Genomic DNA, 57,551 nt, shown 5'->3' on the forward strand with positions numbered 1-57,551 from the left:
AACGACGACCGCACCGTCAACGAGCCGTGGATGTACCTGGAGGCGGCCCCCGCGATCCGGCGGCTGCTGGCGCTTCGCCAGACGTTGGTGCCGTTCCTCTATGACCTGCTGCATCGCTATCACGCCGCGTTCGAGCCGATGGTGCGGCCGGTGTGGCTCGATTTCCCGCGCGATCCGGCGGCGTGGGCGGAGAGTGACGACCACCTGCTCGGGCCGAACCTGCTCGTGCCGCTGGTGGTCGAGGAAGGCACGGCGGAGCGGACGGTGCGGGTGCCGGCGGGTGCCGACTGGGTCGATGTGTGGAGCGGTCGGCACGTCGCGGGTGGCGACGTCGTCACGCTGCCGGCGCCGATCGATGGGCCGCCGGTGATGCTGGCGCGGACGGGATCGGGGATGCTCGTCGATCTGGCGTTGGGTGGTTGGCGGCCCGAGCCGATGCAGCGTGGCGCGTGGCTTTTCCCGCCGGCCCGCGGCACCTTTGCCTGGGATGCCATCGACGACGAGGGTGATGGCGCGGCGGCGCCGTGGCGATGGACGGTAACGGGCGAGGCGGACGAGCGTGAGGTGCGGGTTGCGGTATCCTGCGACGGCACGCCCGCAGACCGCGCGATCACGCTGCTGCTGCCGCCGGGAGACGGGCGTTTGTTGGTCGTCGATGGCGGAGTGTCAGTCGAGGTCGACGGGCGGCGCGGGGCACGGGTGGAGATTTGACCGCCTGCGTCACCCAACCCGTCTGCCACGCGAAGGGGCGCGGTCAGGTATCGGTCGCAATCTTGTACAAATCGATCAGACAAGTCTTGCGCGTGGTCTGACCAATCGATAGCAATAGGCCTATCATGCGGCCGGAGAGCCGCTCGTCAGGCAGAATTTAGGGGAGGACCGGATGGCTCTTGGGAATACCGTTTGTCGCTGGGCGCTGGCCGCTGCGATGCTCGCAGCGACGCAACCGCTCGCCGCACAGACCGCCGATCAGACGGCGGCGCAGACGACCCCCGGTTCGCTGACCACGCCTGACCAGGGTGCGCCAGCCGGCCCCACCAGCGAGGTTGCGCCCGATCCGGCCGCCGGCGGCGACATCATCGTCACCGCCAACAAGCGCGCCGAGAATATCCAGAAGGTGCCTCTCGCGGTGTCGGTCGTCTCGCCGGCGCAGCTCGCCAGCGCAGGCGTCCGCAATTTCACCGACATCGGCAAGATCGCGCCGTCGCTCGTCGTCCGCCCGGCGGAGCAGCCGCAGAATTCGAACATCTCGCTGCGCGGCGTCGGCACCTTCGCCTTCGGCATCGGCGTGGAATCGAGCGTCGCAGTGCTGGTCGACGAAGTGCCGCTGGCGTTCCAGGCGCGCGCCTTCACCGACCTGCCCGACGTCGAGCGGATCGAGGTGCTGCGTGGCCCGCAGAGCACGCTGTACGGCAAGTCGGCGTCGGCCGGCCTCGTCAACATCATCACCCGCGATCCCACCGACGAGCTGCGCGTGCGCGCCAATGCGCTGATCACCACCGACGAGGAGCGCGGGCTGAACCTGAGTGTGTCTGGCCCGGCCAGCGACACCGTCGGCTATGTCCTGTCGGCGGCGTACAACTACTGGGACGGCAACGTCAAAAATCTGTTCAACGGCAAGGACGTCAACGGCCGCGAGTCGTTGAACCTGCGCGGCAAGGTGCGGTGGGAGCCGACCGACAACGCATCGCTGACGATCGCTGGCAATTACATCAACGGCAACAGCGACGTCGGCCGTCCGTTCATCCGCTTCGGCGCGAACGCCCGGCTGCGCGGCATCGCATCGCAGACGCCCGCGGTGGTGTTGCCCGGCGTCTCCGTCGGTCCCGAGAACCAGGACGTCAGCAACAATTACGACTCGCGCACCAAATATCAGGGCGGCGGCGGCTATATTCGCGGCGAGATCGGGCTGGGTTCGATGAACCTCGTCACGATCACCTCCTACGACAAATTCCACCTGTACGATTACCTCGACCATGACGACACCGCCGCGACGGTGCCGCAGGGCAGCAACGTCCAGATCGGTCAGTTCAAGTCGGAGCAGATTACGAACGAGGTCCGGCTGCAGTCGCCGAGCGACGGTCCGTTCCGCTACACGATCGGCGGCTATGTCGCTGGCGTGAAGTTCGAGCGCCCCTTCTATCGCGGCCCGTCCTTCTCGCTGGCAAGCTGGGATGCGACGGCCAAGTCGCGTCAGGTGGCCGGGTTCGTCCAGGCCGACTGGACGATCATCCCCAGCCTGACGCTGACCGGCGGCGGGCGCTTGCAGAACGAGCACGTATCCTACACCTATCGCGACAACCTGGCGGGCACGCGGTTCAGCGGCAGCGCGAGCGACACGGCTTTCACCTATCGCGGCAGCCTGCGCTACGACTTCACGCCGACGGTCAACGCCTTCTTCACCTATGCGACCGGCTACAAGGGCCAGACCTACGATCTGACCACCGGCTTCAACCGCAACCGCGCGCTTGCCGGCCCGATCCGGCCGGAGAAATCGCGCGACAAGGAGCTGGGCATCCGCAGCCAGTTCTTCGACCGGCGCCTGACGATGAACGTCACGCTGTTCGACACCAACTATCGCGACCTGCAGGCGCAGACGATCGAGACGCTGGCCGATGGCACGTCCAACTTCCGCCTGACCAATGTCGGTCGGCTGAATACCAAGGGCGTCGAGGTGGAATCGTCGCTGCGGCTGGGCAGCGACCTGAACCTCAACGGCGCGGTGACCTATCTCGATGCGAAGTATACCGACTTCGCGGCGGCGCAGTGCTATCCGTTGCAGACGGCGGCGCTGGGCTGCACCGGCTCGCCGACGCGCCAGAACCTGACGGGAACGCGCGTCGTCCAGGCGCCCGAATGGAAGTTCAACGTCGGTGCGGATTACTCGCCGTCGCTGGGTGGCAACCTGCGCGGCGTGGCGCAGCTCAATTGGCAGTATCAGAGCAGCCTGTTCTTCCAGGCGCGCGATCCCGAGACGTTCCAGCCGGCATACCACATCGTCAACATCGGTCTGGGCGTGCGCGACGAGGAGCGCCGCTGGGAGCTGGTGGCCTTCGTCAACAACCTGTTCGACAAGCAATATTACGGCTCGCTCGTGAACAGCGCCGGCAATTTCGGCAACAACATCGCGACGCAGGCGGTGCTGCCGCGCGACTTCCGCCGCTATGGCGGGTTGCGGCTCGGCGTAAACTTCTGAGTCGAGGTGACGGGCTCACTCCCAAACCGTTCGCGCTGAGCGACGTCGAAGCATGGTGGACCTTCGCCGGTGGCCTGTCCTTCGACTTCGCTCAGGACGAACCGAGGACGGGACGAAAGTGATATGGCGATGCTGAAGATCATGGCTGCTGCGGCAACGGTGCTGGCTATCGGTGCCGCGGCGATGCCAGCGACGCCGGCGCGGCCGCCGGTCGATGCCCCCGAATTGGCGAAGCTGGGGCACTATGGCGTCGGCGTCGCGGATACGGTGTTCGTCCAGCCGCGTCAGCTCGACCCGCTATCGGGTGGCCCGGCACCCGCGGTGGCCGATCGCACGCTCGCAGTGACGATCTGGTATCCCGCGGGGGTGATGGGTGCGGGCACGACCTACCGCACCGCACTGCCCGGTGAGGATGGCAAGCCGGTCGCGTTCGATGTGCCGGGGCTGGCGACACCGGGTGTGAAGGCGGCGGCGGGCAAATTCCCGCTGGTGGTGCTGGCGCATGGCTATAGCAACACCCCGGCGGTGCTGTCGTGGCTGGGCGAGAATCTGGCGAGCAAGGGCTATGTCGTGGTGGCGCCGGCGTTCGCCGATCCGTCGATCACGATTCGTACCGCGGCGGCGCAGGCCGGGCCGTTGTCACGCCGGCCGCTCGACATCGTCTTCGTCGCCGCCGAGGCGCAGCGTCGGGCAAGGGCGAGCGAGGGCGTGCTGGCCGGGGCGGATGCCGGGACGACGGCGCTCATCGGCTATTCGATGGGCGGCTATGGCGTGCTGGCGGCGGCGGGGGCCACGTTGAACTCCGGGCTGGGCACGGCGACGCGCGGCATCCTGGCGCCCTATACCGAGGGTGGTGCGCGGGCGGGTGAGATGGCGGTGGCCGGGTTGAAGGCGGTAGTGGCGATCTCGCCGCCGCGCCAGCTGCGCGCCCTGCCGCTGTTCGCCGAGGGCGGCGCGTCGCGGATCACGGCGCCGACGCTGTTCGTCGTCGGCCGCAAGGATCGTGTCGTCGGCTATGACCCCGGCGTGCGGACGTTGTTCGACGACGAGTCCAGTGCCTCGCGCTATCTGCTGACGTTCCGCGAGGCGGGGCACAGCATCGCGCTGATCGGCGCGCCGCCGTCGATGCAGGCAAGCTTCTGGGACAAGGACTGGTTCGAGGACGGAGTGTGGCGCAAGGACCGGCTGCTCGCCGTCCAGGCGCATTTCATCACCGCGTTCCTCGACCGCTACGTCAAGGGCGATCGCGGCAAATCGAGCTATCTCGATGGACTGACGACCGACTCCGATGCGGGAAGCTGGCCGGGCGCGCCGGCGGGCCGATTTGCCGGCTATAGCCCCGGCGCCCCCGCCTCGACGATCTGGAAGGGTTTTCAGCCGAGCAAGCGGTCGGGAATGACGTTCGAACACAAGCCGGCACCATGACGGGAGCAACGACGAACATGCTGATGACGCAGACGATGCGGTGGTTCGGTCCGAACGATCCCGTATCGTTGCAGGGCATACGCCAGGCGGGGGCGAGCGAGGTGGTGACCGCGCTGCACGAGGTGCCCAACGGCGAGGTGTGGACGCTCGACGCAATCCGTGCGCGTCGCGCGGTGATCGAGACGGCGGGGCTTGGCTGGACGGTGGTCGAGAGCCTGCCGGTGCATGAGGACATCAAGCGGCGTGGACCCGACTGGGACCGGCTGATCGACCATTATCGCACCAGCCTTCGCAACCTGGCGGCGGGCGGGGTGACGACGGTTACCTACAACTTCATGCCGCTGCTTGACTGGACGCGGACCGATCTTGCCTGGGCGATGCCCGATGGCGCGCTGGCGCTGCGGTTCGAGCTGGAAATGGTGGCGGCGTATGACGTCCATATACTGGGCCGGCCGGGGGCGGAGGCGGATTATTCCGCTGCGACGCTCGAAGCGGCGGCGCGGCGCTTCCACGCGATGGACGAGGATGCGCGACGGCTGTTGTCGCGGACGATCATCGCCGGACTGCCGGGCAGCGAGGAAAGCTTCACCGACGCCAATTTCCTGAGCGCGATCGGCACGTACGACGAGATCGATGCCGCACAGCTGCGGGCCAATCACATTGCCTTCCTGGAAGCGGTGTGCCCGGTCGCGGAGGAAGCAGGCGTCCAGCTGGTCGTCCATCCCGACGATCCGCCCTTCGCGATCTTCGGCCTGCCGCGCGTCGTCAGTACTGAGGCCGACGTCGCGGACCTGTTCGCCAAGGTGCCGAGCGCGGCCAACGGGCTGTGCTTCTGCACCGGTTCGTTCGGCGTGCGCGCGGACAACGACTTGCCGGGCATGGTCGAAAGACTGGCGGACCGGATCGGCTTCCTTCACCTGCGTTCGGTACAGCGCGAGACGAACGGCGCGTTTCACGAGGCGCCGCATCTCGAGGGCGATGCGAACATGACCGCGGTGGTGGCGCAGGTGGTGCAGCTGCAGCAGCGGCTGGGCCGATCGCTGCCGATGCGACCCGACCATGGCCACCAGATGCTCGACGACCTGGGGCGGCGGAATAATCCGGGATACTCGCTGCTCGGGCGAATGCGCGGGCTGGCGGAACTCAGAGGCTTGGAACGAGGGATCGCCGCGACGTTGAACGGCTGACCCGAAACGGGAGAGAGACGCGATGAAACGACGGACGCTGCTGATGGGCTTTACCGCGCTGGCGCTGGCGCCGATGGCGATGCTGGCGGCGCAGGAGCGGCTGCCGGTGCCCCCGCCGCCGCCGCTCGCGACCGCCGAAGCCGGTCCGCTGCTGGTCAGCGCGGACATGCGCGACGGGACCGACCTGTCGGGACCGTGGCACTATTCGATCGATCCGTTCCGCGCGGGGCTCTACGGCTTTCACGGCGAGCAGCCCGACAAGGGTCAGCTGCGCTATCGCGAAATCGATGCGCGTGGCGAGATGGCGGCGGACAGCCGCATCCTCTACGAATTCGACATGGCCAATTCGCCGACGACCACGCTGCCCTCGTCCTGGCTGACTGAAGCGCCCGAGCTGCGTCACTATCAGGGGCTGATGTGGTATCAGCGTACCTTCCCGGGGCCGGCGAAGCGGACGGGGCGGTATTTCCTGCGGTTCGGTGCAGCGAACTACACGACCTATGTCTATCTGAACGGCCAGCCGATCGGGCGGCACGAGGGCGGATTCACGCCGTTCGCGTTCGAGGTGACCAAGCTGCTGCGCGACGGCGTCAACCAGATCACCGTCGGCGTCGACAGCCAGGCGACCGAAGCAACGGTGCCGCCGCCCGTGACCGACTGGGAGAATTACGGCGGCATCACCCGGCCGATCCGGTTGGTGCATACGCCGGCGACCTATGTCGACGATGCCTGGGTGCGGATGACGCGCGATGGACGGATCGCGGTCGACGCGCATCTCGACGGCGCCGGTGCGGCGAACCGGGCATTGACGCTCCAGGTGCCGGAGTTGCGGCTGTCGCTGGCGGGCAAGACCGATGCGAGCGGCCATTGGCGCGGCTCCGTCAACGCGCCGACCGGCATGACGCGCTGGTCGCCCGAACGGCCCAAGCTGTACGACGTCACGATCACTGCGGGCGACGATACGTGGCGCGACCGCATCGGCTTCCGCACCATCGAGACGCGTGGCAGCGAGATCCTGCTCAACGGCAAGCCCGTATTTCTGCGTGGCATTTCGCTGCACGAGGAAGAGATCGGCACCGATCCGACGCGCGCGATCACGCCGGCGTCGGCGCGGGCACTGCTCGGCGAGATCAAGGACGGGCTACACGGCAATTTCGTGCGGCTGGCGCATTACCCGCACAACGAGGTGATGACGCGCACCGCCGACGAGATGGGACTGTTGGTCTGGAGCGAGGTGCCGGTGTACTGGCGCGTCGCCTGGTCGAACCCGGCGACGCTGGCGACGGCGCGTAACATGCTGGCGGAGAACATCCTGCGCGATCGCAACCGCGCGTCGATCGCGATCTGGTCGGTGGCCAACGAGACGCCGGTGACCGATGCGCGCAATACCTTCCTGACGACGCTGGTCGGCGACGTGCGCAAGCTGGACGACAGCCGGTTGGTCAGCGCGGCGCTGCTCGTCGAGCGAGACCGCACGGCGACGAGGCCGGTGATGACATTGGCCGATCCGCTCGCAAGCCAGCTCGATGTGCTCGCGATCAACACGTACAATGGCTGGTATTCGCCCGATAAGCTGTCCGACCTCGCCAAGAGCGAATGGCGGGTGCCGGCGGACAAGCCGCTGGTGTTCTCGGAATTCGGCGCCGATGCCAAGGCCGGATTCCATGATCCGGCAAAGGGGCAGAAGTTCAGCGAGGAATTCCAGGCGGACTATTATCGCGCGACGCTGGGCATGGCGGACAAGCTGCCGACGCTGCGCGGCATGTCGCCGTGGATTCTGAAGGACTTCCGCTCGCCGCGGCGACAGAACCCCGATTTCCAGCAGGGTTGGAACCGCAAGGGGCTGATTTCGGAAACGGGCCAGCGCAAGGAGGCGTTCGGCGTGCTGAGCGACTATTATGCGCGGAAGGGCGCTGCGCGATAGGTGAAGTTGCGGAACCGGGCCTCGCCGTCGCCGGCGGCGTAGAGCCCGGGCCGCAGCATCAGGAAGCCGCCGCGGACATTATGGTGGTAGCCCGACACCTCCATGCCGCGGTCAAAGCGTCGCCACGTCCGCCCGCCGTCGCCCGACGTATCGAAGGTGACGATGTGGCGGTCGTTCGTCACACGCAGCCGCATCGACCGGCCATGCGGATTGGCGGGGCGGCCACGCTCCTGGCCATATTGGTGGGTGACGAAGCGCTCACCGTCGAAGCCGAGGCCGCAGTAGAGGCGGTCGTCGTAGAATAGCAGCATCCCGGCGGTGGTGCCGGGATCGATCTCGATATCGCATTCGATGCGATAGGCCTGATCCGTCGCGACCTGGAGCAGCGGCGAACTGTCGACCGGCGCCATGCCGGTCGCTTTCAGGTGGAGCGTATTGGCGGCAACGCGGACCCGGCGCGCCTCGTCGGTGCGCGGCTTGAAGAAGCTCCAGCGGGTGCCGAGCGCCAGGGTCGCGAAACCGTCCGACAGGGGCAGGCCGTTGGGCACGCGTTCGCCGCCGCGCGGGGCGGCGAGGGGGGCCGACAGATCGCCGCCGGTCATTTGCGGCCAGCCGTCGCGGGTCCAGACGACGCGATCGAGCAGCGTCTGGCGGCCGAGCGTCCAGTAGCCCGCCTCGTAGCCATGGTAGAGCGCCCACCAGTCGCCCGCCGGCCCCTCGACCAGCGAGGCGTGGCCGCGCGACCACCAGCGCTCGTCGGTCGAGATCGTGCGAACCAGTGGATTTTGGGGGCATTGCTCCCACGGGCCATGGATCGAGCGGGCGCGGGCGGCGATGACCATGTGGCCGGTCGGCGGGCCGGCGGTGCCGCCGACCGCGGTGAGCATATAGAACCAGTCGCCGCGGCGGTGGATCTTGGGGCCTTCGGGCGAGAAGCTTTCGACCACCCAATCGGCGGGATAGCGCCAGGGGTCGTAGACATGCTCGACCGCGCCGACCGTCGACAGCCCGTCCTCGCTCAGGCGGACGCGGTCGCCGCCCGAGAGAAACAGCCAGCGGCTGCCGTCCTCGCCGACCGCGTGGCAGGGATCGATGTGGTTGGGCAGGTGGAGGTCGACGGGCTCGCTCCACGGCCCCTCGATACGGTCGGCGTAAATGACGAAGATCGAATTGCGCGGGCTCGCCTTGACCGGGATGTAGAGGAAGTAGCGGCCTGCGTGCTTCTCCAGGCTGACCGCCCAGACCGAGCCGATGTTCTGATTAAGCGCGGGGCCGATCGGGCGCCAGTTCACCAGATCGCGGCTGTGCCAGATGACGCAGCCGGGATAGGAATCGAAGCTGGAGAAGGTGAGGTAATAGTCCTTGCCGTCCTTCAGCACCGCGGGATCGGGGCGGTCGCCGGGCATGACGGGATTGAGGAAGGTACCGTTGCCGAGGTCGGCGATGCGCTGGCCGTCGTGGCCGCGGCGCCATTGGCTGGCGGCGTCGGCGGCGGCGGGGAGGGCGAGCGCGCCGGCGACGGCGTCGCGGCGGGTGATGGTCATGGTAGCTGCTCCAAGCGCTTGCGGCCGTTGGCGAGGACGGCGGCGTGCCAGCGGCGACGCCGGGCCGGGTCGCGCGGCGCGCGGTCGGCGAGGGCGAGCCACGCCAGCGCCTCGGCCGCGCGGCTCGCGGGTTCGCGCAGGGTGCGGGTCAGCTCGGTATCGAAGGAGGCGAAGTAGACGGGGGCTCCCTGCCATTCGATCTGGCGAGCGCGTGCCTCGTCCTGCGACCAGTGCTGGTGGTGGAGGCCGAGGTCGATGCGCGCGCGGGCAGCGCGGAAGATGAGCCAGTGGAGATGGCCGAGCGCCACGCGCGGATCGGTGAAGCGCGACGCGACGAGCGTTTCGGCATAGGTCGCCCAGCCTTCGACGAAGGCGGCCGCGTAGGTGATGCGCAAGGGGTGCGGCGGCGCCGCGCTCTCGATGCCGAGCTGGACCATGTGGCCGGGCAGTAGCTCGTGCGCGACGACGCTGGGAAGCGACCAGGCGGGGCGGCGGGTCAGGTCCTTCAGGTCGACGATATAGGCGCCGGGATGGCCGGGGGCGGGCGGCTCGCGGTAGCCCTGTTTGCCTGCGGCGATCTCCTCAGCCGAGAGCTGGCGGACGGAGACGTCGAGGCAATAGGGCGGGACGGCGGGGAGCAGGGCCTGCGTGTCGATGCGCAAGTCCGCCAGGGTGCGCAGCATCGCGGCAATGGCCTGGTCGGCGGTGGCGAAGTACTGGTCGGTTTCGGCGAAGAGTGCGGCGTAGCGGTCACCGATCGTGCCGACGGTGTGGCCGATCTTCTTGAAGAGAGGGAGGGCCCTGGCGCTGAGGGTGGCCAGCGCGCGATCAAGGCGCTCGATCGCTCGGTCAGGCGTGGCGGCGTCGCCTAGGCGGCGTTGCAGGAGGAGCGCATAGTCGGTCGGTCGCTGCCCCAGCCGGACGTCGATGGCGAGGCCGGCGCGGGCGGCCTCGACGTCGAGGCGCTCGGTCGGCGGGAGGCGGGCGGCGTCGATCGGGGCGAGGAGCTTGAGTGCTTCTGTGGGCGGAAGTTTAGCGGCGGCGTCGAGGATGGCGGTGACGCTCGTCTGCGCAGCGGCGGGGCAGGCGGTAAAAGCGGCGAAGCCGGCGAGAAGGTGGCGGCGGTTTAATCCCGTCGTCATCCCGGCCTTGAGCCGGGATCCCGCTTCTTCGTCGAATGGAAGAAGACAGCGGGACCACGGCTCAAGGCCGGAGTGACGCGGAGCAGGTCGGGTCATCGCAGAGGAACGCGGTTGTTGCGCTGGGTGACCTCGCGGTCGGCGTTGGTGAGCGCGATCGTGGCCTCGGCCTGACCTGTGTCCGCCGGCAGCGTCAGCGTCACCCTGGTCGTGACCGGTTGCAGGTCGAGCGGGGCCGGCATGGGCGGGATTGGGGCCGTGGCGACGACGCGGCCGTTCGCCATCAGCGACGCCGTGCCACCGGTGGTCGGTTTCGAGCCGAGGCTGTGGACGGTCAGGGTGACGCGGCGGCCCTTCACGACGACGTCGTCGGGGCCGATGCCGAGGTCCGGGCGCTGGTCGGTCGGTGTCGTGGCGCGGATCAGGTCGAGCGAGAGGACGGTCTCGCCAGGCGCGAAGGTAACCGCGGTCATGGCGCCACGTTCCAGCATCGCGGTCGTGGCGCCTGTGGGCGTGGTGATACGCCATTCGCCGGCGTCGATGTTCCATGTCGACAGCGCTGCGCGCTGCGCGCTGGAGCTGGTATTGTAGGCGGTTATTCGCAACTTCTTCGTCGTTCCCTTCACCAGCAGCGCGACCTGCTCGGCCGCGGCGGCATCGGCGAAGCGCCAACTGACGGCATTGGCGGGCCAGCTTTGGTTTCGACGTAGCGCGATGCCGCCCAGGCGCTCGCGCTGGAGCCATTCGCTCGGCGCCTCGACTCGATCGGTCCACCAATGGCCCTCGGTCTGCATATAGGCGCGCGCGGCCTTGTCCTCGGCCGCGGCTTCGTGGAGCGCGGCGAGGGGGGCGGTGTCGCCGGTGGCGCTCCAGCGGGCGTAGAGCGTCAGCGGGTCGTCGTTCCTCGCCTTGGCCAGCGTGTCGCGCCAGCCGGCACCGGCAGGCAGCAGGTCGAAGACGTTGTCGTTGATCTCGGCAAGCGCGCCCGGCCCCGACCTGGCGATACGGCCCTCGAGCGGGCGAAGATATGTGGCGTCGCCGGTCCAGTGCCACGAGGCCCAGGCGGCCTGGAGTGGCACGCTGGCGCCGCCGCCGTCGCCGGCACGTTCCTGGTCCGACGCCCAGTCGATCTCGTTGGGAAAGCTCCAGCTGCCGTCCTTGGCCTGTTTGCCGTGGGCGAGCCAGCCGTCGATCGTGCCCGTTACCAGCGCGCGGGCGGCGGGGTTGCCGTTGTAGATGCCGAGTACGGTGGGGCCGTGGAGGACGGTGAAGGCGTAGGGCTTCTGCCAGGCCCAGGCGTCGTCGCGATAGATGCGACGCGCGCCATACCAGGACGAGGCGAAGTGCATATGCCCGGCGGGATTGCGCAGGATGACGCGCTGGAGCGCGCGCGTGTTGGCCATGATCCGCTCGACCGCCTTGGGTTCGCCCCAATTGAGGTAGAGGCGTGCGGCGTTGCTGTTGAGCCCTTCCTCATAGGCGTGGAGCTCGTCGGTGGTGATCGTGCCGAGGCCGTCGGTAATCATGCCGTTCTTGTAGACCGCATCCGACAAGGCGTTGAGCGAAGCGGTGATTTTGTCGGGGATCAACCCCATCAGCGCGATACCGGGCCATTGCTGGACGAGATCGCTGTCGTCGGAAATGCCGCCGCCGAAGTCGCCATAGGGCACCTGCCGGTTGTCGATCCACCATTCGGCGAAGCGGCGGACTTCGATGAGATCCTGCAGCTGGCGGTGCGCCCAGGCAGGGACACCGGCGGGGACGGGCGCGAGCGGCACCTTGGGCAGGTTTTCCGGGCGATAGTCGATGTCGGCCCAATAGGCGCGGCCCTGAACGTGATCGGGATCGACGCGAAGCAGGTCGGACACGTCGGCGAAGACGCGGCCGTAAAGGCCCATGCGCTTCGAGGCGGTGTGCTCCTCGACCAGATTGCCCCAATTGTCCTTCACCTCGTTGAAGCGGTCGGTGACGTGCTCCTTGGCGGCTTCGCCACGCGGCTTGAAGACGAGGCGGATGCGGGTGCCGTCGAGGCTGTCGGCGGTGAAGTTGGGCGCGGCGGAGGCCATCGCGAGGTAGAGGCTGTCGTTAGGCAGGATGCGATCGCGCAGGTCGAGAAAGACGGTGCGGGGCTGGCCCGGCTTCACCGAGAAGGACACGTCGATCATGTCGCGGCCCGGCCAGATCGGGTCCTTTACCTTGACGTTGAGCGCGATCAGGCCGCGGGCGTCGGGCGTCGCGGTTAGCGCGGGCAGGTCGATGGCGATGCCGTCGAGGCCGTCGTGAAGATTCTGCCACCCATAATCCCAGGCGCGGGCGACCGGCTGGTCGGCATCGGCGTCGCCGAAGCTGGCGGGGATGAGGACGTGGACGATGGGCAGCGCCCTGGCCGCGCGCTGGGCGGTGGCGGCTCCTCCCGCGGCGGCGGCGCCGACGGCGGCCTTGACGCCCGAGGTCGGCATGGCGACGACGGTGCTGCGTTCGTCGGGGGCGTAGCGGCCCGCGATGAAGGCGTTGAGCGGCTTCAGCGCAGCGAGGGTCGGGGCGACGTTGCTGCGGATGGTGTAGTCGAGCGACATGCTGCCGGCGGGCGGGGAGCCGGGTTCGATGTCATAGGCCCAGATCTCCTGGATCGGCTGTTCCTGCATCACGTTGGTGAAGCTGAGCGTGCCGCCGGTGCGCGGCGCAATGCGGTCGATGCTGCGCACAATGCCCGCAGCACGACGCGCGACGGTGGTGCCGTTCCAGGCAAGCGTGCCATAGGCGGCGCCGCGGATCTCGACCTGGTTGACGCGCTCGGTCGGCGGGATCGTCAGGTCGTAGCGCTTGCCGCCCTCGACGTAGACGTTCCAGTCGGGCAGCTCGAAATAGTCGTGGCGGCCGGGCAGGCGCGAGCGGTTGTAGACGCCGGGCCAGGTCGTCTCGGCGATGCCGTCGACGCCCTTGAAGGTCCAGGCCTTGAGGTCCTTGGCATCGGCGAATTCGACCTTGCGGATGCGCGTCTGGGCGTCGGTGAGCGCCGGGGGAGCGCCCCTGTCCCAGCCATAGCGGTGGAGCCAGGCGGTGCGGCGGCCGGTGTCGTCCGCGGCGCTGTTCGCGGGATCCCGCTTCGCGGCGAGCGCTGTGACCGCGGCGGCGTCGAGGGGGCGGTCATAGACGCGAATCTCGTCGAGGTCGGAGCCGCGCATGAAGTTGTAGCGGCTCTGCACCTGATGCGGCGAGAGCACGCGACCGGCCATGCCGAACTGGTCGAGCCCAGCGTCGAGATCCGCCTTCTGATCCTTGCGGGCGACTTGCTTGCCGTCGACGTAGAGGACGACGCCCGTCGTCTCGTCCCAGGCGAAGGCGATATGGTGCCATTCGGTCGCGGCAGGAAGCTGCGGCATCGCCCATGACACGCGGACGCGCGACAGGTTGGCGTCGGTGACGAAGGCGTCGAAGCCGTGGCCGTTCCAGTCGATGCGCAGGAACGCCATGTCCCAGCTCGAGTGATCGGCGAAGCCGACGCGGAAGATGTTGAAGGGCGCTTCGCCGACGGGAGTGCGGGCGCGCCAGAAGAAGGCGAGCGTGCCGCGCGCGGCGCGGATGTTGCCGGGGGCCTTCCACGCGACATAGCCGTCGTCGGCCCAGCGCGCGGCGCCGTTTTGGGCGCCGTCGGAGACGATGGAGACGTTGCTGCGGAAGTTGGGGGCGGGATCACCCTGCGCGACGTCGGCGGTGAGGCTGGTGTCGGCCGATGCGCGGAAGAGCAGGGATTGGGCGAGAGTGGGGGTGGGGAGGAGGGTGGTGCTGAGGAGGAGGGAACGCCACAACCTGCCCTCACCCTTCCGGCGCTTCGCGCCTCCCTCCCTCTCCCGCCGGGAGAGGGAGGGGGCCCGCTCGGCGCAGCCGAGTGGGAAGGGTGAGGGCGGGCTATTTCGCATCGACACGCGCCAATTTCGGCGAGAGCAGATGCACGCAGAGCAACGCGACGAAATACGCGCTGCCGGCGATCGCGAAGAGCACCGAGTAGTTGTTGTTGGTCGCATCGAGGATGTAGCCGGTGAACAGCGCCATGCCCATGCCACCGACCGCGCCGACGGTGCCGCCGATGCCGACCACGGAACCCACTGCGCCGCGCGGGAACATGTCCGACGGAATCGCATAGAGGTTCGCCGAGAACGCCTGGTGCGCGGCGGTGGCGAGGCCGATGACCGCGACCGCGCCCCAGACGGAGCCGATGCTTTGTGCGAAGAAGATCGGCAGGACGCAGAAGGCGCAGATCAGCATCGTCACCTTGCGCGCGAAATTGGGGGTGCGGCCGCTGGCGATCAGCTTCGACGACAGCCAGCCGCCGGCGATGCTGCCGACGTCGGAAATCAGATAGATGGCAGCGAGCGGCAGGCCGAATGTCTTCAGGTCCATGTCGTAGCGGTCGAACAGATAGCCCGGCAGCCAGAACAGGAAGAACCACCAGATCGGGTCGATGCAGAACTTGCCGAGCGCATAGGCCCAGGTTTCGCGATAGGTGGCGACGCGGCCCCAGGAAAGCGGCTCGACCGGATCGGCGGGGTCCTGGCTGATATAGGCGCGCTCGGCGGCGGTGACGCGCTTGTGATGCTCGGGCGAGCGATAGATCATCAGCCAAGCGGCGAGCCACAGCACGCCGAAGATGCCGGTGACGTAGAAGGCGACCCGCCAGTTGAAGGTCAGGACGAGGAAGGGGACGAGCAGCGGCGTGACGATCGCGCCGATGTTGGCGCCGGCGTTGAACAGGCCGATCGCATAGGCGCGCTCGCGCTGTGGGAACCACTCGGTCACCGCCTTGATGCCGGCGGGGAAGTTGCCCGCTTCGCCGATGCCCAGGCCGACCCGCGCCATCGCGAAGGTGGTGATGCTGGTGGCGAGGCCGTGCGCCATGTGGCTGACCGTCCAGATGACGATCGCGATGGTATAGCCCATCCGCGCGCCGACCAGGTCGACGATGCGGCCGAAGCCGATATAACCGACCGCATAGGCGAGCTGGAACCAGAAAATGATGGTCGCGAAGTCGCTTTCGGTCCAGCCGAACTCGCCCTTCAGCGTCGGCTTGAGCACGCCGATCATCTGGCGATCGACATAGTTGATCGCGGTGGCGGCGAAGAGCAGCGCGCAGACGACCCAGCGATAGCGGCCGACGCGCGCCGCCGCGCCGGCGACCGCGGGTTCGGTGCCGGTGTTGGTTGCGTCCATCATATCCTCCCCTTGGCCTCTCAGCGGGCCTTGATCGTGCAAGCGACGGTCAGGCGACCGTCGAACGTGCAGGTGACGACGTCACCCGGCTTCACCTGATGGACCCCGGTGACCGCGCCTGTCGATATCCATTGGCCTGCTTTCAGCGCGATGCCGCGTGCCGCCATGTGACTGAGCAGGTAGCGTGCGGCGCCGAACGGGCCGTCGAGCATCGTCGCGGTAGTGGCGGCGCCGATCTCTTCGCCGTTGATCGCGAGCGTGACGGGCCAGCCGTTCAGGTCGGCATCCTGCCAGCCTTGCGCCTCGGCCCCGACGACCAGGCCGTTATTGTTGCCGAAATCGGAGACGGTGGCGGTGGGCCCGTGGCTGTTGATGCCGGGAAAGGGGCTGCTGGCGATCTCGATCCCGACGTGGACGGCATCGATCAGCGCGCGTGCCTCGTCGATGGTAAAGTCGCTCTTGGCGGGATCGGGCGCGGTGCCGATGCGCAGTAGGAATTCCGCCTCCGCCGCGCCGAAGCCGTCGCCGAAGATCGGCATCGCCAGCGTCTCGTCGGTCGCCTCGACGATCTGGTCGACGAAGATCGGGCCGGAGAGGCGATCGACGCCATCGACCGGGGGATTGATCCGGCCGACCTTCCAGCCGCCGACCTGTCCGCCGGTGAGCGCCAGCGCGGCGTCCTGGACCGCATAGGCCGCCTCGAGCGAGGACGGGATGGCGCCGGGGAAGTCGGGCAGGGCATGGCCGGCGCGGCGCGCGGCGACGAACGCCTGGGCAATTTGATGGGGCAGCGTCTGGGCGTCGGCCAAGGTCGTGGTTCCTTGCGGGTAAGAAGGGCTCGGCATCAGCGCCGATCGAGGATGGACCAGTCGCCGGCGAGCGCGCGGGAGGCGGCGTCGGCGATGGCGTCGAGGGCGGCGGTGTCGCCAGCGATAGCGGTGGGCAGGCCGATGCCGCGCTCGGCTACCTCGGCGGCGATGCGCCGCGGATCGCCGCTCGTCGCGATGCGGGCGAGCGTGTCGGCGGCCGGATCTGCGATCGGCGTGCCGGATTTCGTGCGCGTGACGAGGAAGGCGATCCAGCAGCCGAGCGCGGCGACGACGCGGGTCGGCATCCGATCCGCGGCACGGTTCGCGATCAGCGTGTCGCCGAGGCGGTAGGGAAGCTTCTGCGAGCCATCCATCGCAATCTGTTCGAGGCGATGGACGATGACGGGGTTGCGGAAGCGGGTGAGGACGGCCTGGGCATAGGCCCGAAGGTCGAGACCGGCGACCGGAGCGAGCATCGGCGCGATGTCGTCCGCTATCATTGCCTCGACGAAGGTGGCGAGCGCAGGGTCGCCCATCGCGTCGGACACGCTGGCATGGCCGCGCAACAGCCCGGCATAGGCGAGCGTCGAGTGCGCGCCGTTGAGGATTCGTAGCTTGGCGCGCTCGTAACCGGCGACGTCGGCAGTGACGGTCGCGCCGACGCTGGCGAGGTCGGGTCCGAGCGGGCGGCCGATGTCCTCGATCACCCATTGCGCGAATGCCTCGCGCTGGACGGGCGCCTCGTCGACGAGCCCGTCGAGCGCGGCGGCGACGTCGGTGGCGAGCGCTTCGTCGGCGGCGGGCGTGATCGAGTCGACCATCGTCGCCGGCACTGCGACGTCGCGTTCGATCCAATCGGCGAGATCATGGTCGGTAGCGCGGGCGAAGGCGACCAGCGCCGCCTTTAGCTTGGCGCCGTTGTTCGCCAGATTGTCGCACGGCATCACGACATAGGGCGCGATGCCGGCGGCGCGGCGGGCGGCGAGGCCGGTGACGATCCAGCCGACGACGCTGGCGGGAACGTCGGCGCCGGCAAGGTCGGCGACGATGTCGGGATGGTTGATGTCGAGCGTGCCGTCGGGGGCCAGGCAATAGCCCTTTTCGGTCACCGTCGTGGTGACGAGGCCGACGCCGGGATCGGCGAGGAGGGCGCGGGTTTCGGCCGCTTCCGCCGGGCCAAGGAAGCGCTGATGCGCGCCGATGATGCGGTGCGAGGTTTCCGCGTCGCGGATCGCGAGCGTGTAGAGGCCGTCCTGCGCGGCGAGCGCGTCGACGGTGCCGCGGCTGCGCATCGATACGGCGGCGATGCCCCAGCGCGAGTCGCGATCGAGCAGCGCATCGATGTAAGCCGCCTGATGCGCGCGGTGGAACGCGCCCGGGCCGAAATGGACGATGCCGACCCCGAGCGGACCGCGGGTGCGCGGTGCGGCGATGTCGTCCGGCACCTGGGGCAATGTCGCCTTCGCCAATCTCACAGTGTCACCCCTCGTTTCCAGATCGCGATCTCACGCTCGCCGTTGCGTTCGGCGGCGGTCTCCTGTCCCGAGGCGATGGCGAGGACGCGGTCGATCAGCGCCGCCTCCGCCGCGTCGAAACCATCGTCGAGGACGGCGCCGGCGTCGAAATCGATCCAGTTCGGCTTGCGCTGCGCCAGGTCGTGGTTCGACGCGATCTTCACCGTCGGCACCGGGAAGCCGAGCGGCGTGCCGCGGCCGGTGGTGAAGAGGATGGCGGTGGCGCCCGCGGCGGCGAGCGCGGTCGAGGACACGGCGTCGTTGCCGGGCGCCTCGAGCAGTGTCAGCCCATCGGTGCGCAAGCGTTCGCCATAGGCGATGACGTCGGCGACGGGCGCGCGGCCGGCCTTTTGCACCGCGCCGAGCGACTTTTCCTCGAGCGTGGTGATACCGCCCGCAACGTTGCCGGGGGAGGGGTTCTCCGACACCGGTTCGCCATGGTCGATGAAATATTGCTTGAAGCCGTTGACGACGCCGACGATCGATTCGAACACCTGGGGTGTCGCGGCGCGGTCCATCAGCAGCTGCTCGGCGCCGAAGATCTCGGGAATTTCGGTGACGATGACGCGGCCGCCCGCCTCGGCGACGCGGTCGCTGATGCGGCCGACCAGTGGATTGGCGGTGAGGCCGGACAGGCCGTCGGAACCACCGCATTTCACGCCGAGCACCAGCTCGCCGAGCGAGGCCGGGGTGCGGGGGACGTCCGCCAGCGCGGCCAGCTCCATGATCTTGGCGATGCCGTCCTCGACCTCGTCGGCGCTCGCCTGCGCTGCAAGGATGCGGATCGCCGGGCGGCGCCATTCGGGAATGGTGTCGAGAAGCGCGGCAACCTGGTTCTCTTCGCAGCCCAGGCCGACGATCAGGACGCCGGCGGCGTTGGGATGGCAGGCGAGGCTGGCGAGGATCGCGCGCGTGCCGCCGAGGTCGTGGCCGAGCTGCGAACAGCCATGCGGATGGGTAAAGGCGTGGACGCCGTCGACGCGGTCGCCGAGCATCGCCGCGGCGCGCGTCGCGATCCGCTCCGCAGTGCGCGCGACGCAGCCGACGGTGGGCAGGACCCAGATCTCGTTGCGAGTGCCGACGCGGCCATCGCCGCGGCGATAGCCCATGAAGGTGGCGGCGAGCGGCGCCCGGGCCGGCTCGGGCGTGACGGGGGTGTAGCGATAGCTGCCGGTGCCGCCGAGCGCGGTCGCGCAATTGTGGCTGTGGACATGCTCGCCCGGCTGGATCGCGCGGGTCGCGCGGCCGATCGGGTAGCCGAATTTCAGGATCGGATCACCCGCCGCGAGCGCCCGGCGTGCGAGCTTGTGGCCGCGCGCCACCGGTTCGGCGAGGGTGAGGTCGGCGACAGTCGCGCCGGCTGGGGCATCGTCGAGCATCGTCGCGACATCGTCGCGCGCGTCGATCGTCAACGCGTCGGCCATCATATCCTCTCTTGCGATTTCCGTCTGCTTGGGAAACCGGTGTCATCATACCCAAGTGATTGGTTTGCGCAAGGCGGGCGGTAGGCTACCGTGTCGCCATGCAGAGGACCGGACAGCCGACCATCAACGACGTCGCGCGTATCGCGGGCGTTTCCAAGAAAACGGTGAGCCGGGTCATCAACCGTTCTCCGTTGCTGGGTGACGACACCCGGCGCCGCGTCGAGGAAGTGATCGGCGACCTGGGCTATATTCCCAATCCGCAGGCACGCGCGCTGGCGCTCAGGCGTAACTTCCTGATCGGCCTCGTCCACGACAATCCGAATGCGCAGACGGTGATGAACGTTCAGCAGGGCATGCTGGAGGCGCTGCACGATACTGAGTTCGAGATGGTGGTGCGGCCGGTCGATCGCGGATCGGCGACGATGCTCGACGATCTGCGCCGCTTCCTGGAACGGCAGCGCCTGTACGGCGTGCTGTTGATGCCGCCGGTCAGCGAGAATGACATGGTCGCCAAGCTGTGCCGCGCGATCGGCTGTCGCTACGTGCGCATGGGCTCGGCCGCGCTCGACGACTCGCCGCATATGGTGGCGTCGAACGACCGCGAGGCGGTGCGCGGGGCGACGGAATATCTGCTGGCGCAGGGTCACAAGCGGATCGGGCTGATCGGTGGACCGCACGGCTTCCGCTCGGCACGCGAACGGCGCGCCGGGTTCGAGGAGGCGCTGAGCCAGGCCGGCGTCTCGCTGCCGCGCAGCCTGATCGCGGATGGCAATTACACGTTCGAATCGGGGCTGGTCGCGGCGGAGCGGCTGCTCGACCTGGTGCCGCGGCCGACCGCGGTCTTCTCGTGCAACGACGAGATGGCGGCGGGCGTGATGCACGCCGCGCAGATGCGTGGGCTGAGCGTGCCGCGCGATCTGTCGATCATCGGTTTCGACGATACGCCGATCGCCGCGCATATCTGGCCGCCGCTGACGACGGTGCGCTGGCCGATCGCGTCGATGGCCCGCTCGGCGGCGCTGAAGCTGATCGCGAATGGCGAGGAAGACGATGAGGTCGAAGAGCCGTCGCTATTCCTGTCGACGCTGATCCGGCGCGGATCGGTAGCGTCGCCGGCGATTGACTAAATAGCCTGACACCGGTTACCTAAAACGACCGCCGCGAGATATGCCGCGCAAAGGAGAGGTGACGTGACCCGGCCGTTGGAGCTTCATCCCGATCGCCTGTTTCCCGCGGATCCCAAGACCCGCGACGTCGCCCGCGCACTGTACGCGGAGGTCGGTGGCCTGCCGATCGTCAGCCCGCACGGCCACACTGATCCCAAGTGGTTCGCGACCGACGACAAATGGACCGACGCGACATCGCTGCTGCTGGCGCCGGATCATTATATCTATCGCATGCTCTATTCGCAGGGCATCGCGCTCGACGATCTCGCCATCCCGCATCGCGGCGGCGTGCCGGCGACCGACCCGCGCGCCGCGTGGCGGCTGTTCGCGAGCAACTATCATCTGTTCCGCGGCACGCCGTCGCGCTTGTGGGTCGACCATGTCTTCGCCGAGGTGTTCGGCTTTGACGTGGCGCTCGATGCGTCGACCGCCGACCTGTATTTCGACCGGATCAACGAGGCGCTGGCGACCGACGCCTTCCGCCCGCGCGCGCTGTTCGACCGCTTCCGCATCGACTTCCTGGCGACGACCGAGGGCGCGCACGACAGCCTCGATTCGCACCATGCGATCCACCGGTCCGGCTGGGGCGGGCGCGTCGTCACCACCTATCGTCCCGATGGCGTGATCGACGTCGAGCATGAGCAGTTCGACGGCGCGATGAAGCGCTTCGCCGAGCTGACCGGCGAGGACGTTTATTCCTGGCGCGGATATCTGGCGGCGCATGCGAAGCGGCGCGCGGACTTCCGTGCGGCGGGGGCGACCGCGACCGACCACGGCCACCCGACTGCGGCGACCGCCAACCTTTCGCCGGTCGAGGCCGAAGCGCTGTTCGGCCGGATCGTCAGCGGCAGCTGGACGGCGGCCGATGCCGAGCTGTTCCGCGCACAGATGCTCACCGAAATGGCGAAGATGAGCGTCGAGGACGGGATGGTCATGCAGATCCATCCGGGTTCCTTCCGCAACCACAACGCCGGGCTGTTCGCGAGCCATGGCCGCGACAAGGGCGCCGATATTCCGACGCGCACCGACTATGTCCATGCGCTGAAGCCGATGCTCGACGTGGTCGGTACCGAGCGCGACCTGTCGATCATTCTCTTCACGCTCGACGAGAGCGTCTATGCGCGCGAACTGGCGCCGCTGGCGGGGCATTATCCGTGCCTGAAGCTCGGCCCCGCCTGGTGGTTCCACGACAGCCCCGAGGGGATGATGCGGTTCCGCGAGACGACGACCGAAACGGCGGGCTTTTACAATACCGTCGGCTTCAACGACGACACCCGCGCCTTCCTGTCGATCCCGGCGCGGCACGACGTCGCGCGGCGCGTCGATTGCGCCTTCCTGGCACGGCTTGTCGTGGAACACCGTCTCGAAGATTGGGAAGCGGCGGAATTGGCGCTAGAGCTGACCAGCGGGCTCGTCCGCCGAGCCTATCGAATCGATCAACCCGAACCCGCCGCGCGCGCGGCCTGAGGAACGCCTTCATGTACGACCGCACCTATTATGCCACGCATCCCGACATGATGGAGTGCGTCTCCAACGACGAGTTGCGCGACCGCTATCTGATCCAGGGTCTGTTCCGCGACGGCGAATGCGTGCTGAACTATACCCATGCCGATCGCTTCGTGATTGGCGGCGTTGCGGTCGCCGGTGCGCCGGTGAAGCTGCCCGCGCAGACCGAGCCGGCGTCGGCGGCGGGGCATCCGTTCCTCGAGCGGCGCGAGCTGGCGATCGTCAACGTCGGCGGTGTCGACGGCACCGTCACCGTCGATGGCGAGACCTTCATGCTCGGCAAGATGGACTGCGTCTACGTCACGATGGGCGCGCAGGACGTCGAGTTCGCGGGCGAGGGCGCGCGTTTCTATTTGGCGTCGTGCCCGGCGCATAAGGGCTTCCAGACGCGCAAGCTGTCGATCGCCGACGCCAATGCGCTGGAGCGCGGCAGCCTGGCGGAATCGAACGAGCGGACAATCTATCAGTTGGTCATCCCCGGCGTGTGCGATTCGGCGCAGCTCGTCATGGGCCTGACGGTGCTGAAGCCGGGCAGCGTGTGGAACACGATGCCGCCGCACGTTCACGAGCGTCGCAGCGAGATCTATTTCTACTTCGACCTGGCGGGCGACCAGGGCCGCGTGATGCATTTCATGGGCGAGGGTGAGGCGATGCGCCACATCGTCGTCGGCAACGAGGAATCGGTGATCTCGCCGCCGTGGTCGATCCACATGGGTGCGGGCACGGGCGCCTATGCCTTCATCTGGGCGATGGCGGGCGAGAACCAGGATTATACCGACATGAACGTGCTGGATATCTGCCAGCTGGCGTGAGGACCGACTGAGCCCCTCCCCTTTAGGGGAGGGGTTGGGGTGGGGACGTGCTCGTGCACCGGTCAACGCCTCACCTCGGTCACCGTATCGCCAGGACGCTACCCCACCCCCAGCCCCTCCCCTGAAGGGGAGGGGAGCAGGAATTTACATGAACCCCTTCGACCTTACCGGCCGCGTCGCGGTCGTCACCGGTGCCAATACCGGGATCGGCCAGGCGATTGCCGTGGCGTTGGCGGAGGCTGGCGCCGACGTTGCCTGCGTCGGACGAACGCCCGCTACCGAGACGGTGGAGCAGATCGCTTCGCTGGGCCGCCGCGGCGAGATCGTGTCGGCCGACCTGTCGACGATCGAGCCGGTGAGCCGGGTCGTCGACGAGACGATCGATAAGCTCGGGCGGCTCGACATCCTGGTCAACAACGCCGGGATCATCCGCCGTGCCGATGCGGTCGACTTCACCGAGGAAGATTGGGATGCGGTGGTCGACACCAACCTGAAGTCGGTGTTCTTCCTGTGCCAGGCGGCGGGGCGGCACATGATTGCGCAGGGTGGCGGTCGGATCATCAACATCGCGTCGATGCTGACGTTCCAGGGCGGCATCCGCGTGCCGAGCTATACCGCTTCGAAGAGCGGGATCGGCGGCCTGACCAAGCTGCTAGCCAACGAATGGGCGAAGCATGGCGTGACCGTCAACGCGATCGCGCCGGGCTATATCGCGACCAACAATACCGCCGCGTTGCAGGCGGATGCGGCGCGCAACCAGTCGATCCTCGATCGCATTCCGGCGGCACGCTGGGGCGATCCGAAGGACCTGGGCGGCGCGGCGGTGTTCCTGGCGAGCGATGCGGCGGCCTATGTCCAGGGGCATATCCTGGCGGTCGACGGCGGCTGGCTGGCGAGGTGATGGATTAAGCCTTCCCCGCGAGCGGGGAGGATTTGAGAGGGTGCGATGGCCAAGTTCCTGGCGTTCGGCGAGATCATGCTGCGGCTCAGCCCGCCGGGACGCGAGCTGCTGATGCAGACGCCCACGCTCGACGTGTGGGTGGCCGGCGCGGAGGCGAACGTCGTCACGCAGCTGGCGCGGCTTGGCCATGACGTCGGTTTTGCGAGCCGGGTGCCGGACAACGACCTGGGACGCGCCGCCGTCGCGACGCTGCGCGGACATGGCGTCGACGTCGGCCAGATCCAGCTCGGTGGCGAGCGGATGGGGCTGTATTTCGTCACGTCGGGCGCCGGGATGCGCGCGACCGAGGTGATCTACGACCGCGCCTGGTCGAGCTTCGCCGAGGCGCCTGCCGATGCGTGGGACTGGGACGCGATCCTGGCGGGCGTCGACCGGTTGCACCTGTCGGGGATCACCCCGGCGCTGGGTCCGGTGCCGGCACAAAGCGCGATCGCGGCGGCCGAGGCAGCAGCGGCGCGGGGCATCGCGGTATCGTTCGACGGCAATTGGCGCGGCAAGCTGTGGGCGCGATGGGACGGCGATCCGCGGGCGATCCTGACGCAGATCGTGCGGCATGCGGACCTGATGTTCGGCAACCATCGCGACATCGCGCTGCTGCTGGGCCGCGACGATTTCGCGGGCGAGGGCGAGGATCGGCGCCGGTTGGCGGCGGAGGCCGCGTTCGATGCCTTTCCGGCGCTGCAGATGATCGCCTCGACGGCGCGGCATGTCGAGCATGTCGACCTGAACCGGCTGTCGGCGCGGATCGATACGCGCGATGGCCATGCGCAGACGGAGGAAGTCGTGCTCGCCGGGATCGTCGACCGGATCGGCGGCGGCGATGCCTTTGCGGCCGGCGTGCTGCACGGCTTGCGCAGCGGCGAGGATGCGGCGGGCGCGGCGCGGATCGGGCTGGCGGTGGCGGCGCTCAAGCATTCGCTGCCGGGTGATGCGGCGCTGTTCCGGCAGGCGGACATCGACGCGTTTCTCGAAGGCGGACTGGACGTGCGCCGGTGACGACGCGGCGGTCGCTGCTGGCGGGCGGCCTCGCGCTGACGGTGGCGAGCGCGGCACGCGGGCAGGGTGGCGCGGCGCGGGCCATGGCGCCGGCGGGCACGTTCCTCGGCGAACGGCAGGGCGGCGTCTCGGTGTTCAGGGGCATCCGTTATGGCCGTGCCGCGCGGTTCATGGCGCCGATCGCGGAACCTGCGGCGCGTGAGCCGGTGCGGGCGTTGGCGTTCGGGCCGTCGTGTCCGCAGAGCGGCGATGCGGGGGGTGAGGGGCTGTCCTTCGCCGAAGACTGCCTGACGCTCAACGTGTGGACGCCCGAGGCCGACGCGCGGGCGGCGCGGCCGGTGATGGTGTACATCCACGGCGGCGCCTATTCGTCGGGGAGTGCCAATCTGGAGCGGCAGGATGGCGTGCGCCTGGCGGAGGCCGGCGATGTCGTCGTGGTCAGCGTTAACCACCGCCTGAATGCGTTCGGTTACCTGTATCTGGCGCGGCTCGACCCGCGCTTCGCCGACAGCGGCAATGCCGGGCAGCTCGACCTGATTCTCGCGCTCAAGTGGGTCCGCGATAACATCGCGAGCTTCGGCGGCGATCCGTCGCGGGTAATGGTGTTCGGCCAGTCCGGCGGCGGCGCGAAGATCGCGACGATGATGGCGACGCCGGCGGCAGCGGGGCTGTTCCACCGCGCCGCGACGATGAGCGGGCAGCAGGTGACGGCGTCCGGCCCGATGAACGCGACGGCGCGGACGCGGGCGTATCTGGCGAAGCTGGGCGTCGGTGAGCACGACCTGGCGCCGCTGCTGGCGATGCCGACCGAGCGGCTGGTCGAGGCGCTGGCGGCGACCGATCCGGTGCTGGGCGGCGGCGTGTATTTCGGGCCGGTGCTCGACATGCGTTCGCTGCAGCGACATCCGTTCTGGCCCGACGCGGCACCGCAGTCGCTCGGCATTCCGATGATGCTCGGCAACACGCACGACGAGACGCGGGCGTTCATCGCCCCCGACGGGCCGAAGGTGCGGGGATTGTCGTGGGACAATCTGGCCGAGTGGATCGCGCCCGAGCTGCGCATCGATGTGCTGCCCGAATGGGTGGTGGCGGAGTATCGGCTGCGCTTTCCGCAGATGACGCCGACCGACGTCTTCTATGACGCGACGACGTGCGGGCGCAGCTGGCGCGGGCAGGTGATCGAGGCCGAGGCGCGGGCGCGCGCCGGGGCGCCGGCTTGGGTGTATCAGGTCGACTTCGCGGCGCGGACCGAGCCGGCGCGCGGGGCGTTCCATTCGATCGATATCGCGCTGGTGTTCGGGACGTTGGCGGCGAAGGGGGCACTGACGGGGACCGGCGCCGACGCGCGGGCGGCGAGTGCGGCGATGCAGGCGGCGTTCGTGTCGTTCGCGCGGACGGGTGATCCGGGGGCGGCGTGGCCGCGCTACGACCTCGACCGGCGGGCGACGATGGTGTTCGACGTGCGCACCCATGTCGAGGACGATCCGCGGCGGTGGCAGCGCGAGCTGTTCGCGCGGGTGCCGTATATCCAGCCGGGGACGTGACGCGGCGTCTCGGTCAACACGTCATGCTCAACTTGTGTCAGCATCTGGGGCCACGGGCGTGCGCAATCGGGGGAGATGCTGAAACAAACTCAGCATGACGGATTGAGGGTTAGAATTACGGCCGGGGCGCGGCCTTCACCGGATAGGACACGATCAGCACCAGCGGGGCCTTGCCCAGCTGGCGGATGCCCACCGTCGCGCCGTCGTAGAGATAGGCCGCCATACCCGGCGTCAGGCGGCGCTTGTCCGTGCCCGACTGGACCTCGCCCTCGCCCGACAGGACGTAATAGACCTCGTCATGCGCCAGCGGATGAAGGCCGATCGCGCCGCCGGGGTGGAGGACGCGCTTGCGGAATTCCATCGTCCGGCCCGGCACCGAATCGCTGATGCGATAGGCAGTGCTGGTCCCAATGTTGCCATGCGGCGTCGGTTCGTCGCGACGCACGTCGTTCTCAGCGACGACGATCATCGCACGAGGCTGTTGCGGTGCGTGTGTGGGTGCCATCGCCTGGAGGGCGCCGAAGACCAGAATACCGAGCCCGTTCATCGTCATCTCCCGTGTCCAAACTGCCATATTGACATGTAGGGACGCTCGCCACATTGTCTTTGACACCGGTTACCTAGGCGACACAAGGTCCGGTGGCGGAGCGCCCGAAAGAGGCGACGCGTCGGGAGAGGAACGATGACGGCAGCGCATGCCGGCAACCCAACCCACTCCCCATCCGGTCGCGATTGACGGTCGGCAGCCCACAATCGGCGCCGACGTCGGCATGATGTGGCGACAGCGGTCGTCGAAGGGGAGTGAGGCTGATGAAGACCATGTCCATGCTGGGTGGCGCGTCGATCGCCGCGCTGACGGTTGCGGCACTGATGCCGACGGCCGTGATCGCGCAGGCGGCGCATGTGCCCGCGACGCAGACGCCCGGTTCGCCGACCCATACCGATCCCGCTCCGGCACAGACCGCGGTCGTGCCTGCCGATTCCACCGTGACCGCAGGCGATCCGGCCGCAGTGACGGCCCCGCAGAGCGCGGAAGATCAGGTGGCCGACAATCCCGCGGACATCGTCGTCACGGGGTTCCGCAAGTCGCTCGACGCCGCACTGTCGGTGAAGCGCCAGTCGGTATCGGCAGTCGATGCGATCGTGGCCGAAGACATCGCCAAATTTCCCGACCAGAACCTTGCCGAATCGCTGCAGCGCATTCCCGGCATCTCGATCCAGCGCGACGCCGGCGAAGGCCGCGCGATCACCGTGCGCGGTCTGGGCGCGCAGTTCACCCGCGTCCGCGTCAACGGGCTCGAGACGGTCGCGACCTCGACCGACGGCGCCAGCGCCAACCGCGATCGTGCGTTCGATTTCAACGTGTTCGCATCCGAGCTGTTCAACTCGATCGTCGTCCACAAGACGGCCGAGGCCAGCCTCGACGAAGGCTCGCTGGGTGCGGTGGTCGACCTCAACACCGGCAATCCGCTGGGCGGCAAGACCGGGCTGACGGTCGTCGGTTCGGCGGTGGCGACGTACAACGACCTGTCGAAGAACACGCGGCCGCGGCTCGCCGGGCTGATCTCGTACAAGTCGCCCGACGGACGCTTCGGCGCGGCGGTGTCGGCGGCCTATCAGAAGACCGACAATCTCGAGCTGGGCAACAATACCGTCCGCTGGGCGCAGGCGCGGTTCGATTCGGTCAATGGCACGCCGTGCTTCTTCAATTCGGCGACGGGCACGACGCGGGTGCAGAATACCGGCGGCACCTATCGGTCGAGCAGCGCGTGCGACCAGGCGGCGTTGTCGTTCCACCCGCGCATCCCGCGCTACGGCGAGGTGTTCCACGGCCGCGAGCGGCTTGGCCTGACCGGCAGCGTCCAGTTCGAGCCGAGCGACAGCACCAAGCTGTCGGTCGACGCGCTCTATTCGCGCTTCACCGAGAAGCGCGAAGAGAAGTGGGGCGAGGTTTTGCTGCGCAGCAACGAGCGGTCGATCGACGTGGTCAACCCCGTCTACGACAGCAACAACAACATGATCTCGGCGACGCTGAACGATGCGTGGGTCCGCACCGAGCATTATCTGCGCCAGTCGAAGACCGAATTCTATCAGGTTGGCGGCAGCTGGGATCAGGATGTCGGCGACCGCTTCCGCTTCACGCTGATGGGCGGCGTGTCGCAGTCGGACGCGTCGATCCCGGTCGAGACGACCTTCGTGTTCGATGACCGCGACGCGCAGAACTACAGCTACGACTACACCGACTCGCGGCATCCCAAGCTGACGTTCGGCACCAGCGTGACCGATCCCGCCAATTTTCAGCTGGCCGAAATCCGCGACCGGCCGTCGGCGACGGTCAACAAGTTCCGTACCGCGCAGTTGCGCACGGAATGGGACGTGGTGCCCGATGCCTTCCAGCTGAAGACCGGCGCGGTGTGGCGGCGGTTCGAGTTCGATACCAAGGGCTACACGCGCGATACCGTGGTATGCCCGACGCGGACGACGGCCGGACCCGATGCGGTGCTGGGTACGATCACCTGTACGCCGTCGTCGGTGTTCGGTGCCAATGCGGTGTACGGTTTCCCCGCGGGCAACCTGGGCGAGCTGTTCACGCTGGGCAATGCCGGCCAGCCGTCGGGCACGACGACGCAGTTCCTGATCCCCAACATCGATGCCGCGGCCAAGTACACCAACCTGTACAGCCGACCGCTGGCGGTCGATGCGGGCAATATCCGCAACGTCGTCGAGGAAGTGACGGGCGGCTATCTCCAGGCCGACGTGAAGGGCGACATTCTGAGCCTGCGCTATGCGGCGAATGCGGGCGTTCGTTACGTCCACACGTCGCAGACCTCGACCGGGCTGAACAACGGCGTCGCGGTGACGGTGGACCGGTCGTACGACGACTGGCTCCCGGCCCTGAACGTCGCGCTTTTCCCGACCGAGAAGGTGATCGTCCGCGGCGCCGTATCTAAGGTCATCACGCGGCCGACGCTCGGCAACCTGACGCCGGGCGGCTCAGTCGACGGGTTCAACTATCGCATCAGCTTCGGCAACCCGCAGCTCGATCCGTTCCGCGCGACGTCGTACGACCTGGCGGCGGAATATTATTTCGCGCCACAGTCGATCTTCTCGGTCGCGATCTTCAAGAAGACGGTCGACAGCTTCCCGGTGTCGGTGACGCAGACCGGCACCTATGCATCGACCGGGCTGCCGCTGTCGATCATCCCGCCGTCGTCGCCTGCCGCCTCGAACCCAGAAGGGCAGCTGTGGACGATCAATTCGATCACCAACGGCACCGGGGCCGACCTGAAGGGGCTGGAGGTGTCGCTGCAGTCGACGTTCCGCTTCCTGCCGGGGTTCCTGAAGAACTTCGGCGTGCTGGCGAACGCGACCTTCATCGGATCGAACGCGACCTACACGCAGAGCGGGCCGGCGGTGGTGCCGGGCGGTGGCCTCGTCAACGTCAGCCGCACCGAGACGCTCTACGGCCTGTCGAAGCGGGCGTATAACGGCACGCTGTACTACGAGGACTCGCGCTTCTCGGCGCGCGGCTCGATCAGCTATCGCGGGCCGTATATCGATGGCTCGTCGGGCACCGGTAACGTGTTCGAAGGCTATAACTCGACGATCAACGTCGACGCCTCGCTCCGCTATCGCGTGACGTCGTGGGCGGAGGTGTCGCTGGAGGGCACGAACCTGACCGACACCTATCGCGACCGCTACACCGATCTCGATGCCAACCGTAACTATGAGTACAACCACTTCGGCCGTACGATCCTGGCCGGTGTTCGGTTCAAGATGTGATGGAACTGGGGCGGCGCCATCTGTTGCTGGGGCTGGCCGCCGTGGGTGCGGCGGGCTCGGCCCAGACTGCGCCGCCTGGCATACGCCATCCCGGCGATCCGACGGAGACGATCGACCTGTGGCCAGGGCCTGCACCGGGGATGCCGGCGACGCCGCCGGTCGAGACGGTGGACGAGCGCAGTACCGATCCCGCCTTTCCCGATCGAGCGGTGCGCGGCGTGGTGCGGCCGCGGATGGTGGTGTTCAGGCCGGCCACGCCCAACGGCGCGGCCGTGCTGGTGGCGCCGGGCGGCGGCTATGCCCGGATCGTGATCGACAAGGAAGGCTATGAGGTTGCGCGCTGGCTGGCGGCGCGCGGCTATACGGTGTTCGTGCTGTTCTATCGCTTGCCGGGGGACGGATGGGCAGCGGGACCCGATGTCGCGCTATCCGACGCCCAGCGCGCGATGCGGCTGATCCGGCAGCGGGCGGGTGCCTATCGCCTCGATCCGACGCGGGTGGCGATGATGGGCTTTTCCGCGGGCGGACACCTGTGCGGCGACCTGGCCACGCGGTTCGATGCGATGACCTATCGCGCGATCGATGCGGCGGACCGGTTGTCGGCGCGGCCGATGCTGGCGGCGCCGATCTATGCGGTCCAGTCGATGAGCGCGCCGCTGGCGCATCCCGGATCGCGCGCGCTGCTGGTCGGTGCCGAAGCCTCCGCCGCCGTCGAGCGGGCGCACAGCAACGCCGCCAACGTCACCGCACGGACGCCGCCGATCTTCATGGCCCATGCCGAGGACGACGCGACGGTGCCGGTCGACAACACGCTGGAGATGCGCGCCGCCTGCAAGCGAGTGGGCGTGCCGGTGGAGACGCACCTGTTCACGACCGGCGGCCATGGCTTCGGCCTGCGCCGCGCGGCGGGGAAGCCGGTGGCGATCTGGCCGGACCTGTTCGTCAATTGGGCGGCGTCGATGAAGCTCGCCTGACGGCTCAACCCTCGTCGTGCGCGAAATGGGGCGAGATGAGGCGCCGATAGTCGCGCTCCGCAGGGCCATAGGTGTCACCCGCGAGCGCGATGAGCTTGGCGCGATCGCGCACGGTGATGCGGCCACGCCGGGCCCAGACCGCCTGCGCTTCTTCCAGCCGGTGGAGCGCGTCGGTGATGCTGGCGCGACGAACCCCCATCATCAGGCGGAATTCCTCATGCGTCATGCAGATGTCGTCGCCGCGCACGCGATCGTGGTAGAGCAGGATCCAGCGCGCCATGCGGCGCTCGATCGAATGCGCCAGCGACGAGACGATGGTGCGTCCCATCTGCAGCATGAAGACGTGGACATAGCGCAGCAACGCCAGGCGAAGCGTCTCGCTGCGTTCGAAGGCCGCGAGCAGCGCGTCGGCCGGACAGCGCAGCAGGTCACCGGGCTCGGCGCGCATGACGATGTCGTACGGCCAGCGGTCGTCGCCCAGCAGCAGTGCCTTGCCGGCAAAGCCCTCGCGCCCGATCAGGCCGACGGCGAAGCGGCGATCGCCCTCGAGTGAATCGAGGACCCCGGCGATCGCGCCTTCGAAGAAGAAGACGTTGCTGATCGGCGTCCCCGCCCGGGCCAGCACCTCGCCGATGCGGAAGGGCACGCGTTCCAGCGACGGCGCGAGCAGGGCGAAATCATCCGCCGACAAGCTCTCCAAAAGCAGGTTTTTCGTCTCGGGCGCCCGACGCCGCTGCGCCAAAGCCCCATCGCCAATCATGGCGAAGGCCTGTTGATTCATAAAAATGATTTAAGAAGCCCTGGCGGCATCGTTCAAGTATTCGCTTTGCCCGGTAACGTACCGCGTGTCCCGCTTTCGTCCATCTACCGGGTAGCTACTACTGCCCTTTTAGTGCAATTCCCGAGGCATGACGGACACTTGACGCCGCCGCCGCCCAGTCGACGTCCTCACCATCGACCGCGATCGCGCTGCGCAGTTGATCGCGGACGATGCCGAGCAGCGGCATGACCGCGCCGTAGCGAGTGGCCGCGGCGTCGGCGAGCGTCATGTCCTTAAGGCCGAGCGGCGCGGCGAATCCGGCGGGGCGGAAGCGGTCCTCGACGATGATCTCGCCATAGGTGCGATAGATCGGCGCGCCGAACAGCGTGCCGGTCAGCACCTCGAGCAGAAGCTTGCGGTCGACGCCGCCCTTTTCGGCGAGCGTCATCGCTTCGGCCATCGCCTCGACCGCGGCCATGATCATGAAATTGCCGCTCAGCTTGACCAGGTTCGCGGCGGGAGCGGTGTCGCCGATGCGGAAGGTGCGCTGGCCGATGGCGTCGAACAGCGGCTGGCAGGCGTCGACCAGCGCCGAATCGCCGGCGGCGATGACGAAGAGCTGGCCGGCCTCGGCGGCGGGCGGACGGCCGAACACGGGCGCGGACACGAAGCCGCCGCCGGACGTCGCCGCGAGCCGTTCGGCGAGCGCGATGCTGATCGTGCTGTGCGAAACGTGGATTGCGGGTGCGCCGGCAATGCCGTGCTCGCCGAATACCACCGCCTCGACCGCGGCATCGTCGGCGAGCATCGTCATCACCACGTCGCCCTGGGCGGCGTCTGCGGGGTACTGCGCGAGCGTGGCGCCAGTCTCGACCAGCGCATCGGCCTTGTCCGGCGAGCGGTTCCAGACCGTCACGTCGTGCCCGGCCTCGACCAGATTGGCGGCCATCGCCGCACCCATGTTTCCGAGCCCGATGAATCCGACCTTCATCGCCTATCCTTTCGCCGTCGCCGATCGGGTCAAAGCGCGGGATGGGCGATCGCGTTCCGTGCGCGGCGCGCGGCGGCGAGATGGTGGAGGACGATGCCGCCGGTGGTGGCGACGTTGAGGCTGTCGAATCCCGCCTCCATATCGATGCGCACGCTCGTCGTACGCGCGAGGAGGGCGGGGGAGAGGCCGGGGCCTTCCGCGCCGAGGATGACGGCGGCGCGGGGCGGCGGCGCCAGGTCGGCCAGCTCCTGTGCGCCTGCGGGGCTGAGGGCGAGAGGCGCGAACCCGTGACGCTCGAGCAGCGCCAGCGCGTCGATATCGCGGGGGAGCACGGCGTAAGGCACGCGCAGTGCGGCGCCCACGGAGACGCGGATCGCCTTGCGATAGAGCGGGTCGCAGCAATCGGCATCGAGCAGCACCGCGCCCACCCCAAAAGCGGCGGCGTTGCGAAAGAGGCCACCCATATTGTCGTGATTGGCGATGGCGGAAAGGAGCAGCACGTCGTCATCGGCCGGCAGGCCGGCGAGCAAGGCGTCGGCCTCGGGCGTATCGGTACGTCGGCCGAGCGCAAGCAGGCCGCGGTGGAGGGGGAAGCCGGCGATCGCATCGAGCACCGGCTGGGCCGCGGCATAGACCGGAACGGCATCGCCGAGCCGATCGAGGATGTCGTCAAGCGTCGGCAGGCGATGCTCGGCGACGAGCAGCGAAACGGGGGTGCAGCGCGGCGAGGTAACGAGGACGTTGAGGACGACGCGCCCCTCGGCAACGAACAGCCCGCGGCGGCCGACGAGATCGCGTTCGCGAATGTCGCGATAGTCGGCGATGCGGGGGTCGGCCGGGTCGAGAATGGGGACGATCTGGGGCATCGCCGGATGGGTATGAGGGGGGCAGGACATGGGCAAGCGCTGTCCTCGACCTTTCCTCACGAGGGGGGAGGTGGCGCGCCCCGCGCGATGAAGGGGAGGCAGCACCGCAGTTGATTTCAGTGTTTCCGCCCCCTCCGTCAGCGCTGGCGCGCTGCCACCTCCCCCTGGCGGGGGAGGATTGGTAAGGAGGCGCATGAAACCACGGATCCTCATCGATGTCGCCCCCGTGCCCGGCGGTGGCGAGCTGAAACTGTATGAGCGGGATGGCGCGTGGACGATCATGCTGGGTGCGACCGAGCTGATGGGAAGCCGGTCGCCCGGATCGGAGGAGGCGCTGGCGACGCTGGTCGCCGAGCGGGTCCGCGGCGATGCGCGCGTGCTGATCGGCGGGCTGGGCATGGGGTTCACGCTGCGTGCGGCGCTGGCGGCGTTCGGGCCGGGAGCTGCATTCGTCGTCGCCGAGCTGGTGCCGGCGGTGGCCGAGTGGGCGCGGGGCGCGCTGGCGCCCGTGTTCGCCGGATCGCTCGACGACCCGCGGGTATCGATCGTGATCGACGATGTCGCCGGGCCGATCCGCGACGAGGCGCAGGCGTGGGATGCGATCCTGCTCGATGTCGACAACGGACCCGATGGCCTGACCCGCGCGGGCAATAATTGGCTGTACGGCGAGGCCGGGCTGGCCGCGATGCGCGCAGCGCTGAGGCCGGGCGGGGTGCTGGCGATCTGGTCGGCCGAGCCGGATGCGCGATTCGCCAACCGGCTGAAGAGAGCTGGCTTTACGACCGAAGAGGTTGCCGTCCGCGGTGGTCGCAGCGGGCGCGGCGCGCGTCACACCATATGGCTCGCGCGCCGCTGACCGGCGAGGGCGGCGCGCACGCGCCAACCCATCGCCGCATCATCTATCAGGCCGCCTTGAGATGCTTCGAGATGTACTTGTTCATCTCGAACATCGTGACCTTGTCACGACCGTCGAACACCTTCTTCAAGTTCTCGTCGGCGAGAATCTCGCGCTTGTTCTCGGGATTCTGCAGGTTCTTCGACTTGATATAGTCCCACACCTTGCTGATCACCTGGCTGCGCGGGATCGCGTCGGAGCCAACCACCTCGGCGAGTTCCTTAGACGGCTGGACCGGAGCATGGATGCCGGTGCCTTCCTTGGTCTGCGTGGCGGCGGCCTTCGAGGCGCCTTTCTCTTCCTTGGCGGTGGCCATATCGATCCTTCCTGTTGTTCCTTCGGTCCCGTCGCCGGGACTCACGCCTTGTGAAGCGCGCCCGCCTTGTGCGCTGCCTTGCCGCCGTTGTCACTCTCTACGATGTATTGCGGTTCGTCCTTCGTCGCCTTGGCGGTGTGGCCGTTGACGTCGGTGGTGCTGGTGATCTTCTTCTCGACGGTGCCGTGGGCCGTGCCGCCGCGGCTTTTCCAGCTTACCTCGTCGCCCTTCTTGAAACTGGTCATCGCATCGTCTCCTTGATCATGGGCGTTCAATCGACCAACGAGCGGGAAGGTTGCGAGGAGTGCCTAAGCCCATGAAGACCCGTGCCGCCGTCGCGTTCGAGGCGAAGAAGCCGCTGGAGATTGTCGAGCTCGACCTGGAGGGCCCCAAGGCCGGCGAGGTGCTGGTCGAGATTATGGCGACGGGCATCTGCCATACCGATGCCTATACGCTGGACGGGCTGGACAGCGAGGGCTTGTTCCCGAGCGTGCTGGGCCATGAGGGCGCGGGCGTGGTGCGCGAGGTGGGGGCCGGGGTCACCAGCGTGGTGCCGGGCGATCACGTCATCCCGCTGTACACCCCCGAATGCCGCCAGTGTAAGTCGTGCCTGTCGGGCAAGACCAACCTGTGCACCGCGATCCGCGCCACGCAGGGCAAGGGGCTGATGCCCGACGGCACGACGCGCTTCAGCTATAAGGGGCAGCCGATCTTCCACTACATGGGCTGTTCGACCTTCTCGAACTTCACCGTGCTGCCCGAGATCGCGGTGGCGAAGATCCGCCCGGACGCCCCCTTCGACACCAGCTGCTACGTCGGCTGCGGCGTGACGACGGGGGTGGGCGCGGTGGTGAACACCGCCAAGGTCGAGCCCGGCGCGACGGTCGTCGTCTTCGGGCTGGGCGGGATCGGGCTCAACGTGATCCAGGGCGCGAAGCTGGCGGGTGCGCATCACATCATCGGCGTCGACATCAACCCCGATCGCGAGGAATGGGGGCGTCGCTTCGGCATGACCGCCTTCGTCAGCCCGAAGGACGTGGGCGATGTCGTCCAGCACCTGATCGCGATGACCGACGGCGGTGCGGACTATACCTTTGACTGCACCGGCAACACGACGGTGATGCGCCAGGCGCTGGAGGCGTGCCACCGTGGCTGGGGCGAGTCGATCATCATCGGCGTCGCGGAAGCCGGCAAGGAGATCGCGACCAGGCCGTTCCAACTCGTCACCGGCCGCGTCTGGAAGGGCACCGCCTTCGGTGGCGCCCGCGGGCGGACCGACACGCCCAAGATCGTCGACTGGTATATGGACGGGCTGATCGAGATCGACCCGATGATCACGCACCGGCTGACGCTGGACGAGATCAACAAGGGCTTCGACCTGATGCACGCCGGCGAGAGCATCCGCTCCGTCGTGATCTACTGATAACCGGAGAGGAACAGCCGATGATCAACCATGTGATGGTGGGCACCAACGATATCGATCGTGCCAAGGCATTCTATGACAAGGTGCTGGCCGTGGTCGGCGCCGGCGAGCCGTTCCGCAACGTGACCGAGGGCGGCAAGACGCGATTGTTCTATTCGCACGGCGGCGGCACCTTGGCGGTGAGCGAGCCGCTCGATGGCGAGGCGGCGACCTGCGCCAACGGCTTCACGCTAGGCTTCAAGTGCGCGTCGGCCGAGCAGGTGAAGCAGTTCCACGACGTCGCGGTCGAGGCGGGCGGCACCTCGATCGAAGATGCGCCGGGTTTGCGCAGCGGCGCGATGGGGCCGATGCACCTCGCCTATGTCCGCGATCCCGACGGCCACAAGCTTTGCGCCATCTATCGCGGCGCATGAGCATGGAGACGGTTTCGACCACGCGGGCGCATGGCGGCACGCAGGGCGTGTACCGTCACGCCTCGGCGGCGACGGGGACGGATATGACCTTTTCGGTCTTCGTCCCCGATCATGCGCCGGGCGCGCGACTGCCGGTGCTGTGGTTCCTGTCGGGGCTGACGTGTACCCACGCCAACGTCACTGACAAGGGCGAGTATCGCCGGGCCTGTGCGGAGGTGGGGATCGTCTTCGTCGCGCCCGACACCTCGCCGCGGGGCGAGGGCGTGGCGGACGATCCGGCGTGGGACTTCGGCCAGGGCGCCGGCTTCTACGTCGATGCGACCGAGGCGCCGTGGGCGCCGCATTTCCGCATGCGAACCTATATCGAGGACGACCTGCCGGCGCTGGTAGCGGAGGCGTTTCCGGTGGACATGGCCCGGCAGGGGATCACTGGCCATTCGATGGGCGGGCATGGCGCGCTGACGATCGCATTGCGCAACCCCGGGCGGTTCCGCAGCGTCAGTGCCTTCGCGCCGATCGTCGCGCCTGCCCACGTGCCGTGGGGTGAGAAGGCGCTGGGCGGTTACCTGGGGCAGGACAGGGCGGCGTGGCGGCGACACGATGCCTGCGCGCTGATCGAGGATGGCGCGCGGGTCGACGAGCTATTGGTCGACCAGGGCGAGGCCGACGCGTTCCTGGCGGAGCAGCTACGGCCCGAGTTGCTGCGCGCGGCGTGCGAGGCGGCGGGGATACCGCTGACGCTGCGGATGCAGCCGGGGTACGACCATGGCTATTCGTTCGCGTCGACGTTCATGGCCGATCATGTTGCTTGGCATGGCGCGCGGTTGGGTCGCTAGGAACGTGGAGACGCGCGCCCTTCGTCATCCCGGGCTTGACCCGGGATCCAGCTTGCCACGAGCGACTGATCTGGAGATCTAGCTCAGTGGCCCGCCGCACCATGGATCCCGGCTCAAGGCCGGGATGACGATGGGGTGGGGCGAGCGTGTGAGCACACGCCGTGGCGAGCCGTGCCGGCTGACGGGGGCAGGACGCCACGTCGTCAGACGGGGCCGGCGGTGCCGTCCCCGCTGGCCGACGTGGCGAGTCCTCGACTTGCTCGCGCAAGTCGAGGACGCCCGTGTCAGAACTTGAATCCGGCGGCCACGCCGTAGCGCCGCGGCTCGATCGTGAAGATGTTGGTGTACACGCCCGACGACTGGTCGCCGACGTAAAGGCCGGTGATCGCGTCGTTCTTCGTCAGGTTCTGAACGAAGGCGCGCAGGTAGAAGCGGTCGTCGGGGGCGTTGACCTGGATCTGCGCGTTGACGACCTCATAGCCCGGGATGCGATCGACGTTGAGGTTGAAGACGGTGCCGAAGCTGTTGCCAGTATAGGCGATGTCGGCCCGCGGGACGATCGTCCAGCCCGAGGCGCCAAGGTCGACGGTGTACTGGATGCCAGCCGCCGCCTTGAACGTCGGTGCCTGGGGCAGCTTGTTGTCGGCGATGTTCACCGCGACGCCCGAGCCGAGCACGGTGAAGGGCAGCGCGCCGCTGGGCACGCCGAAGAGCGCTCGGAGTGCGGCGGGTGGGTTGGCGGCGGTGGCGGCGAGCGCCGAGCAGATGCCGAAGGCCCCCGTCGTGTTGGTCCCTGGGATCGCGGTCGGCGCGCGCAGCCCGGCACCCGAATTCACCGCGGCTACATAGCCGTTGACCGCTGCGACCTGGCCGGCGGTGTTGGGGATGACCGCACAGTTCGACGCGTTGGTCACGTCCTTGATGATGACCGCGTCGGAGCGGCCACCAGACGGATCGCGCGGATTGGCGAGGAACTTGTCCTGCGATACGCGGGTATTGAGGTAGCTGAAGTTGAAGTTGGCCACGAGCGCGGGCACCGGGCTGACGATCGCTTCCGCCTCGACGCCGTAGATGCGGGCGTTGACGTTGTCGTTCACCGCCGTGCGCGCGACGATCCGGCTGAGCTGCAGGTTGCGGTAATTGTAGAGGAAGCCGGTCAGGTTCAGCCGCAGCGTGCCGTTGCCGAAGGTATTCTTCGAGCCGATCTCATAGGCATCGACCTGCTCCGGTGCGAACGACGAGGACACCGCGAAGACCGGCGCGACCGGCGGGTTGATGCCGCCCGACTTGTAGCCGCGCGAGTAGGACGCGTAGACGAGATTGTCGGGCGTGATGCGATAGTCGAGCACCGCTCGACCAGTCAGGCGGCCGAAATTGACGCGATTCTCGGCGAAGGGCTGGGCACCGGCGACCGTGGCGTCGAAGTCCAGCTGCGGCACGGTGGCGCCGCCGACGGGGTTGACGAAGCTGCCGTTGTAATTGCGCGCATCGTTGAGGCTGGCCGAGCCGTAGGGGACATAAGGGTTGGTGCCGTTGGCATCGACGAGATAGGTGTTGCGCGCTCGGACATATTTGTCGTCGTGGTTGTAGCGCAGGCCGAGGGTTAGCTTCAGCTTATTGCTGAATTCGAAATAGGTCTCGCCAAAGATGCCGTAGGACTTCAGGCGATAATAGTCGGTGTTGTTGCGATAGAAGGGTGAGCCGAAATAGGCCGTGCCACCGCTTGCCGCTGCGCCAAGGATGCCCGATGCATAGTCGAGGCCGAAGGCGTTGACGTAGTAGCTGTTGTTCCTGACCGTGGAATCGTAATAGATCCCGCCAATCAGGAAGTTGACCATGCCGTCGAACTTGCTGTCGATATGGCCTTCGAGCGAATATTGGTTGCTGCGCTGGCTCGATTCGTCGAAGTCGATGCTGGTCGGATAACAGCCCAGGCTCTTGCCGCCGTAGATGCCGGTGTTGTTGGGATCGGTATCCGACTGGCAGACGCCCGCCGCGGGGCCGTTGGGGATCAGCGTCTGGCGAACGGTGTTGAGGAAGGCGAAGGGCGTGCCGGCGCGGCCCAGCGTGTTGAGCGCGGCGAGGCCAGGATTGTTCGCCAGCGAGCGCTCCACCGCGATCGTATAGTCGTTGCGCGAGTTGACCGCGCTGCGCTGGTAGCCGCCGGTCAGGTTGAGCGACACGGGGCCGAAGTCGTGGAAGAACTTCGCCATATATTGCTCTTCGTCGGCGAAGTAGGTCGGGCGGAAGTCGGTGTTGACGACGCGATTGTTCGCGGGATTGACGACGCCGGCGAACTGGTCGGTGCCGTAGATGCTGCCGAGCCCGAAGCGGCCGAGGATGCCGCCCGACGCCGCCGAGGCGAGCGTCAGGAATTCGTTCGACGACTGGACCGCGGCGAGCGTCGAGTTTGCGTTGACCGTCTCGTAGCGCAGCGTGTCGGGTAGACAGCCCAGCACGCCGGTGGGATCGCGATGGCACAGCTGCTTCTGGATGCGGCTGCGATTGTCGTTCTCGCGGAAATAATAGCCCATGATGTCGAGCCGGGTATCGCTCGTCGGCTCCCACGACAGCGTGCCGCGGATCGCATAGAGATCGCGGTCGTCGATGCGGCTGTTGTCGTACAGATTGAGCGTATAGCCGTCGCGATTGAGATAGGTACCCGCGACGCGGATGCCGAGCGTGTCGGTCAGCGGCAGGTTGAACATCGCGCGGGCGCGCTTCGAATCGTAATTGCCGTATTCGAACTCGCCGGCGGCGTGGATGCCCGACAGGTCGGGCTTGGCGGTGATGAAGTTGGCGACGCCCGCTGTGGCGTTGCGCCCGAACAACGTGCCCTGCGGGCCGCGCAGCACCTCGACGCGCTCCAAATCGAAGAATTCGGTTTCGAACAGGCGGGTGTTCTGCAACGGCATGTCGTTGACGTGGATGGCGGTCGCCTGATCGCAGGTGACGCCGACGCACAGGTCGCCGATGCCGCGGATGGTGAAGCTGGCGGAGGTGAAGTTGGTCTTGGTGAAGGTGACGCTGGGCAGGGTCGCCTGAAGCTGCGTCGGGTTGTTGATCTGCTGTTTCGCCAGGTTATCGGCGGTGAAGGCGCTGACCGCGATCGGTACGTCCTGGAGCCGCTGCGACTGGCGCTGTGCGGTAACGATGATATCGCCCGGCATCATCGCCTGCGCGTTGCCGTCGGCAGTGGTCGCTTCCTGGCCCGGTCCGTTGGTGGGCGCGGTATTCTGGGCCGTGGTCGTGCTGGCGGTCTGCGCCGCGGCGGGGAGCGCCGGGAGCATGGCGAGGGCGGAGGCGGCGAGCAGCTGGAACTTTCTCATCGAACAGACATCCTCTCCAGGGTCGCGCCGGTCTATGCCGGTTTCGCGTTGTTCAAGTATCGGGTATGCAGGCTAGCGATCAGCAAATTCCCCCGTCAAACGATTTGTTCGCAGAAAACCGCGGGTTTCCGCTACTGTGGTAAGGAAGAGACAGTTGCATTTTCGAACCGATGTTTGGCTCAATCGCGGTTGCCGTAAGGTCAACGTCGCTGACGGAGGGCGGTATCATGGCTGACCTGGTCGGAGACGGCTTCGACGACAGCGGTCCGATTAGCCCGCCATCCGCTGGCGACGTGCCGGAGGATGTCGCCGAAGCGGTGCGCACGCTGATCCGCTGGGCCGGCGACGACCCGAGTCGCGAAGGGCTGATCGACACCCCGCGCCGCGTCGCCAAGGCATGGCGCGAATATTGCGCCGGCTATGGCGACGATCCCGCACACCACCTGTCGCGGGTGTTCGAGGAGGTTGGCGGCTATGACGAGATCGTGCTGCTGAAGGATATTCCCTTCCAGTCGCATTGCGAGCACCACATGGCGCCGATCATCGGCAAGGCGCACATCGCCTATCTGCCCAAGGATCACGTCGTCGGCATCTCGAAATTGGCGCGCGTGCTGCACGGTTTCGCACGACGATTGCAGGTGCAGGAACGGCTGACCGCCGAGGTCGCCGACTGCATCTGGGAAAATCTGCGCCCGGTCGGCGTGGCGGTGGTGATCGAGGCGACCCACGCCTGCATGACGGCGCGCGGCGTGCGGACGCCGGGAGTGTCGATGGTGACCAGCCGGATGATGGGCGTGTTCCGCGACGACGAGCGCAGCCGCAAGGAAGTGCTGGCGCTGATCGGGCTTGGCTGAGGTGCGTGTCCTGGTAACCGGCGGCGGCAAGCGCCTCGGCGCGGCGATCGTCCGCGCCGTGGCGGCGGCGGGGCATCGTCCGGTCATCCACTATGGCCGGTCGCGCGACGCCGCGGAGGCACTGGCCGCCGAGGTGAACGGCGTGACGGTGCAGGGCGATCTGGGCGATACCGCCAGCCTGCCGGCATTGTTCGAGCGAGCCGTGGTGGCAGCGGGTGGCGCGATCGAGGGGCTGGTGAACAGTGCCTCGTCGTTCGAGGAAGATCGGGCAGACGCGATCGATCCCGCGTTGGCGGCGCGGCTCTACGCGATCAACTGCACGGCGCCCGCGATGCTGGCGGCGGCGCTGGCGGGGCAGGGCGTCGAGGGCGCGGTGGTCAACCTGCTCGACCAGAAGCTGGCCAATCCCAACCCCGATTACTTCAGCTATTCCTGCGCCAAGTTCGCGCTGGCGGGCGCGACGACGATGCTGGCGCAGGCGCTCGCCCCCAGGGTGCGGGTGAATGCTATATCGCCGGGCCTGACGCTGAAGAGCGGTGACCAGAGCGATGAGGAATTCGCCGCGGTGGCGCGGGCCAATCTGCTCGAACGTCCCGTGGGGGCGGAGGCCATCGCCGACGCGGTGGTCTATTTGCTCGGGGCCAACAGCGTGACGGGGCAGAACCTGTTCGTCGATTGCGGCCAGCGGTTCATCCGCAGCCGGCGTGACGTGATGTTCGAGGCGCGCCGTGGCTGAGTATACGACGATCCTCGACGACCTGGACGTCTCGATGCGGCTGGGCATCCATCCGCATGAGCAGGTGCCGCAGCGGGTACGGCTGTCGGTCGAGATGACGGTCGCCTATCCAGCGCCGGTGTCGCAGGACTCGATCGATCAGGTGCTCGATTATGATTTCGTCCGCGAAGGCGTCCGCCAGCTGGCTTCGGGCCCCGGCTTCGCACTGCAGGAGACGCTCGTCGAGGCGGTGGCGGCGCTGTGCCTGTCCGATCCACGGGTAACGGCGGTGCGGGTGCGGTCGATGAAGCTCGACGTCTATCCCGATGCCAAGGTCAGCTGCGCGATCACGCGCAGGCGCCCGGCGGCGACGTCGACCGACACCTGGGTGTAATCGACGATCGCCGGGTGCTCGGTCGCGATCGGGTGGTCGTGGGTTTCGGTGATGACCATCACGTCGGCGCCCGCCGCCTCGCCCGCGGCGATGCCGGCGGGCGCATCCTCGAAGACGAGGCAGTCGGCCGCCTCGACGCCGAGGCGCTCTGCGGCGAGGCGGAAACAGTCGGGCGCGGGCTTGCCCTGCGCGACGTCCTCCGCCGTCACCATGACGGCGGGCGGCGGCAGGCCGGCGGCGCGCAGTCGCACGTCGGCGAGCGAGCGCGGCGCCGAGGTGACGATCGCCCAGCGGTCGTGCGGCAGCGACGCGGTGAAGCTGACGGCACCGGCGATCGGCACCACGTCGTCGACGTCGTCGATCTCCGCCGCCAGCAGCGCCTCGAACTCGGCCTGCGGGTCGACGCCGGCGGGGGCGAAGCGACGGATCGTCTCGATCGCGCGGACGCCGTGCATGACGCGCATCAGCTCGGCGACGTCGACGCCGTGGCTGTCCGCCCAGGCGGTCCAGGCGCGGATCGCCGAGGGGATCGAGTTGATCAGCGTCCCGTCCATGTCGAACAGGAACGCCGCATAGCCGGTATCGCTCACGCGCGGTTGGCCGCCGACAGGATCGCGCGGACGCTGGCGGTGGCGATGTCGGTATCGATGCCGACGCCCCAGACGGTGCGTCCTTCGGCGGTGCGGCACTCCAGATAGGCAGCGGCCTGCGCGTCGGCGCCGTGACCGATCGCATGCTCGGCATAGTCGACGACGTCGAGCGCGGGGCCGGTCGTGGCGGCGAGCGCGGCGATGACCGACGAGATCAGGCCGTTGCCGCGTCCGGTGATCGAGCGCTCCTCGCCATCGATCGCGACGCGGCCGACGAAGACTCGGTCGCCGGGATGGCCGCTTTCGGCATAGTCGACCAGCGCGAAGCGGTCGCCGGGCCCCGGCAGATAGACGCGCTCGAACGCGCCCCAGATATCGGCGGCGCCGAGCTCGCGGCTCGTCTCGTCGGCGAGCGCCTGGACGTGGCGGCTGAAATCGGCCTGGAGGCGCTTGGGCAACTTCAGGCCCTTGTCCTGCTCGATCACCCAGGCGACGCCGCCCTTGCCCGATTGCGAATTGACGCGGATCACCGCCTCGTAGCTGCGACCGAGATCGGCGGGATCGATCGGCAGATAGGGCACCTGCCACAGATCGTCGTTCTGCGTCTCGCGCGCGGCGAAGCCCTTCTTGATCGCGTCCTGGTGGCTGCCGGAAAAGGCGGTGAAGACGAGGTCGCCGGCATAGGGCGTACGCGGATGGACGGGGATGCGGGTGGCATATTCCACCGTCTTTACGATCGCGTCGATGTCCGACAGGTCGAGCCGCGGGTCGAGCCCTTGCGTGTACATATTGAGTGCGACGGTCACGAGGTCGCAGTTGCCGGTCCGCTCGCCATTGCCGAGCAGGCAGCCCTCGACGCGATCGGCGCCTGCCATCAGCCCCAGCTCCGCCGCCGCCACGCCGGTGCCGCGGTCGTTATGAGTGTGGAGCGAAATCGCCACCGCCTCGCGGTTGGGGATGTTGCGGCCGAACCATTCGATCTGGTCGGCATAGACGTTGGGCGTCGCGCACTCGACGGTGGCGGGCAGGTTGAGGATGATCGGGTTGTCGGCGGTGGGGCGCAGGACGTCCATCACCGCGGCGCAGACCTCGACCGAGAAATCGAGCTCGGCGGTGGAGAAGGTCTCGGGGCTGTATTCGAACTGCCAGCGGGTATCGGGCTGCTTGGCGGCTTCGTCGCGCAGCACCTTGGCGCCTTCGATCGCGATCGCCTTCACCTCGTCGCGGGTCATGCCGAAGACGATCTGGCGCCAGGCGGGCGAGACGGCGTTGTAGAGGTGGACGATCGCGGTCTTCGCGCCCTTCAGGCTGGCAAAGCTGGTTTCGATGAGGTCGCGACGCGACTGGGTGAGCACCTGGATCGTCACGTCGTCGGGGATGCGGCCGGTGGTGATGAGGCCGGAAATAAAGTCGAATTCGGTCGCGCCGGCCGACGGGAAGCCGACCTCGATCTCCTTCAGGCCAACCTTGACCAGCAGGTCGAAGAAGCGGGTCTTCTTCTCCGCATCCATCGGGTCGATCAGTGCCTGGTTGCCGTCGCGCAGGTCAGTCGACAGCCAGCGCGGGGCGGTGGTGATCGTGCGGCTCGGCCACTGACGGTCGGGGAGCTGGATGGGGGGGAAGGGACGATATTTGGTCGACGGATCGCGCAGCATATGGCTCGGCTCGCTCTTGGAGTGGGTCGGGCTTGCCCTCAGGCGCGGGTCGCGCAGGCTAACCTGCGCGACGGGTGATGGACGCGCCTAAGGGCGCGTAAGTCGAAGCAGGGGAAGGGCGGCTGCCGGGATCACGACCGGGTGGTTAGCGTGGGTGGCGGGGGGGTGTCCAGACCCTACGTCATGCCGGCTCGAGGCCGACATGACGTGGATGTGGTAACGCGTTGAAGCTACTTCACTTCTGGAAGGCGGCGTTGATCGTCAGCTTCACCTCGTCGCTGACGATCGGCGCGGCGAGGCCGAGGCCGAAGTCGCTGCGCTTCAGCGTGCCGGTGGCGGTGAAGCCGACGTTTTCCTTGCCGCCCATCATCGCCGGCGCCTTGCCCGCGCCGTAGAATTTCGCCTGGAGCGTCACCGGCTTGGTCACGCCGTTGAGCGTCAGGTTGCCGGTGATCGTGGCCGATTCGCCCGATGCGCGCACCGCTGTCGACACGAACTTGGCGTCGGCAGGGTTGGGGCCGAAGAAGTCGGGCTTGCCGCCGTCCTTGCCGGCGCGGAACATATGCTGGGTCAGACCGGCCGCCGGATTGACCAGCTTCGACACCGGGATGGTCAGGTCGACCTTGGCGCCGCCGGGGTTCTTCGGGTCGAGCATCAGCGTGCCCGATATGTCGCCGAACATGCCCGACAGCGGGGTGAAGCCCATGTGGTCGACGGTCCACGTCACCTGGGTGTGCGCGGGGTCGGCGGTGTACGTGCCGCCGGCGACCGCGGCGACGTTGCGCGTGCCCGGCGCGGTCTGGGCGACGGTGGTCGCCGAGGCGGCGGCGAGGGCGAGGGCGGCGGCGGTCATGATCGAACGCATGGAGGTTCCTTCCTGTTGATGGCCGGGAAGGTGGGCGCGGTGCGGGGCGGTGTCGAGATGCGATTTGGAGAGGGTGTGTTTCCCGGGTTGAGCAGGTTTGCGCGTCGACGCCGATGTCGTGACGGGAAGTCGGCGCCTTCCCATCCTCCGTCATCCCGGCCTTGAGCCGGGATCCAGCTCTCCGCCAGCGACGGGGCCTCAGCTTTGGCTTAGTCGCTCGATGAACCATGGATCTCGGCTCAAGGCCGGGATGACGGAGGGGCCTCTCGATGGCGCAAGGCTTCCGCCCCCTCCGTCACGCTGCGCGTGCCACCTCCCCCTGGCGGGGGAGGATTGGGGGCAGCGATCAGTTCTTCTCCTTGTCCACCAGCTTGTTGGCGCCGATCCACGGCATCATCGCGCGCAGCTCGCTACCGACCTTTTCAATCGGATGCGCGGCAGCCTGCTTGCGCGCGGCCTTGAGCTCGGGCTGGCCGGCGCGGTTGTCGAGGACGAAGTTCTTGACGAAGCGGCCCGACTGGATGTCGGCGAGGACGCGCTTCATTTCCTTCTTTGTCTCGTCGGTGATGATGCGCGGACCCGTCGTAATGTCGCCGTACTCGGCGGTGTTGCTGATCGAGTAGCGCATGTTGGCGATGCCGCCCTCGTACAGCAGGTCGACGATCAGCTTGGTTTCGTGGAGGCACTCGAAATACGCCATCTCGGGCGCGTAGCCCGCTTCGACCAGCGTCTCGAACCCGGCCTGGATCAGGTGGGTGACGCCGCCGCACAGCACCGCCTGCTCGCCGAACAGGTCGGTTTCGCACTCCTCGCGGAAATTCGTCTCGATGATCCCCGAGCGACCGCCGCCAACGCCGCTGGCATAGGCCAGCGCGACGTCGTGGGCGTTGCCGCTGGCGTCCTGGTGGACCGCGATCAGGCAGGGGACGCCGCCGCCACGGACATACTCGCTGCGCACGGTATGGCCGGGGCCCTTGGGCGCGATCATGATGACGTCGATGTCGGCGGGCGGCTCGATCAGACCGAAGTGGACGTTGAGGCCGTGCGCGAAGGCGAGCGCGGCGCCGGGCTTCATGTTGCCCTTGAGATCAGCGTCCCAGATCGCCGCCTGGTGCTCGTCGGGCGCCAGGATCATGACGATGTCGGCCCACTGCGCCGCTTCCTTGTTCGACAGCACCTTGAAGCCGGCATCGATCGCCTTCTTCGCCGTGGCCGAGCCCTCGCGCAGCGCGATCGCAACGTCCTTCACGCCGCTGTCACGCAGGTTCTGGGCGTGAGCATGGCCCTGGCTGCCATAGCCGACGATGGCGATCTTCTTGTCGGCGATCAGGCCAAGATCGGCGTCACGATCGTAATAGACACGCATGATAGTTCCCTTTGCTTCTCTCCCTCTCCCGCCGGGAGAGGATACGAAGGCTTGGCAGCGTGCTGCCTAGCCGGAGTTGGTGAGGGCAGGGGCACTCGCTGCCCTCACCCTTCCGCGGCTTCGCCGCTCCCTCCCTCTCCCAAGGGGAGAGGGAATGAAATCAGGCCGCCTCGCGCCCGCGGCCGATGGCGACGATGCCGGTGCGGGCGACCTCGACCAGACCGACCTCGGCCATCAGCTCGACGAACTTGTCGATCTTGTCGCGGCCGCCGGTGACCTCGAACACGAAGCTCGACGTCGTCGCATCGACGACGCGGGCGCGGTAGACGTCGGCGAGCCGGAGCGCCTCGATGCGGTGATCTCCGGCGCCGGCGACCTTCACCAGCGCCAGCTCGCGCTCGACATGCTCGCCGGTCGCGGTAAGATCGGTGACGGTGTGGACGGGGACGAGCCGGTCGAGCTGCGCCAACACCTGCTCCATGACGTGCGCGGAGGCGCTGGTCACGATGGTGATGCGGCTGACCGACTTGTCCTCGGTGATCTCGGACACCGTCAGGCTCTCGATATTATAGCCGCGCGCGGTGAACAGGCCGGCGATCCGGGCGAGGATGCCCGGTTCGTTGTCGACGACGATGGCGAGCGTGTGGCGCTCGGCCGTTTCCTGCTTGATGTGCATTTCAGTGCCTCACTCCCCTCCTTGCAAGGGAGGGGTTGGGGGTGGGTCGGTGTCCGGGGGATACGGGGCAGGCTGGCAGAGCATCAAGGTAGCGCGAGCACGCTTACCCACCCCCGACCCCTCCCTTCCAGGGAGGGGAGCAGATTTGTGTCAGACCAGTGCCTTGGCCTCGTCGTCCATTTCGCCCGACACTTCGTTCGCCTGGAGGATCATCTCCGTATGCGCGGCGCCCGATGGGATCATCGGGAAGCAGTTGGCGAGCTTGGCGACGCGGCAGTCGACGACGACCGGGCCGTCATGGTCGAGCATCGCCTGGATGCCGTCGTCGAGCTCGCCCATCGTCTCGATGCGGATGCCCTTCCAGCCATAGGCTTCGGCGAGCTTTACGAAATCGGGCAGGCTGTCCGAATAGCTTTCGGCATAGCGCGAGGCATAGGTCAGTTCCTGCCATTGGCGGACCATGCCCATATATTCGTTGTTCAGGATGAAGATCTTGACCGGCAGGCGATACTGGCTCGCGGTGCCGAGCTCCTGGATGTTCATCTGGATCGACGCCTCGCCCGCGATGTCGATGACGAGCGCATTGGGGTGGCCGAGCTGCGCGCCGATCGCGGCGGGCAGCCCATAGCCCATCGTGCCGAGCCCGCCCGACGTCAGCCACTTGTTGGGCGCCTCGAAGCCGAAATGCTGCGCGGCCCACATCTGGTGCTGGCCGACCTCGGTGGTGATGATCGGGTTGCGGGCCGCGGTGGCATCGTGGAGCGCCCGGATCGCGCGCTGTGGCATGATCGCCTTGCCGTCCTCCGGAAAGTCGAGGCACTTGACCGCGCGCCAGCCGTCGATGCGGCGCGTCCATTCCGACAGGTCGGGCCGGGGGTGCTGGCGCGCCTTCCAGACATGGACCATGTCCTCGAGCGCGTGGCCGACGTCGGCGATGACGGCGAGGTCGACGCGGACGTTCTTGTTGATGCTCGACCGGTCGATGTCGATGTGGACCTTGCGGCTGTTCGGGCTGAACGCGTCGAGGCGACCCGTGACGCGATCATCGAAGCGCGAGCCGAGCGCGACGATCAGGTCGGCCTGGTTCATCGCCATATTGGCTTCGTAGGTGCCGTGCATGCCCAGCATCCCCAGCCACTGCGGCGAGGATGCGGGAAAGGCGCCGAGGCCCATCAGCGTCGAGGTGACCGGCGCGCCGGTCAGCCTGGCGAGCTCGCGCAGCAGCTGGCTGGCCGCCGGACCCGAATTGATGATGCCGCCGCCGGTGTAGAGGACCGGGCGCTCGGCCGCAGCGAGCAGGTCGACGACCGCCTCGATCTCCGACCGCTCGGCCTTGACGCGGGGGCGGTAGGTCTTGTGCTGGATCGGGCCGGGCTTGGCGTAGCGCGCGGTCGCGACCTGGACGTCCTTCGGGATGTCGACGACGACCGGGCCCGGGCGGCCGGCGGTGGCGATGTGAAATGCCTCGTAGATGACGCCGCCGAGCTTCGCTGGGTCCTTCACCAGATAATTATGCTTGGTGCAGTGGCGCGTGATGCCGACGGTATCCGCTTCCTGGAACGCGTCGGTGCCGATCAGCGCCGTTGGGACCTGGCCGGTGATGACGACCATCGGGATCGAATCGAGCAACGCGTCGGTGATGCCGGTGACGGCGTTGGTCGCGCCCGGACCCGAGGTGACGAGGACGACGCCCGGCTTCCCGGTCGAGCGGGCATAGCCTTCCGCGGCATGGGTCGCGGCCTGTTCGTGGCGGACGAGGATGTGGCGGATGCGGCCCGGCCCCTCCGGCTGGCGGAACAGCGCGTCATAAATCGGAAGGACCGCGCCGCCCGGGTAGCCGAAGATGACCTCCACGCCGAGGTCGCGCAGCGCCTGGACGAGGATGTCGGCTCCGCTCATTTCGGTCGTCACGTGTCGCTTCCTTTCGATGGAGTGGGGCGGGTAGTAGCTAGAAAAGTGCGCGTCAAGCGTTATTGGCGCAATAAAGTTACGATTTGCTGCAACGCGTCATCGGCGGTTTCGCATCGCGACCAGTTTTCCGGGGGTTGGTGGCGGAACCAGGTATATTGCCGCTTGGCATAGCGGCGCGTGTCGAGCGCCAGGCTCTCCAGCGCTTCCGATAGCGACATCCGGCCGGTCAGGTGATCGATCAGGGCCGACACGCCGATCGCACGCCGGGCGGGTGCATCCTCGCCTACGTCGCGACGGAGCATCAGTCCGGCGACCTCGTCGATCGCGCCATCGGCGATCATCGCATCGGCGCGGGCGTTGATCCGTTCGTAGAGCAGCTCGCGATCGGGCAGCAGGATGGCGGCGGCGAGATCGACGTCGTTGGCGATCCCGCCCTCGCGCTGTTTCTGCCAATGGTGGATGGGCACGCCGGTCGAGCGGACGACCTCGAGCGCGCGGGCGACGCGAGCGCTGTCGTTGGGCGACAGGCGGGCGGCGGTGATCGAATCCTCGGCGCATAGCGCCCGGTGCGCCTCACCCACGGACATAGCGCGCACCTCGGCACGGATGTCGGGGACGATCGGCGGGACGGGGGCGATGCCGTGGAGCAGCGTGCGCAGGTACAGGCCGGTGCCGCCGACCAGGATCGGGAGCCGGCCGGCCATGATCGCCTCCGCCACCGCCGCCTTCGCCTCGTCGGACCAGCGGGCGGCGGAATAGCCGGTGTCGGCGGCGTCGATATGGCCGAACAGGCGGTGGGGAACGCGTTCCTCCTCCGCCTCCGAGGGGCGGGCGGTCAGGACGCGCAGGTCGGCGTAGACCTGGCTGGCGTCGGCATTGATGACGGTGCCGCCGGTTGCCTCCGCCAGCGCGATCGCGGCGGACGACTTGCCGCTGGCGGTCGGCCCTGCGATGAGCGCGAGCTTAGGCCTGGACATCGTCACGTCCGCGCCTCGGCGTTTGCAACGGGGGGAAGCTGGTTGTTCATTGCGACCTTGATAGCATCGGATCGGCTGGGTGCGGGCGATTTGTCGGATGCCGGCGATCGGCTTGCTGCGGCAGGCTGCAGCCCGAGCAGAAGTGCTTGGATCGATGCGGAAAAAGCCGCGGACATCGTCTTCGCGATGGCGCCCAACGCCGCGCGGGCGACGCTGGAGGGGGCGTTCCTTGGCGTCGATGTCGTGGTTCAGCGGCTGGCGGAACGCGAAAAGCGGCTGATCGTCGCCGACATGGATTCGACGATGATCACGGTCGAGTGCATCGACGAGCTTGCCGATTATGCGGGAATCAAGGCCGAGGTTTCAGCGGTGACCGAGGCGGCGATGCGCGGCGAACTCGACTTCGCCGGCGCGCTCGATGCGCGGGTCGCGCTGCTGAAGGGCATGGACGAGGGCGTGATCGAACGTTGCCTGGCCGAGCGGGTGCGGATCATGCCGGGGGCAGAAGCGCTGGTGAAGACGGTGCGCGCGCGTGGTGGTCATGCGGTGCTGGTGTCGGGCGGCTTCACGCGCTTCGCCGAGCCGGTGGCAGCACGGATCGGCTTCGACCGGGCAATCGCGAACGAGTTGTTGGTCGAGGATGGCAAGCTGACGGGCACGGTGGCGAAACCGCTCGTCGATGCGGATACGAAGCTGCGGACGCTGGAGGTGATGACCGCGACGCTGAACCTGTCGCCCGACCAGGTGATGGCGGTGGGCGATGGCGCGAACGACCTGCCGATGATCCGCGCGGCGGGGCTGGGCGTCGCCTATCACGCCAAACCCATCGTCGCGGCGGCAGCGGGCGCGCGGGTCGATCATGGCGACCTGACGACGCTGCTGTACGCTCAGGGGATCGCGCGGCGGGACTGGGTGCTAGGCTGATCGCCATCGATGATTGCCATTTCGCCAACGTGTTAACCAGTCCTTAGAAGCCTGCATCCTACCTCAGCTTTCGAATAGCGGAGGTTTGAACAGCAATGCGCGTTCTTGCGATGGCGTCGCAGAAGGGCGGCTCGGGGAAGACCACCCTGTCCGGACACCTTGCCGTCCAGGCCCAGCGGGCCGGACACGGGCCGGTCGTGCTGATCGACATCGATCCTCAGGGGTCGCTGGCCGATTGGTGGAACGAACGGACCGACGAATATCCTGCCTTCGCGCAGACGACGGTGGCGCGGCTCGCGTCCGACCTCGACCTGCTGCGGCAACAGGGATTCAAGCTGGCGGTGATCGACACCCCGCCCGCGATCACGATGGCGATCCAGAGCGTCATCAACGTCGCCGAGCTGGTGATCGTGCCGACCCGACCCAGCCCGCACGACCTGCGCGCCGTCGGCGCCACGGTCGACCTGTGCGACCGTGCGGGCAAGTCGCTTATCTTCGTCGTCAATGCGGCGACGCCCAAGGCGCGGATCACCTCCGATGCGGCGATCGCGCTGTCGCAGCACGGCACGGTGGCACCGGTCACGATCCACCAGCGCACCGATTTCGCCGCATCGATGATCGACGGCCGCACCGTCATGGAATGCGAGCCCAACGGCAAGTCGGCGCAGGAAGTCGGCGAATTGTGGACCTATATCGCGGGCAAGCTGGAAAAGAATTTCCGCCGTACCGTGTTCCACGCACCGACGCCGACGCTCGGTGCGGGGCCCGGCACCGGCTTTGCGCCGCGTCCGGCCCATGGCGGCTTCGGCCGCCGCGTCGTCGGTTAAGGAGCAAGGGACATGCCCGACAAGGGACTCGCTTCCCTCAGTTCGTCGCTGCTGGCCCGCAAGGGGCAAGCCAGGCCGGCGATGCGTAGCCAGGGATTCGCCGGCTTTTCCTCGACGTCGCTCGAGGATCTCGGCTGGAACGACATGGGCACGGCTGAGCCGGTTCGCGCGCCGGCCACGGTGCTGCCGATCCAGCTGCCGGAACCGCCCGCCGACGTGGTGTCTTTCGATACCGAGCCGGCGCACGAATCCTATGAAGGCGACATTCCGCCGGTGCTGCTCCAGCGCGAGGCGCTCAACGCATCGCTGACGATCCCGCCGCCCGTGAAGAGCGTGTCGGTGGCGACGGCGCAGCGTCTGAAGCGCGAGACGGCGCATGCCGGCAAGGCCGCCTTCACCCTGCGTGTCGATGCCGAGCGGCACCTGAAGCTGCGCATCGCCAGCGCGATCACCAATCGATCGTCGCAGGATCTGGTGACCGAGGCGCTCGACGCGCTGGTCGGTGCCATCGCCGAGGTAGAAGCGCTGGTGGCCCAACTGCCGCGTACCAAGGCGCAAAAACGGTGAGGACGGACGCGATGGCCAGGATCATTTTCTCGCTCGGGCTGACGACGCTCGTCGTCGCCGGGTCGGTCGGCTCGACCCCGATCAACGCGGTCGAGCCGGTCAGCAAGGAGGCGCGCAAGGATGCCGCCGCCGCTGCGAGCCGCGCCGACAAGGCGCTGGTGCGGGGAGACATGATCGCGGCGATCGCCTTTGCCGAGGCTGCCGTGCGATTGTCGCCGCAGTCGGCGGATTATCGGATGACGCTGGCGCAGGGCTATCTGCGCGCCGGCCGCTTCGCGTCGGCGCGGCAGGCGTTCGCCGACGTCAACCAGCTGCGCCCCGGCAGCGCCAAGGCAGCGCTGAACCTGGCGCTGGCGCAGATCGCGACCGGCGATATCGAGGGGGCGCGGGCGACGCTGGCGCAGAACGCCGGCCTGATCCCCGTGCGCGACCTGGGACTGGCGGTAGCGCTGGCGGGTGATCCCGCGGGTGCGGTGGCGATGCTGAGCGAGGCGGCGAAGAAGCCGGGCGCGGACGCGAAGCTGCGGCAGAATTTGGCGCTGAGCCTGGCGCTGGCCGGCCAGTGGCACGGCGCGCGACTGGTGGCATCGGCGGACATGTCGCCGGCCGACGTCGACCAGCGGATGGAAGACTGGGCCGCCTTCGCCCAGCCGACCGCGGTGTCGGACCAGGTCGCGACGCTGCTCGGCGTCCGCGCGGCCAGCGACTCGGGGCAGCCGGCGGTGCTCGCGCTGACCGCGCCGCTCCATGTCGTCGCGGCACCGATCGCGACCCCGGTGGCGGCGCCGACGCCGGCGCCTGAGCCGGCGGTGCTGGTGCAGCCCGAGCCGATCCGTCCGCCGCTATTGCTCGCGGTGCCCGCCATGCCGATGGTGGTGGCGGTGACGCCGCCCACCGCGCCGCTGGTCGCGGCCCCCTCGGTGGTGCCGGTCGTCGCCTCGGTGCGCTGGGGCGCTCGGCGTGAGGTGGTGCAGCCGCTGCCGGTGCTCAGCGCGACGCGTGCCGTCGGCCGGGTCGCTGCGGCATCGGCGCCGGCGGCGAAGGGCGACTGGTATATCCAGCTCGGCGCCTATGACAGCCCGGCGGTCGCGCGGGCGAAGTGGGAGCGCTTGAAGCGGCGCTATGCGGCATTCTCGGCCTATCAGCCGATGGGCGCCAGCGTGCGCAGCCGCGACGGATCCTTCTATCGCCTGTCGGTCGGCGGACTGACTCGGCGTGACGCTGCGGCGATCTGCGGGCGCTATCGGACGAAGGGCGGATCGTGCTTCGTGCGCCGCGGCACCGGCGACCAGGCCGCGGTCTGGACGCGCTATTCGTCCAAGGGGTGATCGCCACCCGATCCTCCCCCCCCTGATGCGGGCGGATAGCTAGGCGGTGACTTCGCGGCCGCCCTTCCACACGCGAAGGACGCGGCCTTCGACGGGCAGGCCGGCAAAGGGCGTATTGCCGGCGCTGGCGAAGGCGTCGGCGTCGATCCGCCACGGTGCGGCGGGATCGAAGAGCAACAGGTCGGCGGGCTTGCCGACCTGAAGCGTGCCGGCGTCGATGCCGAGTACTGCCGCGGGATTGGCCGCGACCAGCGCGAACAGGCGCTCCATCGGGAGCAGGCCGTCGCGCACCAGAATCAGCGACAGCGCCAGCAGCGTCTCTGCCCCCGCCATGCCGGGTGCCGAATCGGCGAAGGGCAGGCGCTTCGCCTCGGGGCCTTGCGGATCGTGGCCCGAGGCGATGACGTCGATCGTGCCGTCGGCGATCGCGGCTCGGGCGGCCTGGCGATCGGCCTCGCTGCGTAACGGCGGCGAGAGGTGGGCGAAGGTGCGATAGTCGCTCATCGCGATGTCGCTGAGGTGGAGATGCGCCGGGGTGATGCCGCAGGTGACCGCGACGCCGCGACGCTTGGCGGCGCGGACGAGATCGAGCGCCGCAGCGGTCGTGACCTGGCGCAGGTGAAGGCGAGCACCGGTCTCCTCCGCCAGCATCAGGTCGCGGGCCACCGCCAGCGCCTCGGCGGCGGCGGGGGCGGCGGGGAGGCCGAGCCGAGTTGCCGTCTCGCCGCTGGTCGCGACGGCGCCGCGAGTGAGCCCGCCGTCCTCGGCATGGGCGATCACGGTCAGGCCGAGCCCGGCGGCATAGGCAAGGACACGCGCCATCACGCCTGAATCGGCGATCCAGCCACGCCCGGTGCCGACCGCGCGCGCCCCGGCGGCACGGCAGGTCGCCATCTCGGCGAGGTCGGTGCCGGCGAGACCGCGAGTGGCGGCGGCGATCGGGTGGATCCACAGGTCCGGCCGGCCGACGAGCGCGGCGCGCTGGACGATACCGGGATCGTCGAGCACCGGCGCCTGATCGGGCATCAGCCCGACGCGGACGATGCCCCCGGCGCGACAGGCGCGGGCATCGGCCGCGAACACGCCGAGGTCGACGAGCGCGGGCGCGAGGTGGCGGCCGCGGCAGTCGATCGTCTCCGCCCCTGCCGACACCGCGTCGACGATGACGCCGTCCGCGACCAGCAGGTCGCCGGTGCGGGTGCCGGCGACGGGGCAGACGATCGTCGCGTTGACGAAGCGATAGTTCATGCCCAGCCCTCCACGCCGCGCGCTTGGCGGGTCAGGACGTCGAGGCAGGCCATGCGGACGGCGACGCCCATTTCGACCTGCTCGGTGATGGCGGACTGAATGCCGTCGGCCACCGACGAGTCGATCTCGACGCCGCGGTTCATCGGCCCGGGATGCATCACCAGCGCGCCAGGCTGCGCGCGCTTCAGCCGCTCCGGCGTCAGCCCGTAGAGCGTGCGATATTCGCGGGTCGAGGGGATGTAGCCGCCCGCCATCCGCTCGTTCTGGACGCGCAGCATCATGACGACGTCGGCGCCTTCGAGCGCTTCGTCGAAATCGATGAAAGCGGTGACGCCGGTGCGCTCGATCGCGGCGGGCATCAGCGTCGGCGGCGCGCACACGCGCACCTCGGCGGCGAGCGCGGTGAGCGCCAGGATGTTCGAGCGCGCGACGCGGCTGTGGAGCACGTCGCCGCAGATCACGACGCGCTGGTTGACGATGGTGCCGCGGCGGCGGCGGATCGTCAGCGCGTCGAGCAGCGCCTGCGTCGGATGCTCGTGCCAGCCGTCGCCGGCGTTGAGCACGGGGCAGCCGACCTTGTCCGCGATCAGCCGCACCGCGCCCGACGAGCCATGGCGGATGACGATGACGTCGGCGCGCATCGCGTTGAGCGTCTGCGCGGTGTCGATCAGCGTCTCGCCCTTCTTCACCGACGATTGGGCGGCGTGCATGTTGACGACATCGGCGCCGAGCCGCTTTCCCGCGATCTCGAACGACAGCAGCGTGCGGGTGCTATTCTCGAAGAAGGCATTGATCTGGGTGAGGCCGGCCAGTCGCTTGTCGGGCGCGGCATGCGCGCGGTTCGCCTCCACCCATCCTTCCGCCTCGTCGAGGAGGAAGGTGATCTCGTGCGGCTGGAGGCCGTCAATTCCGGTGAGGTGGCGGTGCGGGAAGACGGCACCCCCGGCGATGAGGGTGGCGGGGCGGTGGTCCGAAGCGGTTGGCATCGAGGGTGCCCGGTAGCGGGGCGGGGGCTTGGGGGCAAGCGGGGGCAATTCTAGATCTCAGTAAGCTGACTTACCGGGTGGCGAACTGGCGGGCTGAGGGGTGCCGATCGTCGATGCTGAAGAAGGAAGTGTCGGTGTTCGACGCTGACGATACATTCCGTTCACCATCGCCCCATTTTATGAAGGGATGTGAGGTTCATGCTTCTGTTGTTTGCTGCGATCGCTTCATCATCGCCAGGCCAAGTCAGGGACTTGTCCTGGCTGGCCGGTCATTGGTCGGAATGCTCGTCGCGCGGCGTGACATCCGAAACCTGGACCGACGCGCGCGGCGGCGTGATGTTGGGTGTCAGCAAGGCCATCCGCGCCGGTCGTACCGACTGGGAATCGATGCGGATCGACACGGACGCGGAGGGCGTCGCTCTTTTCGCTAGTCCCAAGGGACAGCCGTCGAAGCGCTTTCGCGCCACATCCATCGCTGCCGGCTATGCCGTCTTCGAAAATACCGGCCACGACTTCCCCCAGCGCGTCATTTATACAAGGCGGGAAGATCGCCTCGTCGGCCGGATCGAGGGGACGATCAATGGTGAACCCAGATCGATAGAATGGCATTACCGCGCCGTGGCTCTCAACGACGTCTGCCCGGTTGCGACGCCTTGATCCAGGCCGGCGGTTGCTGAGGCAAAAAAGCGGTAAGCCGGCTGCTCCAGCGATACGGCCTACGCTGATC

The 57,551-nt window shown here is 68.0% G+C and carries 48 protein-coding genes (1 of these 48 running past the window's edge); 25 read left to right on the forward strand and 23 right to left on the reverse strand.

Annotation, left to right across the window (positions count from 1 at the left end; genetic code table 11):
* The 5 genes from GGQ80_RS06310 to GGQ80_RS06330 all read left to right on the forward strand — a co-directional run.
* On the forward strand, positions 1-711 hold the 3' portion of the coding sequence (locus GGQ80_RS06310) for a glycoside hydrolase family 31 protein (RefSeq protein ID WP_183983058.1). It extends 1,671 nt beyond the left edge of the window; only the last 711 of its 2,382 coding nucleotides appear in the window; the start codon falls outside the window, past its left edge; it ends in the stop codon at positions 709-711.
* Positions 712-883: 172 nt separating this feature from the next.
* Positions 884-3,196, forward strand: a complete 2,313-nt coding sequence (locus GGQ80_RS06315; RefSeq protein WP_246346912.1) for a TonB-dependent receptor — start codon at positions 884-886, stop codon at positions 3,194-3,196.
* 129 nt (positions 3,197-3,325) lie between these two features.
* On the forward strand, positions 3,326-4,621 hold the full coding sequence (locus tag GGQ80_RS06320; protein WP_246346913.1) for an alpha/beta hydrolase family protein: 1,296 nt from the start codon (positions 3,326-3,328) through the stop codon (positions 4,619-4,621).
* A 23-nt stretch (positions 4,622-4,644) separates the two neighbouring features.
* Complete coding sequence (uxuA, locus tag GGQ80_RS06325) at positions 4,645-5,808, forward strand: mannonate dehydratase (protein ID WP_246346914.1); 1,164 nt, start codon at positions 4,645-4,647, stop codon at positions 5,806-5,808.
* Between the two features lie 22 nt (positions 5,809-5,830).
* Positions 5,831-7,732 carry a glycoside hydrolase family 2 protein gene (locus GGQ80_RS06330; RefSeq protein ID WP_246346915.1) on the forward strand — a complete coding sequence of 634 codons (1,902 nt, stop codon included), beginning with the start codon at positions 5,831-5,833 and terminating at the stop codon, positions 7,730-7,732.
* Here the strand turns inward: GGQ80_RS06330 and GGQ80_RS06335 are convergent.
* The 7 genes from GGQ80_RS06335 to GGQ80_RS06365 all read right to left on the reverse strand — a co-directional run bounded on the left by GGQ80_RS06335 (position 7,705) and on the right by GGQ80_RS06365 (position 19,370).
* A complete protein-coding gene (locus GGQ80_RS06335) occupies positions 7,705-9,276 on the reverse strand; it encodes a family 43 glycosylhydrolase (RefSeq protein WP_183983060.1) in 1,572 nt (523 codons plus the stop codon). The genes GGQ80_RS06330 and GGQ80_RS06335 overlap by 28 nt on opposite strands.
* Positions 9,273-10,418 carry a DUF885 family protein gene (locus GGQ80_RS06340; protein WP_183983061.1) on the reverse strand — a complete coding sequence of 382 codons (1,146 nt, stop codon included), beginning with the start codon at positions 10,416-10,418 and terminating at the stop codon, positions 9,273-9,275. Before GGQ80_RS06340 ends, GGQ80_RS06335 begins: the two co-directional genes overlap by 4 nt.
* Before the next feature lie 92 nt (positions 10,419-10,510).
* Positions 10,511-14,224: a LamG domain-containing protein gene (locus GGQ80_RS06345; RefSeq protein ID WP_246346916.1), complete on the reverse strand. Its 3,714-nt coding sequence runs from the start codon at positions 14,222-14,224 to the stop codon at positions 10,511-10,513.
* A gap of 100 nt (positions 14,225-14,324) precedes the next feature.
* Positions 14,325-15,623 carry an MFS transporter gene (locus GGQ80_RS06350; protein ID WP_246346917.1) on the reverse strand — a complete coding sequence of 433 codons (1,299 nt, stop codon included), beginning with the start codon at positions 15,621-15,623 and terminating at the stop codon, positions 14,325-14,327.
* 20 nt (positions 15,624-15,643) lie between these two features.
* Complete coding sequence (locus tag GGQ80_RS06355) at positions 15,644-16,432, reverse strand: 2-keto-4-pentenoate hydratase (protein ID WP_246346918.1); 789 nt, start codon at positions 16,430-16,432, stop codon at positions 15,644-15,646.
* A gap of 35 nt (positions 16,433-16,467) precedes the next feature.
* Complete coding sequence (locus GGQ80_RS06360; protein WP_183983065.1) at positions 16,468-17,907, reverse strand: mannitol dehydrogenase family protein; 1,440 nt, start codon at positions 17,905-17,907, stop codon at positions 16,468-16,470.
* Positions 17,904-19,370, reverse strand: coding sequence for a UxaA family hydrolase (locus GGQ80_RS06365; protein ID WP_183983066.1), 1,467 nt, complete (start codon positions 19,368-19,370; stop codon positions 17,904-17,906). Before GGQ80_RS06365 ends, GGQ80_RS06360 begins: the two co-directional genes overlap by 4 nt.
* 98 nt (positions 19,371-19,468) lie before the next feature.
* On the opposite strand from GGQ80_RS06365, the gene GGQ80_RS06370 reads away from it, so the two are divergent.
* From GGQ80_RS06370 to GGQ80_RS06395, 6 genes are all read left to right on the forward strand, one after another.
* A complete protein-coding gene (locus GGQ80_RS06370) occupies positions 19,469-20,497 on the forward strand; it encodes a LacI family DNA-binding transcriptional regulator (protein ID WP_183983067.1) in 1,029 nt (342 codons plus the stop codon).
* A gap of 63 nt (positions 20,498-20,560) precedes the next feature.
* Positions 20,561-22,003, forward strand: a complete 1,443-nt coding sequence (uxaC, locus tag GGQ80_RS06375) for a glucuronate isomerase (protein WP_183983068.1) — start codon at positions 20,561-20,563, stop codon at positions 22,001-22,003.
* 11 nt (positions 22,004-22,014) lie between these two features.
* Complete coding sequence (kduI, locus tag GGQ80_RS06380) at positions 22,015-22,854, forward strand: 5-dehydro-4-deoxy-D-glucuronate isomerase (protein ID WP_183983069.1); 840 nt, start codon at positions 22,015-22,017, stop codon at positions 22,852-22,854.
* A 148-nt stretch (positions 22,855-23,002) separates the two neighbouring features.
* Complete coding sequence (kduD, locus tag GGQ80_RS06385) at positions 23,003-23,755, forward strand: 2-dehydro-3-deoxy-D-gluconate 5-dehydrogenase KduD (protein ID WP_183983070.1); 753 nt, start codon at positions 23,003-23,005, stop codon at positions 23,753-23,755.
* A gap of 45 nt (positions 23,756-23,800) precedes the next feature.
* A complete protein-coding gene (locus tag GGQ80_RS06390) occupies positions 23,801-24,811 on the forward strand; it encodes a sugar kinase (RefSeq protein ID WP_183983071.1) in 1,011 nt (336 codons plus the stop codon).
* The gene (locus GGQ80_RS06395) at positions 24,808-26,355 is read left to right on the forward strand and encodes a carboxylesterase/lipase family protein (protein WP_343050898.1); all 1,548 of its coding nucleotides are present in this window, start codon (positions 24,808-24,810) and stop codon (positions 26,353-26,355) included. Before GGQ80_RS06390 ends, GGQ80_RS06395 begins: the two co-directional genes overlap by 4 nt.
* 115 nt (positions 26,356-26,470) lie before the next feature.
* On the opposite strand, the gene GGQ80_RS06400 is transcribed toward GGQ80_RS06395, so the two are convergent.
* Positions 26,471-26,824: a cupin domain-containing protein gene (locus GGQ80_RS06400; RefSeq protein WP_183983072.1), complete on the reverse strand. Its 354-nt coding sequence runs from the start codon at positions 26,822-26,824 to the stop codon at positions 26,471-26,473.
* 341 nt (positions 26,825-27,165) lie between these two features.
* Here GGQ80_RS06400 and GGQ80_RS06405 point away from each other — a divergent pair, with 341 nt between their 5' ends.
* Together GGQ80_RS06405 and GGQ80_RS06410 are read left to right on the forward strand one after the other, a co-directional pair.
* Entirely contained in the window at positions 27,166-30,138 is a 2,973-nt protein-coding gene (locus tag GGQ80_RS06405; protein WP_246346920.1) for a TonB-dependent receptor, read from the forward strand.
* On the forward strand, positions 30,138-31,112 hold the full coding sequence (locus GGQ80_RS06410) for an alpha/beta hydrolase (protein ID WP_183983073.1): 975 nt from the start codon (positions 30,138-30,140) through the stop codon (positions 31,110-31,112). Before GGQ80_RS06405 ends, GGQ80_RS06410 begins: the two co-directional genes overlap by 1 nt.
* A gap of 4 nt (positions 31,113-31,116) precedes the next feature.
* Here the strand turns inward: GGQ80_RS06410 and GGQ80_RS06415 are convergent, their stop codons facing one another.
* The 3 genes from GGQ80_RS06415 to GGQ80_RS06425 form a co-directional block, all read right to left on the reverse strand.
* Positions 31,117-31,893 carry a Crp/Fnr family transcriptional regulator gene (locus GGQ80_RS06415; RefSeq protein WP_221364225.1) on the reverse strand — a complete coding sequence of 259 codons (777 nt, stop codon included), beginning with the start codon at positions 31,891-31,893 and terminating at the stop codon, positions 31,117-31,119.
* 97 nt (positions 31,894-31,990) lie between these two features.
* Complete coding sequence (locus GGQ80_RS06420) at positions 31,991-32,863, reverse strand: NAD(P)-dependent oxidoreductase (protein WP_183983075.1); 873 nt, start codon at positions 32,861-32,863, stop codon at positions 31,991-31,993.
* Between the two features lie 29 nt (positions 32,864-32,892).
* Entirely contained in the window at positions 32,893-33,729 is an 837-nt protein-coding gene (locus tag GGQ80_RS06425; protein WP_183983360.1) for a TrmH family RNA methyltransferase, read from the reverse strand.
* A 193-nt stretch (positions 33,730-33,922) separates the two neighbouring features.
* On the opposite strand from GGQ80_RS06425, the gene GGQ80_RS06430 reads away from it, so the two are divergent.
* Positions 33,923-34,585 (forward strand): spermidine synthase, encoded by a 663-nt coding sequence (locus tag GGQ80_RS06430; protein ID WP_183983076.1) that lies wholly within the window; start codon positions 33,923-33,925, stop codon positions 34,583-34,585.
* 46 nt (positions 34,586-34,631) lie between these two features.
* Here the strand turns inward: GGQ80_RS06430 and GGQ80_RS06435 are convergent, their stop codons facing one another.
* Both GGQ80_RS06435 and GGQ80_RS06440 read right to left on the reverse strand, forming a co-directional pair.
* On the reverse strand, positions 34,632-34,940 hold the full coding sequence (locus GGQ80_RS06435; RefSeq protein ID WP_183983077.1) for an SWIB/MDM2 domain-containing protein: 309 nt from the start codon (positions 34,938-34,940) through the stop codon (positions 34,632-34,634).
* Between the two features lie 41 nt (positions 34,941-34,981).
* A complete protein-coding gene (locus GGQ80_RS06440) occupies positions 34,982-35,185 on the reverse strand; it encodes a hypervirulence associated TUDOR domain-containing protein (RefSeq protein WP_183983078.1) in 204 nt (67 codons plus the stop codon).
* A gap of 71 nt (positions 35,186-35,256) precedes the next feature.
* Here GGQ80_RS06440 and GGQ80_RS06445 point away from each other — a divergent pair, with 71 nt between their 5' ends.
* Genes GGQ80_RS06445 through fghA form a run of 3 tightly spaced genes read left to right on the forward strand, consistent with a single transcriptional unit; the run spans position 35,257 to position 37,612 of the window.
* Positions 35,257-36,363 (forward strand): S-(hydroxymethyl)glutathione dehydrogenase/class III alcohol dehydrogenase, encoded by a 1,107-nt coding sequence (locus GGQ80_RS06445; RefSeq protein WP_183983079.1) that lies wholly within the window; start codon positions 35,257-35,259, stop codon positions 36,361-36,363.
* A 20-nt stretch (positions 36,364-36,383) separates the two neighbouring features.
* Positions 36,384-36,776: a VOC family protein gene (locus tag GGQ80_RS06450; protein ID WP_183983080.1), complete on the forward strand. Its 393-nt coding sequence runs from the start codon at positions 36,384-36,386 to the stop codon at positions 36,774-36,776.
* A gap of 2 nt (positions 36,777-36,778) precedes the next feature.
* Complete coding sequence (fghA, locus tag GGQ80_RS06455) at positions 36,779-37,612, forward strand: S-formylglutathione hydrolase (protein ID WP_183983081.1); 834 nt, start codon at positions 36,779-36,781, stop codon at positions 37,610-37,612.
* 284 nt (positions 37,613-37,896) lie between these two features.
* Here the strand turns inward: fghA and GGQ80_RS06460 are convergent, their stop codons facing one another.
* Complete coding sequence (locus GGQ80_RS06460) at positions 37,897-40,941, reverse strand: TonB-dependent receptor (protein ID WP_183983082.1); 3,045 nt, start codon at positions 40,939-40,941, stop codon at positions 37,897-37,899.
* 227 nt (positions 40,942-41,168) lie between these two features.
* On the opposite strand from GGQ80_RS06460, the gene folE reads away from it, so the two are divergent.
* The 3 genes from folE to GGQ80_RS06475 are packed head-to-tail and all read left to right on the forward strand — an operon-like array spanning position 41,169 to position 42,904.
* Positions 41,169-41,795 carry a GTP cyclohydrolase I FolE gene (gene folE, locus GGQ80_RS06465; protein WP_183983083.1) on the forward strand — a complete coding sequence of 209 codons (627 nt, stop codon included), beginning with the start codon at positions 41,169-41,171 and terminating at the stop codon, positions 41,793-41,795.
* A gap of 1 nt (position 41,796) precedes the next feature.
* Positions 41,797-42,531: an SDR family oxidoreductase gene (locus tag GGQ80_RS06470; RefSeq protein WP_183983084.1), complete on the forward strand. Its 735-nt coding sequence runs from the start codon at positions 41,797-41,799 to the stop codon at positions 42,529-42,531.
* The gene (locus tag GGQ80_RS06475; RefSeq protein WP_183983085.1) at positions 42,524-42,904 is read left to right on the forward strand and encodes a dihydroneopterin aldolase; all 381 of its coding nucleotides are present in this window, start codon (positions 42,524-42,526) and stop codon (positions 42,902-42,904) included. The genes GGQ80_RS06470 and GGQ80_RS06475 overlap by 8 nt, the downstream gene beginning before the upstream one ends.
* Here the strand turns inward: GGQ80_RS06475 and GGQ80_RS06480 are convergent.
* From GGQ80_RS06480 to miaA, 7 genes are all read right to left on the reverse strand, one after another.
* Positions 42,829-43,494, reverse strand: a complete 666-nt coding sequence (locus GGQ80_RS06480; RefSeq protein ID WP_343050901.1) for an HAD-IA family hydrolase — start codon at positions 43,492-43,494, stop codon at positions 42,829-42,831. The genes GGQ80_RS06475 and GGQ80_RS06480 overlap by 76 nt on opposite strands.
* A complete protein-coding gene (leuA, locus tag GGQ80_RS06485) occupies positions 43,491-45,149 on the reverse strand; it encodes a 2-isopropylmalate synthase (RefSeq protein WP_183983086.1) in 1,659 nt (552 codons plus the stop codon). The genes GGQ80_RS06480 and leuA overlap by 4 nt, the downstream gene beginning before the upstream one ends.
* A 235-nt stretch (positions 45,150-45,384) precedes the next feature.
* Positions 45,385-46,014, reverse strand: coding sequence for a YceI family protein (locus GGQ80_RS06490; protein WP_183983087.1), 630 nt, complete (start codon positions 46,012-46,014; stop codon positions 45,385-45,387).
* A gap of 346 nt (positions 46,015-46,360) precedes the next feature.
* Positions 46,361-47,380, reverse strand: coding sequence for a ketol-acid reductoisomerase (gene ilvC / locus GGQ80_RS06495; protein ID WP_183983088.1), 1,020 nt, complete (start codon positions 47,378-47,380; stop codon positions 46,361-46,363).
* A gap of 160 nt (positions 47,381-47,540) precedes the next feature.
* A complete protein-coding gene (ilvN, locus tag GGQ80_RS06500; protein ID WP_183983089.1) occupies positions 47,541-48,056 on the reverse strand; it encodes an acetolactate synthase small subunit in 516 nt (171 codons plus the stop codon).
* Between the two features lie 150 nt (positions 48,057-48,206).
* Entirely contained in the window at positions 48,207-49,967 is a 1,761-nt protein-coding gene (locus GGQ80_RS06505) for an acetolactate synthase 3 large subunit (RefSeq protein ID WP_183983090.1), read from the reverse strand.
* A gap of 59 nt (positions 49,968-50,026) precedes the next feature.
* Positions 50,027-50,944: a tRNA (adenosine(37)-N6)-dimethylallyltransferase MiaA gene (gene miaA / locus GGQ80_RS06510; RefSeq protein WP_183983091.1), complete on the reverse strand. Its 918-nt coding sequence runs from the start codon at positions 50,942-50,944 to the stop codon at positions 50,027-50,029.
* Positions 50,945-50,986: 42 nt separating this feature from the next.
* On the opposite strand from miaA, the gene serB reads away from it, so the two are divergent.
* The 4 genes from serB (at position 50,987) to GGQ80_RS06530 (ending at position 54,590) form a co-directional block, all read left to right on the forward strand.
* Entirely contained in the window at positions 50,987-51,868 is an 882-nt protein-coding gene (serB, locus tag GGQ80_RS06515) for a phosphoserine phosphatase SerB (RefSeq protein WP_183983092.1), read from the forward strand.
* Between the two features lie 95 nt (positions 51,869-51,963).
* Entirely contained in the window at positions 51,964-52,695 is a 732-nt protein-coding gene (locus GGQ80_RS06520) for a ParA family protein (protein ID WP_183983093.1), read from the forward strand.
* A gap of 12 nt (positions 52,696-52,707) precedes the next feature.
* Positions 52,708-53,262 carry a hypothetical protein gene (locus GGQ80_RS06525; protein ID WP_183983094.1) on the forward strand — a complete coding sequence of 185 codons (555 nt, stop codon included), beginning with the start codon at positions 52,708-52,710 and terminating at the stop codon, positions 53,260-53,262.
* Positions 53,263-53,273: 11 nt separating this feature from the next.
* Positions 53,274-54,590, forward strand: coding sequence for an SPOR domain-containing protein (locus tag GGQ80_RS06530; RefSeq protein WP_183983095.1), 1,317 nt, complete (start codon positions 53,274-53,276; stop codon positions 54,588-54,590).
* Between the two features lie 39 nt (positions 54,591-54,629).
* Here the strand turns inward: GGQ80_RS06530 and GGQ80_RS06535 are convergent, their stop codons facing one another.
* Both GGQ80_RS06535 and GGQ80_RS06540 read right to left on the reverse strand, forming a co-directional pair.
* A complete protein-coding gene (locus GGQ80_RS06535; protein ID WP_183983096.1) occupies positions 54,630-55,838 on the reverse strand; it encodes a dihydroorotase in 1,209 nt (402 codons plus the stop codon).
* Positions 55,835-56,824, reverse strand: coding sequence for an aspartate carbamoyltransferase catalytic subunit (locus GGQ80_RS06540; protein ID WP_183983097.1), 990 nt, complete (start codon positions 56,822-56,824; stop codon positions 55,835-55,837). The genes GGQ80_RS06535 and GGQ80_RS06540 overlap by 4 nt, the downstream gene beginning before the upstream one ends.
* 198 nt (positions 56,825-57,022) lie before the next feature.
* On the opposite strand from GGQ80_RS06540, the gene GGQ80_RS06545 reads away from it, so the two are divergent.
* A complete protein-coding gene (locus GGQ80_RS06545) occupies positions 57,023-57,481 on the forward strand; it encodes a DUF6265 family protein (protein WP_183983098.1) in 459 nt (152 codons plus the stop codon).
* The last annotated feature ends 70 nt before the right edge of the window (positions 57,482-57,551 follow it).

It is taken from the genome of Sphingomonas jinjuensis, assembly GCF_014197105.1.
GTDB lineage: Bacteria > Pseudomonadota > Alphaproteobacteria > Sphingomonadales > Sphingomonadaceae > Sphingomonas > Sphingomonas jinjuensis.

Excerpts from the sequence above, each read along its gene's own strand:
- GGQ80_RS06315 (WP_246346912.1), top strand. The coding sequence starts at position 884 with ATGGCTCTTGGGAATACCGTTTGTCGCTGGGCGCTGGCCGCTGCGATG.
- GGQ80_RS06320 (WP_246346913.1), top strand. The coding sequence starts at position 3,326 with ATGCTGAAGATCATGGCTGCTGCGGCAACGGTGCTGGCTATCGGTGCC.
- uxuA (WP_246346914.1), top strand. The coding sequence starts at position 4,645 with ATGACGCAGACGATGCGGTGGTTCGGTCCGAACGATCCCGTATCGTTG.
- GGQ80_RS06330 (WP_246346915.1), top strand. The coding sequence starts at position 5,831 with ATGAAACGACGGACGCTGCTGATGGGCTTTACCGCGCTGGCGCTGGCG.
- GGQ80_RS06335 (WP_183983060.1), bottom strand. The coding sequence starts at position 9,276 with ATGACCATCACCCGCCGCGACGCCGTCGCCGGCGCGCTCGCCCTCCCC.
- GGQ80_RS06340 (WP_183983061.1), bottom strand. The coding sequence starts at position 10,418 with ATGACGACGGGATTAAACCGCCGCCACCTTCTCGCCGGCTTCGCCGCT.
- GGQ80_RS06350 (WP_246346917.1), bottom strand. The coding sequence starts at position 15,623 with ATGGACGCAACCAACACCGGCACCGAACCCGCGGTCGCCGGCGCGGCG.
- GGQ80_RS06365 (WP_183983066.1), bottom strand. The coding sequence starts at position 19,370 with ATGGCCGACGCGTTGACGATCGACGCGCGCGACGATGTCGCGACGATG.
- GGQ80_RS06370 (WP_183983067.1), top strand. The coding sequence starts at position 19,469 with ATGCAGAGGACCGGACAGCCGACCATCAACGACGTCGCGCGTATCGCG.
- kduI (WP_183983069.1), top strand. The coding sequence starts at position 22,015 with ATGTACGACCGCACCTATTATGCCACGCATCCCGACATGATGGAGTGC.
- kduD (WP_183983070.1), top strand. The coding sequence starts at position 23,003 with ATGAACCCCTTCGACCTTACCGGCCGCGTCGCGGTCGTCACCGGTGCC.
- GGQ80_RS06390 (WP_183983071.1), top strand. The coding sequence starts at position 23,801 with ATGGCCAAGTTCCTGGCGTTCGGCGAGATCATGCTGCGGCTCAGCCCG.
- GGQ80_RS06400 (WP_183983072.1), bottom strand. The coding sequence starts at position 26,824 with ATGATCGTCGTCGCTGAGAACGACGTGCGTCGCGACGAACCGACGCCG.
- GGQ80_RS06405 (WP_246346920.1), top strand. The coding sequence starts at position 27,166 with ATGAAGACCATGTCCATGCTGGGTGGCGCGTCGATCGCCGCGCTGACG.
- GGQ80_RS06410 (WP_183983073.1), top strand. The coding sequence starts at position 30,138 with ATGGAACTGGGGCGGCGCCATCTGTTGCTGGGGCTGGCCGCCGTGGGT.
- GGQ80_RS06415 (WP_221364225.1), bottom strand. The coding sequence starts at position 31,893 with ATGAATCAACAGGCCTTCGCCATGATTGGCGATGGGGCTTTGGCGCAG.
- GGQ80_RS06420 (WP_183983075.1), bottom strand. The coding sequence starts at position 32,863 with ATGAAGGTCGGATTCATCGGGCTCGGAAACATGGGTGCGGCGATGGCC.
- GGQ80_RS06425 (WP_183983360.1), bottom strand. The coding sequence starts at position 33,729 with ATGCCCCAGATCGTCCCCATTCTCGACCCGGCCGACCCCCGCATCGCC.
- GGQ80_RS06430 (WP_183983076.1), top strand. The coding sequence starts at position 33,923 with ATGAAACCACGGATCCTCATCGATGTCGCCCCCGTGCCCGGCGGTGGC.
- GGQ80_RS06435 (WP_183983077.1), bottom strand. The coding sequence starts at position 34,940 with ATGGCCACCGCCAAGGAAGAGAAAGGCGCCTCGAAGGCCGCCGCCACG.
- GGQ80_RS06440 (WP_183983078.1), bottom strand. The coding sequence starts at position 35,185 with ATGACCAGTTTCAAGAAGGGCGACGAGGTAAGCTGGAAAAGCCGCGGC.
- GGQ80_RS06445 (WP_183983079.1), top strand. The coding sequence starts at position 35,257 with ATGAAGACCCGTGCCGCCGTCGCGTTCGAGGCGAAGAAGCCGCTGGAG.
- GGQ80_RS06450 (WP_183983080.1), top strand. The coding sequence starts at position 36,384 with ATGATCAACCATGTGATGGTGGGCACCAACGATATCGATCGTGCCAAG.
- fghA (WP_183983081.1), top strand. The coding sequence starts at position 36,779 with ATGGAGACGGTTTCGACCACGCGGGCGCATGGCGGCACGCAGGGCGTG.
- GGQ80_RS06460 (WP_183983082.1), bottom strand. The coding sequence starts at position 40,941 with ATGAGAAAGTTCCAGCTGCTCGCCGCCTCCGCCCTCGCCATGCTCCCG.
- folE (WP_183983083.1), top strand. The coding sequence starts at position 41,169 with ATGGCTGACCTGGTCGGAGACGGCTTCGACGACAGCGGTCCGATTAGC.
- leuA (WP_183983086.1), bottom strand. The coding sequence starts at position 45,149 with ATGCTGCGCGATCCGTCGACCAAATATCGTCCCTTCCCCCCCATCCAG.
- GGQ80_RS06490 (WP_183983087.1), bottom strand. The coding sequence starts at position 46,014 with ATGCGTTCGATCATGACCGCCGCCGCCCTCGCCCTCGCCGCCGCCTCG.
- ilvC (WP_183983088.1), bottom strand. The coding sequence starts at position 47,380 with ATGCGTGTCTATTACGATCGTGACGCCGATCTTGGCCTGATCGCCGAC.
- ilvN (WP_183983089.1), bottom strand. The coding sequence starts at position 48,056 with ATGCACATCAAGCAGGAAACGGCCGAGCGCCACACGCTCGCCATCGTC.
- miaA (WP_183983091.1), bottom strand. The coding sequence starts at position 50,944 with ATGTCCAGGCCTAAGCTCGCGCTCATCGCAGGGCCGACCGCCAGCGGC.
- GGQ80_RS06520 (WP_183983093.1), top strand. The coding sequence starts at position 51,964 with ATGCGCGTTCTTGCGATGGCGTCGCAGAAGGGCGGCTCGGGGAAGACC.
- GGQ80_RS06525 (WP_183983094.1), top strand. The coding sequence starts at position 52,708 with ATGCCCGACAAGGGACTCGCTTCCCTCAGTTCGTCGCTGCTGGCCCGC.
- GGQ80_RS06530 (WP_183983095.1), top strand. The coding sequence starts at position 53,274 with ATGGCCAGGATCATTTTCTCGCTCGGGCTGACGACGCTCGTCGTCGCC.
- GGQ80_RS06535 (WP_183983096.1), bottom strand. The coding sequence starts at position 55,838 with ATGAACTATCGCTTCGTCAACGCGACGATCGTCTGCCCCGTCGCCGGC.
- GGQ80_RS06540 (WP_183983097.1), bottom strand. The coding sequence starts at position 56,824 with ATGCCAACCGCTTCGGACCACCGCCCCGCCACCCTCATCGCCGGGGGT.
- GGQ80_RS06545 (WP_183983098.1), top strand. The coding sequence starts at position 57,023 with ATGCTTCTGTTGTTTGCTGCGATCGCTTCATCATCGCCAGGCCAAGTC.